The following is a 57,671-nucleotide window of genomic DNA, read 5'->3' as shown; positions in this document are numbered from 1 at the left end:
CTAGTAGACCAACAAATAAAACCTCTCAATTTTTGGGAGGTTTTTTTGTTTTAGGATAATTTTGTTTGAGATGTAAAAGAATGTTTTTGGATATAGAGCTCCAATTAGAATGTAATTTTATGAAATATAAGCAATAAGCGATCTTTTTAAGGTGTGCTAATATTTCAAATTACAAAAAAAAGACTATCTTTGCACCGTTATTTATTAAAATCTAGATAATGAGGGGACTAAATGTCCCCTCTTTTTATAAAAATATGACATTTAAAGAAAAAGTAAATTCCGTATTAAACGAAGCCTTAGCCGAGAAGCCCGCTTTGTTTTTAATAGATCTTGTTATCACCGATGCCTACAAGGTAATTGTTTCGCTTGATGGCGATCAAGGTGTTGTATTGCAGGATTGTATTGATGTGAGTCGTTATATCGACAATCATTTAGATCGTGAGGAGCAAGATTATTCTTTAGAAGTAGCCTCGGTTGGGGTAGGATCTGCTTTAAAAATGGTGCGTCAATACAAAAAAAATATTGGTCGCACATTAATTGTAAAGACTGGTACAGAAATAATTGAAGCAGAATTAGTAGATGCTAATGATGATTTTGTAATTTTGTCCTGGAAAGCAAGAGAACCAAAGAAAATAGGAAAAGGAAAAGAAACAGTTCAGAAAGAATTACAACTTTCTTACGCAGATATAAAAGAAGCAATTGTTACAGTAACATTTTAATTAAAGAATTCGCATGGAAAATTTAGCATTAATCGATTCATTCTCAGAGTTTAAAGATGATAAACTTATTGATCGTGTAACGCTTATGGCAATTTTGGAAGATGTATTTAGAAATGCATTAAAGAAAAAATACGGTTCAGATGATAATTTCGATATCATTATTAATCCTGATAAAGGAGATATGGAGATATGGCAAAGAAGAGTAATCGTTGCGGATGAAGATCTAGATTTTGATCACTTAGAAATTACTTTAACAGAAGCTAGAAAAATTGAGCCTGATTTTGAAATCGGTGAAGAGGTTTCAGAAGAGGTAAAATTAATTGATTTAGGTCGTAGAGCTATTTTGGCATTGCGTCAGAATTTAATTTCGAAAATACACGAACACGATAGTACGAATTTATACAAGCAATTCAAAGATTTAATTGGCGATATTTATACTGCTGAAGTGCACCATGTGCGTCCTAGAGTAGTTATTTTGGTTGATGATGAAGGAAATGAGATTGTATTACCAAAAGAAAAACAAATTCCATCTGACTTTTTCCGTAAAGGAGATAATGTAAGAGGAATTATTGAAAGTGTTGAATTAAAAGGTAACAAGCCGCAAATCATTATGTCTAGAACTTCTGAGAAGTTTTTAGAAAAATTATTTGAACAAGAAATTCCGGAAGTTTTTGACGGTTTAATCATGGTTAAAAAAGTAGTGCGTATTCCAGGTGAAAAAGCAAAGGTAGCTGTTGATTCATACGATGATCGTATTGATCCAGTAGGTGCTTGTGTGGGAATGAAAGGATCACGTATTCACGGTATTGTAAGAGAGTTAGGTAATGAGAATATTGATGTAATCAATTACACAACCAACTTGCAATTATTTATTACAAGAGCTTTGAGTCCAGCAAAAGTATCTTCTATTAAAATTAATGAAGAAACAAAAAGAGCTGAAGTTTTCTTGAAATTAGAAGAAGTTTCAAAAGCCATCGGTCGTGGTGGTCACAATATTAAACTAGCAGGATTATTAACTGGTTATGAGCTAGATGTAATTCGCGAAGGTGATGTGGCTGGTGCTACAGCTGATGAAGATGATGTTGAATTAACAGAGTTTTCTGATGAAATCGAGGATTGGGTTATTGAAGAGTTTGCAAAAATTGGTTTAGATACTGCGAAAAGTATCTTAAGTCAAGATGTTGACGATTTAGTACGTAGAACTGACCTAGAAGAGGAAACAATTCTAGATGTAATTAGAATATTGAAAGAGGAATTTGACAGTTAGTCATTGGTTCTTCAACGATAAACATGCCACTTTACAAAACAATATCACGGCGGTAGGTATCGAAGTGATAGTAAAGTGAGGAATAACAAAAAAGGTAAATATAAAAAGGTTTTATGTCTGAAGAGAGAATTATTAGAATAAACAAAGTTTTAAGGGAATTGAATATTTCTTTAGAAAGAGCTGTGGATTATCTAAAAGATAAGGGGATTGCTATGGAAGCAAATCCAAACGCAAAAATTTCTGGAGAAACATACGATGTCTTGTGCGGTCAATTTGCGGGTGACAAAGGGAATAAAGAAGCTTCGAAAGAGGTAGGCGAAGAAAAAAGAAAAGAGAAAGAAGCTTTACGTTTAGAACGAGAAAAAGAAATCGAAGACAAACGTAAATTGGATGAAGAGCGAGCGAAACAACAAGAGGTAATCAAAGCAAGAGCAGTTTTATCTGGTCCTGTTCAAGTTGGTAAAATTGATTTGAATCCGAAAAAAGCGGCTATCGTTCCCCCTGCAAAAACTGTAGAGAACACTGTTCCCGCTGCTGCAAAAACACCAGAGCCGGTAACTCCAAAAGAAGTTCCAGTTGAAAAGGTTGTTGCAGAAAAAACTTTGGATGAAAAACCTGCTTCAGACAAAAAAGAGGTAAAACCGATCGCGGGTATTAAAGAGGTGAAGGTAGAGGTTCCTGTTGAATCAAAATCGGAAGATAAGCCAGCAGTTGCGAAAGCAGACGAGGCTCCGGTAGAGGAAACGATCACTACACAATACCAAAAGTTATCAGGAACTACGCTTACAGGTCAAGTAATTGATTTGTCGCAGTTCAACAAGCCTAAGAAGAAAAAAGAAGAGCCAAAGATTACACCAAACAAACCAGGTGCTCCAGGTTCTGCGGCAGCTAATGCCAATAAGAATAAACGTAAAAGGATAGCTCCTAAGCCAGGTGCGCCAAGGCCTCCTGCTGTTCCGGGTGCTCCAAATCCAAATAAAATTACGCCAAATACTGCTGGAGGTGGTTTTAACGCAAACCGTAGTGCTAGACCTGGTTTTGTAAAAGGAAACAGACCTGCTATTGTGGCTAAAGTAGAGCCAACAGAAGAGGAAGTTAAAAATCAAATTAGAGAGACTTTAGAGAAGCTACAAGGTAAAGGTGGTAAATCTAAAGCAGCTAAATATAGAAGAGATAAAAGAGATACGCACCGTCAAAAATCGGATGATGAGCAAAGAGCATTAGACGAGGGAAGTAAAACTATTAAGGTTACAGAGTTTGTTACTGTTGGTGAAATAGCAATCATGATGGATGTGCCAATTACTAAAGTTATTGGTACGTGTATGTCACTTGGAATCATGGTAACCATGAACCAAAGATTAGATGCTGAAACTTTAACGATTGTAGCTGATGAATTTGGTTATGAAGTAGAGTTTATCACTGTTGATATCGAAGAAGCAATTCAGGTTGTTGAAGACAGAGAAGAAGATCTAGTTTTCAGAGCGCCAATCGTTACAGTAATGGGTCACGTCGATCACGGTAAAACATCGTTACTGGATTACATTCGAAAAGAAAATGTAATTGCAGGTGAGTCTGGAGGTATCACGCAGCACATTGGTGCATACGGAGTAACTTTAGATAATGGTCAAAAAATTGCATTTTTAGATACACCTGGTCACGAAGCGTTTACAGCGATGCGTGCACGTGGTGCTCAGGTTACTGATATTGCTATTATTGTAATTGCTGCGGATGATGATATCATGCCACAAACTAAAGAGGCTATTAGCCATGCGCAAGCAGCTGGTGTGCCAATTATATTTGCAATCAACAAAATTGATAAGCCAAATGCTAACCCTGAAAAAGTAAAAGAAAGATTAGCAGGTATGAATTTACTTGTTGAAGATTGGGGTGGAAAAATTCAATCACATGATATTTCTGCAAAAGTAGGTACCGGTGTAAAAGAATTGTTGGAAAAAGTATTGCTTGAAGCTGAAATTTTAGATTTAAAAGCAAATCCTAATAAAGCGGCTTCTGGAACTGTTGTTGAAGCTTTCCTTGATAAAGGTAAAGGTTATGTTTCTACAATTTTAGTTCAAAATGGTACTTTGAAAATTGGTGATTATATGTTGGCAGGTAAGCATCATGGTAAAATTAAAGCCATGCATGATGAGCGCGGAAATATTGTTAGAGAGGCAGGTCCATCAACTCCAGTATCTGTACTTGGTTTAGATGGGGCGTCAACTGCTGGTGATAAGTTCAACATTTTTGAAGATGAAAAAGAAGCAAAACAAATTGCTGCCAAACGTTCTCAATTAATGCGTGAGCAGTCAGTTCGTACACAACGTCATATTACATTGGATGAAATCGGACGTCGTATTGCTTTAGGTCAGTTTAAAGAATTGAATATTATTCTTAAAGGTGACGTGGATGGTTCTGTTGAGGCACTTTCTGATTCGTTCTCTAAATTGTCAACTGAAGAAATTCAAATCAATATCATTCACAAAGGAGTGGGAGCTATTACAGAGACTGACGTTATGTTAGCTTCAGCTTCTGATGCGATTATTATCGGATTTAATGTTCGTCCTGCTGGAAATGCAAGACAGTTAGCTGATAAGGAAGAAATCGATATCCGTTACTACTCAATCATTTATGCTGCTATTGATGATCTTAAAGATGCAATGGAAGGAATGTTAGCTCCTGAAATGAAAGAAGAAATCTTGGGAACTGCAGAAATTAGAGAAATCTTCAAAATCTCTAAAGTTGGTTCTATTGCAGGAAGTATGGTTATGGATGGTAAAATCGTTAAAAATGCCAAAATGCGTGTTATTAGAGACGGTGTTGTGGTACATAGCGGTGAGCTAATTGCTTTAAAACGTTTCAAAGACGATGTAAGAGAAGTAGCAAAAGGATACGATTGTGGTATTCAAATTAAAGGATACAATGATATCGAAGAAAGAGATATTATTGAGTCGTACCATGAAGTTGCTGTAAAAAAGAAATTGAAATAATATTTTCTAATTTATATTTTAAAAATCCCGATTCGTCGGGATTTTTTTATGACTTTATTTCAACCGATTTACCTTTTATAATTTCTATTTTTTTTATTGATGTAAGGAAACAATAATTTGTTTCTAAGAGCAAGTATAGATTTGTAGTTTCGTTGTTGCGGTAGGTAAAACGAGTGTATTTATTTGGATAAAAATGCGTTGGTTTCTGTGTTGGTTTTAAACGTATTTTATAGCTCTTATTTACTCTTTATTGGTAGTAATAATTGAATTTTCGGATTCCTTTAGGTTGGCACTAGGAAAAAAAAAGACAACCCTACTTGGATTGTCTTTTTCAATTTGTTAATACATAAATTATCTGCTTGGTTTTATTAAATGAACCATAGGATACCTTTTTTTTATCTCAAGTAACAGTTGTTCTGCCTCTATTCTTGTTTTAAAATTTCCTACCCATACCTTGTAATTTGGAGTAAAAAACACAATTGTACCATCGATCCCAGGATATTCTTGTCGGAAAGTAGCTAAATTGGTTTTTGCTTTATCACTTTCACCACTAAAAATTTGAATTTTATAGCGGTCGTTTATAGTACTGTTAGTACTAACTTTTCTTTTCTCGTTCAAAATTTGTTCAAATCTTGAGTCTTGCTTTACGTTAATTGCTTCTGCTTGTGCAGTTGCGAAATGTGTTGTTATAAAGTAGGTTAGGATTAAGTAAAATCCCTTTTGGAACGCTGTAATTTTCATAACTTGTTTGTTTTTAGGCAAAAATAATATTTAATGATAGAATCCACATATAAAACATTATTTAGAATAAATATAAATTGGAAATAAGGCGATTTTAGGGTTTTGAGAATAGTTCTTAAGTCGTATTTTTGTCGAAGTTTTAAAATAAAGGAGTGGTTTTTCATAAAGTTATTATAAAAAACTGTGCCAATTTTACTAGATAATCATTATACAATATGAAAAAGGTGGGTAACCATAATTCGATCTCAAGAAAATTAGTCTTAGGCTTGTCCTTGTCTTTGATTTTCTCTTTGTCTTCATTTGCTCAAGAAGCTCCTGCGGCTGATGCAGCTGCGGCTACTACTGATGTTGCTGCCGCTCCCTCTGGTGGAGATGCTGTAAAAGGTAAGGAATTGTTCAACGCAAATTGCGCAGCATGTCATAAACTGGATGCTAAAGCAACTGGTCCTGCATTAAGAGGAATTGCGAACAAGCATGATATGCCATGGTTGTACAAGTGGATTAAAAATAGTTCAGAATTGATTAAATCTGGAGATGCTGCTGCTGTTAAGGTTTTCAATGAGAACAACAAGGCGGTAATGTCTGCGTTTCCACAATTATCAAATGCTGATATTGACAATATTATAGCTTATACTTCAGAGCCTAAAGCTGAAGCTGCTGCTCCTGCTCCAACTGAGGGAGGTGCTGCTGTTCCGGGTGGTCCGGTTGCTGATAGTGGTTTGTCAAATACATTGATACTTGGTGCCTTAGCATTAGTGTTGGTTATACTTGTTGTGATGTTGTTCTTAGTGAACAGAGTGTTAACGAAAGTAGCTAAAGCAAATGGTATTGAAGTTGCTCCAAAAGAGCCTACGACACCAATTTGGAAAGCTTTTGCGAAAAATCAATTTTTGATTTTAGTTACTGTTGTTTTCTTGCTTTTGTCAAGTGCTTATTTTGTATATGGATTTTTGATGCAAGTGGGTGTTGATCAAGATTATGCACCTATTCAGCCAATTCACTATTCGCATAGAATCCACGCAGGTGATAACGAGATTAACTGTAAGTATTGTCACTCTGCTGCTAGAGTAAGTAAGAACGGTGGTATTCCTTCTTTAAATGTGTGTATGAACTGTCATAAAAACATTGCTGAAGTTGCTGAGACTACTGCTACTCCGGAATACAGTAAAGCTTTCTATGATGAGCAAATCCAAAAGCTTTATAAAGCTGTGGGTTGGGATCAAGCTACACAAACCTACACAGGGAAAACCGAGCCAGTTAAATGGGTTAGAATTCACAACTTACCTGATTTTGTTTATTTCAATCACTCGCAACACGTAACTGTTGGTGGAATTGAATGTCAAACATGTCACGGTCCAGTTCAAGAATATGAAATTCAGAAACAATTTGCTCCGTTAACAATGGGATGGTGTATAGATTGTCACAGAAAAACCGAAGTTAAAATGGAAGGAAACGAGTATTACACTAAAATACACGATGAACTTTCTAAAAAATACGGTGTTGACAAATTGACTGCAGCACAAATGGGAGGTTTAGAGTGTGGAAAATGCCACTATTAATTGAATTATTAAGTTTTTAATATTTATATATGTCATCAAACAAAAAATACTGGAAAAGTGTTGAAGAACTAGACGAAAATAGTTCTATTGTTGAGGCGCTTAGAAATAACGAATTTGTTGAGCCTATTCCTACTGAAGAATTCTTAGGTAATGGTGATGCTTTGTCATCGTCTTCAACATCACGTCGTGATTTTTTAAAGTACGTTGGTTTTAGTACTGCGGCGGCAACGCTTGTGGCTTGTGAAGGACCTGTAAACAAGTCGATTCCTTACGTTCTTCAACCAGAACAAATCATCCCTGGTGTAGCTGATTATTATGCTACTACAGTTTTTGATGGTTTCGATTTTGCAAATTTATTGGTTAAAACTCGCGAAGGTCGTCCAATTAAAATTGACAATAATACAATCGCTGGTGCAAAGTTTAGTGCAAATGCAAGAGTGCATGCTTCTATTCTTTCACTTTATGATAGTATGCGTTTAAAGCAACCAAAGATTGAAGGTAAAAATGCATCTTGGTCTGCGGTTCAAACTAAGTTAAAAACTAGTATTGCTGATGCATCTGCAAAAGGAGGTCAAGTAGTATTGTTAACAAATACTTTAGCAAGTCCATCTACTGAAAAATTGATAGGTGAATTTATTGCTAAAAATCCAAATGCCAAGCACGTAGTTTATGATGCTGTTTCAGAGTCTCCAGCTTTGGATGCTTTTGAAATGGTTTACGGGGAAAGAGCTTTAGTTGATTATGATTTTTCAAAAGCTTCTTTAATCGTTTCTGTTGGAGCTGATTTTCTTGGAGATTGGCAAGGTGGAGGATATGGTGCAGGCTATGCTCAAGGAAGAATTCCTAAAGCAGGTAAAATGTCTCGTCATTTTCAGCTAGAAGCAAATATGACACTTTCTGGTGCTGCAGCTGATAAGCGTGTACCAATGTCTGTTGCTAATCAAAAACAAGCTTTGGTTCACATTTATAATGTGGTAACAGGTTCTTCTGTTTCGGTTTCTCTTGATGAGAAATTTAAGGCAGAAGTTAATAAAGCTGCGCAACAATTGAAAGCTGCTGGATCAAAAGCTGTTTTGGTTTCAGGTATTCAAGATAAAAATGCTCAATTGTTAGTTCTTGCTATTAACAAAGCTTTAGCTAGCGAGTCGTTTAATACTTCTGGCGTACGTCAGATTAGAAAAGGATCAAATGAAAAAGTAGCTCAGTTAGTAGCTGATATGAATTCTGGTGCTGTACACACTTTAATTATGAGTGGTGTTAATCCAGTTTATACTCTTGCTGATACTGTTGCTTTTCAAGAAGGTTTAAAAAAGGTTAAAACATCGGTAGCTTTTTCTTTGAAAGAAGATGAAACTGCTTTGTTATCAACTGTTGCGGCTGCTGCGCCTCATTATTTAGAGTCTTGGAATGATCTTAGTTTAACTAAGGGAACTTATAGCATTACTCAACCAACAATCCGTCCATTATTTGATACAATGCAATTTCAAGATGTATTGATGTCTTTAAATGGAACTGTTGGTACTTTCTATGATTACATTAAAGGAAATTCTGGATCTATTATTAGTGGATCTACTTGGAATAAAGTTTTGCATGATGGTGTATTTGTAGGTGTGATTCCTTCAGCTTCTGCCGGTTCTGCTGATTATAGTGCTGCTGCGTCTACATTAGCAAGTAGTAAAAAATCAGATTCATTAGAATTAGTATTGTACACGAAAACTGGTTTAGGAGATGGACAACAAGCTAACAATCCATGGTTGCAAGAGTTTCCTGATCCTATCACAAGAGTTTCTTGGGATAACTACTTAACAGTTTCAAATGCTGATGCTGCTAAGTATGAGTTGAGTAATGAAATTGTAGCTAATGGTGGTTTGAATGGTAGTTACGCAAGCATTACTACAGCTGATGGTTTAAAGTTAGAAAACGTTCCAGTTATCGTTCAACCAGGACAAGCAGTTGGTACTGTTGGTTTGGCATTAGGTTATGGTCGTAAAGCGGCTTTGAAAGAAGAAATGATGGTAGGTTTAAATGCCTATTCTTTATATAAAGGTTTCAGTAATGTACAAAGCATTACTTTGACTAAAGCAGGTGGTGAACATGAATTTGCATGTGTTCAAGGACAAAAAACTTTAATGGGTAGAGGTGATATTATCAAGGAAACTTCATTGGAGATTTTTAACACGAAGGATGCTCATGTGTGGAATGAAGTACCAGTTGTATCATTAGACCACATGGAAGTTGAAGCTACAAAAGTTGATTTGTGGGATTCATTTGATCGTTCTACAGGTCATCACTTCAATTTGTCTATCGATTTAAATGCTTGTACTGGTTGTGGTGCTTGTGTTATTGCTTGTCATGCAGAGAATAATGTACCTGTTGTTGGTAAGGCAGAGGTAAGAAGAAGTCGTGATATGCATTGGTTACGTATCGATAGATACTATTCTTCAGAATCTACTTTCGATGCGGATGTTGAAAGAAAAGAAAATATTGCTGGTTTAACTAGTTCGCTTTCTACATTTAATGAAATGGAAAAAGCGGGTGATAATCCGCAAGTTTCTTTCCAACCTGTTATGTGTCAGCACTGTAATCATGCTCCATGTGAGACTGTTTGTCCAGTTGCTGCTACTTCGCACTCTCGTCAAGGTCAAAATCACATGGCTTATAATAGATGTGTTGGTACTCGTTACTGTGCAAACAACTGTCCATACAAAGTACGTCGTTTCAACTGGTTCTTGTACAACAAGAATTCAGAATTCGATTATCACATGAATGATGATTTAGGTCGTATGGTATTAAATCCCGATGTAAATGTTCGTTCACGCGGAGTTATGGAGAAATGCTCTATGTGTATCCAAATGACTCAAGCTACTATTTTGAAAGCTAAGAGAGAAGGAAGATCTATCGTTGACGGTGAATTCCAAACTGCTTGTTCAAATGCATGTTCTACTGGCGCTATGGTCTTTGGTGACGTTAATGATAAAGAAGCTGCTGTTACTAAATTAGCTTCTGATGAAAGAATGTATCACTTATTGGAGCATGTTGGAACAAAACCTAATGTGATTTATCACGTTAAAGTTAGAAATACCTAGTACAAAATAATTAATTAAGAATCAATATAAAGGATTATGTCGTCTCACTACGAAGCAACCATTAGAAAACCCTTAGTTATAGGTGATAAAACTTATCACGATGTAACTGTAGATGTAGCAGCTCCTGTTGAGGGAAAAGCGAATAAACATTGGTGGATTGTATTTTCTATCGCATTAATAGCCTTCCTTTGGGGTTTAGGCTGTATTGTATACACCGTATCTACAGGTATCGGAACTTGGGGTTTGAATAAAACCGTAGGTTGGGCTTGGGATATCACAAATTTTGTTTGGTGGGTAGGTATTGGTCACGCAGGAACTTTGATTTCTGCAGTGTTATTACTTTTCCGTCAGCGTTGGAGAATGGCAATTAACCGTTCTGCCGAAGCGATGACAATTTTCTCTGTTATTCAAGCAGGTTTATTTCCAATCATTCACATGGGGCGTCCATGGTTGGCATACTGGGTTTTGCCTATTCCAAACCAATTCGGTTCTCTTTGGGTAAATTTTAACTCACCGTTGCTATGGGACGTATTTGCGATTTCTACTTACCTTTCAGTTTCATTAGTTTTCTGGTGGACTGGTTTGCTACCTGACTTCGCCATGTTGCGTGACCGTGCTGTAACGCCATTTAACAAAAGAGTTTATTCTATTTTAAGTTTTGGATGGAGTGGAAGAGCTAAGGATTGGCAACGTTTTGAGGAAGTATCATTGGTACTTGCAGGTTTAGCTACTCCTTTAGTATTGTCTGTACATACTATTGTATCGATGGACTTTGCTACATCTGTGATTCCAGGATGGCATACTACCATTTTCCCTCCTTATTTCGTAGCTGGAGCAGTTTTCTCAGGATTCGCAATGGTAAACACCTTGCTTATCATCATGAGAAAAGTTTCTAACCTGGAAGCTTACATTACATTACAGCACATTGAGTTAATGAATATTGTAATCATGATTACAGGTTCTATAGTGGGTGTGGCATATATTACTGAGCTTTTTGTAGCTTGGTATTCTGGAGTAGAATATGAGCAATATGCTTTCTTGAATAGAGCTACTGGTCCTTACGCTTGGGCTTACTGGGCAATGATGACTTGTAATGTGTTTTCTCCTCAGTTTATGTGGAGTAAAAAATTGAGAACTAGTATTATGTTTTCATTCGTGATTTCAATTGTTGTAAATATAGGAATGTGGTTTGAGCGTTTTGTAATTATCGTTACGTCATTGCATAGAGATTACTTGCCATCTTCTTGGACTATGTTTTCGCCAACATTTGTTGATATTGGAATTTTCATTGGAACTATTGGTTTCTTCTTCGTATTGTTTTTATTATATTCAAGAACATTCCCTGTAATTGCACAAGCGGAAGTTAAAACAATTTTGAAAGGAACTGGAGATAACTACAAGAGAGAAAGAGAAGCAAATAAAGATTCACACCATGAGTAATAAAGTAATATACGCCATTTATAATGACGATGATATTTTGATGGATGCGGTTAAAAAAACTAGAGCAGCTCATCATCATATTGAAGAGGTTTTTACCCCTTTTCCAGTTCACGGATTGGATAAAGCAATGGGAATTGCACCAACAAGATTAGCTATTTGTGCTTTCCTTTATGGATGTGTGGGTATTTCAGTTGCAACTGCAATGATGAATTACATCATGATCCAAGATTGGCCGCAGGATATTGGTGGTAAGCCTAGTTTTAGTTATATTGAAAACATGCCAGCTTTCGTACCTATTATGTTTGAGCTTACAGTATTTTTTGCTGCTCACTTGATGGTTATCACTTTTTATATGAGAAGTAAATTATGGCCGTTTAAGGAAGCTGAAAATCCAGATGTGAGAACTACAGATGATCACTTTTTAATGGAGGTGGCTGTGAACGATAATGAGGAAGAATTAATTTCTTTCTTTCAAGGGACAGGGGCTGTAGAAGTAAAAGTAATTGATAAGCATTAATCGAGATATGAAAAGCGCACATAAAATAACACTTTTATTTGGTTTAACTATTTTAGTTGCATCATGCAAAGATAATGCTGCACCTAATTATCAGTATTTTCCAAATATGTACGAGTCTGTAGGTTATGAAACTTACGCTGAGTCAGATGCATTTAAAGATGGTAAGGAAGGACAACTTCCTGCTGCAGGTACTGTCAACAGGGGTTTTGAACCTTATGAATACGAAAATTCTACTGCAGGTTATGAATTAGCTAAGGCTAATTTGAAATCACCTTTAGATTCTTTGAGCAGAGATGCTGAAAAAGGAAAAGAGCTTTATGAAATTTACTGCATAAGTTGTCATGGTTCCGCCGGTAATGGTAAAGGTAAATTAGTAGAGAGAGAAAAGTTTTTAGGTGTTCCTAGTTACAAGGATAGAGTTATTACAGAGGGAAGTATTTTTCATGTCATAACTTATGGTTTGAATTCAATGGGTTCACATGCCAATCAATTAAGCGCCAAAGAACGTTGGTTAGTTACTGACTATGTTCTTAAACTAAAAAGTGAATTATAATTGTTGAACAAACTCATCTTAATAGATATGTATACATTTTCAAGTAAATTAAAAACCTTTTCGTTCATCCTAATGGCTCTTGGAGTTCTAGGAATTGGATATGGTTTTTATAGTGCTCCCAAAGATATTCAACAGGTAGAGCAATTGCTCGCCGCTGAAACTCATGGTGAACATGGTGTTTCAGCTCACGCTGAACCAGCTCATGGTGCTGGGGCTACGCATGACGAAGCTTCTGCAGAAAAAGCACATGAAGTAGAAGGTCACAAAACTACATCGCATGAAGTTGCTGCTGATGCTGAGCACAAAGAGCATTTAAATCATGTTTTACACCAATTGCAAAACAAGCCTTGGTCCGCTTTGTATGTTGCATGTATCTTTTTCATGCTTGTGTCGCTAGGTGTTTTGGCTTTCTATGCAATTCAGCAAGTAGCCCAGGCTGGTTGGTCCCCAGTATTATTTAGAGTAATGCAAGGGATTACATCTTATTTACCTGTAGGTGCTGCAATCTTTTTTGTAATCTTAATACTGTGTGGGCTTCATTTTAATCACATGTTTGTTTGGTTAGATCCGGAGGTTGTTGCTCATGATAAACTAATTGCTAATAAGTCGGGTTATTTGAATTTCCCATTTTGGATTGTTCGTGCAGCTATCTTCCTTTCTGGATGGTGTCTTTACCAGTATTATTCACGTAAAAATTGTTTAGCTCAAGATGAATCTACTGATAATTTAATGTACAAAAAGAACTTTAAGTTATCTGCTATGTTCTTGGTGTTTTTTATCGTTTCTGAGTCTATCATGTCTTGGGATTGGATAATGTCTATAGATCCACACTGGTTCAGTACATTGTTTGGATGGTATGTATTTGCTAGCTTCTTTGTAAGCGGTGTTACAACAATAGCTTTAGTTACTTTGTATCTTAAGTCTAGAGGTTATTTAGAATTTGTTAATACAAGTCATATTCACGACTTAGCTAAATTTATGTTTGGTCTAAGTGTTTTCTGGACTTATTTATGGTTCTCTCAATTCATGTTGATTTGGTATGCTAATATCCCTGAGGAGGTAACTTATTTTATTACGAGAATTCAAGATTATAATCTTCCTTTCTTTGGTGCTGTTGTCATGAATTTCTTATTCCCATTGTTGATTTTAATTAATACTGATTTCAAGAGAATTTCATGGGTTCTGGTTATGGCTGGTATCGTAATCTTAAGTGGTCATTATTTAGATTTCTTCAACATGGTTATGCCTGGTACAGTAGGTGACAGATGGTTTATTGGAGTTTCAGAGATTTCTTCAGTTCTTTTCTTTTTAGGATTGTTTATATATGTTGTTTTTTCAGCTTTGGCTAAATCTCCTTTATTGGCAAAAAGAAATCCGTTTATAGAAGAAAGTAAACATTTTCATTATTAATATTTAAAGAAATAAACAGATGACAAGTTTGTTGGTAATCATAGTTTTAGTTTTGTTAGCTGTTGCTTTATGGCAATTGACTAAAATATTCGATCTGACGCAAGTTGGTTCTAGTAGTGATAGTTCAGAGGTCGCAACTGATAATGACAATAATATTCAGGGGTATTTGATGTTTGGCTTTTTAGCCTTTATCTATATTTTTACAATTTACGGTTTATTTAAATGGGGTAATCTTGTGTTACACACGCCAGCTTCGGCTCATGGTGCAGAGGTTGATAATTTAATGAACATCACATGGGTTCTTATTTTTACTGTACAGGCTATCACACAAGTATTAGTGCATTACTTTGCTTTTAAGTATAGAGGTAAACAAGGTCAAAAGGCTTTATATTTTGCAGATAATAATAAATTGGAAGCAATTTGGAGTATAATTCCGGCCGTTGTTTTAGCAGGTTTGATTTTATACGGTTTGTATGCTTGGACAAATATTATGTTTGTTGATGAAGATGAAGATACCGTTGTTATTGAACTATATGCACAACAATTTAACTGGAAAGCTAGGTATTCAGGTGCTGATAATGTTCTAGGTAAAGCTAATGTGAGATACATTGAGGGTGCAAATGCTGTAGGTGTTGATTTGAGTGATCCATATGCTCAAGATGACGTAGTTGTTACAGAATTACACATACCTGTTGGTAAAAAGATTTTGTTTAAAATGCGTTCTCAAGACGTTTTACACTCTGCTTACATGCCTCACTTTAGGGCTCAGATGAACTGTGTTCCTGGTATGGTTACTCAATTTGCTTTTGAACCAATTTACACAACTGCTCAGTATAGAGAATTACCTTTTATGGTTGAGAAAGTTGCTAACATTAACGCGTTACGCGCTAAGAAGAGTGCAGAATTAGTTGCTAAAGGGGAGCCTGCTTTAGATCCTTACACATTTGACTATTTGTTATTGTGTAATAAAATTTGTGGTGCTTCTCACTATAACATGCAAATGAAAATTATTGTAGATACTCCTGAAGACTACAAAGCTTGGTTGAAAGACAAAGCTACGGTAGTTAATGAAGTTAAAGCTGCTTTAGCTGAGCCTGCTTCTACTGATGCTGCTGTAGGAAGCGATTCTGCCGCTGTTAAAGGAGATAAAGAAGTTGCTGTTACTGCAATGAAATAATTATTAAAGAAAATTTAAAGTAAACATATATGTCAGCAGAAGGTCACGATCACGCATTAGATCACGAACACGAACACCACCATAAGGACACTTTTATTACTAAATATATTTTTAGTATCGATCATAAAATGATTGCTAAGCAGTATTTAATTACTGGTATCATAATGGGAGTTATTGGTGTCTCGTTATCATTACTTTTTAGATTACAATTGGCTTGGCCAGAAGAATCTTTTAAGATATTTAATGTCTTATTAGGCGATAAATTTGCTCCAGATGGAGTTATGGCTAATGATATTTATTTAGCATTAGTTACTATTCATGGAACCATAATGGTTTTCTTTGTATTGACCGCCGCATTAAGTGGTACCTTTAGTAACTTGTTAATTCCACTTCAACTTGGTGCTCGAGATATGGCTTCAGGTTTTATGAACATGGTATCTTATTGGTTGTTCTTTTTATCAAGTGTTATCATGGTCGGTTCTCTTTTTGTTGAAGCTGGACCTGCTTCTGCGGGTTGGACCATTTATCCTCCTTTAAGTGCATTGCCACAGGCAATTCCTGGTTCAGGTACGGGTATGACCTTATGGTTGGTGTCTATGGCTATCTTTATTGCCTCTTCTTTGATGGGTTCATTAAATTATGTTGTTACAGTAATTAATTTAAGAACTAAAGGAATGACAATGACAAGAATGCCTCTTACTATTTGGGCGTTTTTCGTGACTGCTATTATTGGTATTATATCATTTCCAGTTTTATTATCTGCAGCTTTATTGTTGATCTTTGATAGAAGTTTTGGTACTTCTTTCTTCTTGTCTGATATCTATATTGCTGGTGAAGTTCTACATTATCAAGGTGGTTCGCCTGTATTGTTTGAGCACTTGTTCTGGTTCTTAGGTCACCCTGAGGTTTATATCATTTTGTTGCCTGCGTTAGGTATTACATCTGAGGTTATTGCCACAAATTCACGTAAGCCAATTTTTGGTTACCGAGCGATGATTATGTCAATTCTTGCTATTGCATTTTTGTCTACGATTGTTTGGGGACACCATATGTTTATTTCAGGTATGAATCCTTTCTTAGGATCTGTTTTTACCTTTACGACGTTATTGATCGCTATCCCATCTGCAGTTAAGGCGTTTAACTATATTACTACTCTATGGAAAGGTAACTTGCAATTGAATCCTGCGATGTTGTTTTCAATTGGTTTGGTATCTACCTTTATCACTGGAGGTTTAACTGGAATTATTTTAGGAGATAGTACTTTGGATATTAACGTTCACGATACATATTTCGTAGTGGCACACTTTCACTTAGTAATGGGTATTTCTGCTTTATATGGTATGTTTGCTGGTATTTATCACTGGTTTCCAAGAATGTTTGGGCGCATGTTGAATAAAAATCTTGGTTATGTACACTTTTGGGTAACTGCAATTTGTGCTTATGGTGTTTTCTTTCCGATGCATTTTATTGGATTAGCTGGTTTGCCAAGACGTTACTATACAAACACAAACTTCCCATTGTTTGATGACTTACAAAATGTGAATGTTTTGATCACTATGTTTGCACTTGTTGGAGGTGCTTTCCAATTGGTTTTCTTATACAACTTCTTTAGTAGTATTTTTTACGGTAAGAAAGCTGTAATGAATCCATGGAAATCTAATACCCTAGAGTGGACAGCTCCTGTAGAACATATTCATGGTAACTGGCCAGGAGCAATCCCTGAGGTTCACCGTTGGCCTTATGACTACAGTAACCCAAATCACGAAGAAGATTTTGTACCGCAAAACGTTCCGATGAAAGAAGGTGAAGAAGTTTTACACCACTAAAAATAAATTTAAGCCTCTGCTGTTGCAGGGGCTTTTTTATTGAACTATTTATTACACTCTTTGTAGGTTGTTGTGGTTTTATTTTAGGACTCTCTTTACTATCTTTGTTGTATGAATGAAAATTTAGATCCTACTTCTCGCAGTTTTAGTACGGAAGAACTTGATATTGAAAAGAAGTTAAGGCCTTTAAGCTTTGATGATTTTTCTGGTCAAGATCAGGTACTTGAAAATCTTAAAATATTTGTGCAAGCAGCCAATCAACGTAATGAGGCGCTAGATCATACTCTTTTTCATGGGCCTCCTGGACTTGGAAAAACTACTTTGGCTAATATCTTAGCTAATGAATTACAAGTGGGTATCAAAATAACATCTGGTCCGGTTTTAGATAAACCTGGTGATCTAGCTGGTTTGTTGACCAATTTGGAAGAAAGGGATGTGCTTTTTATAGATGAAATTCATCGTTTAAGTCCGATTGTGGAGGAATATTTATATTCTGCTATGGAGGATTACAAAATTGACATTATGATTGAGTCTGGACCTAATGCCAGGACCGTTCAAATTAATTTGAATCCCTTTACACTTATAGGTGCAACTACACGTTCGGGTTTATTAACTGCTCCTATGCGTGCTCGTTTTGGTATTTCTTCCCGTTTGCAATATTATACTACTGAATTATTAACTACAATTGTGGAACGTAGCTCAGCTATTTTTCAAATGCCAATTTCGATGGAAGCAGCAATTGAAATTGCTGGTAGAAGTAGAGGCACACCTCGTATTGCAAATGCATTGTTGCGTAGGGTACGTGATTTTGCTCAAATTAAGGGCAACGGTACTATTGATATTGAAATTGCAAAATATGCGCTTAAAGCTCTTAATGTTGATGCGCATGGGTTAGACGAGATGGATAACAAAATCTTAACAACGATCATTGATAAATTTAAAGGAGGTCCAGTTGGTTTGACAACTTTGGCTACCGCTGTATCTGAAAGTAGTGAAACTATTGAGGAGGTGTATGAACCTTTTTTAATTCAAGAAGGTTTTATCATGAGAACTCCACGTGGTCGAGAAGTTACCGATAAAGCCTATAAGCATCTAGGTAAATTAAAAACGAACATTCAACAAGGTTTGTTTTAATTCTTTGAAGGTTAAATAAATTATAAAGCTCTTTTTATTAGCACTAAATCAATACATACCTCCTTTATCAAAACCGAAGCCAAAAGATTGGGATTTATGTCTTGTGGCATCTCGAAGGCTGGTTTTTTAGAAACCGAAGCTCCTCGATTGGAGAAATGGCTAAATTCAAATAGTCACGGTCAAATGTCTTATATGGAAAATCATTTTGACAAGCGCTTGGACCCCACGCTGTTGGTTGACGATGCAAAAAGTGTAGTGTCGTTGTTGTTGAATTATTTTCCTGAACAAAATCAAATTGAGGATACTTTTAAGATTTCAAAGTACGCTTACGGAACTGATTATCATTTAATGATAAAAGAGAAATTAAAAGAGCTATTGTATTCCATTAACGAGAATATAGGTGCTGTGTCCGGTAGAGCTTTTGTGGATTCGGCTCCAGTTTTAGATAAAGCTTGGGCAGCAAAGAGTGGTTTGGGTTGGATCGGGAAAAACAGCAATTTGATCACTCAAAGAGTTGGTTCGTTTTACTTTATTGCTGAATTGATTATCGATTTGGAGCTTGATTATGACACCATTACATCGGATCATTGCGGAACTTGTACGGCCTGTATTGATAGTTGTCCCACACAGGCCATTGAAAGTCCGTATGTGGTAAACGGAAGCAAATGTATTTCTTATTATACTATTGAACTTAAGGATAACCTTCCCGTTGATATGAAAGGTAAGTTCGATGATTGGGCCTTTGGATGTGATGTTTGTCAAGATGTTTGTCCTTGGAACCGTTTTTCTAAACCACATAATGAACCGTTGTTTAATGCAAATCCAGACTTGCTTTCTATGTCAAAACAAGATTGGATCGAAATAACCGAAGAAACATTCAAAGCAGTTTTTAAAAATTCGCCATTAAAGCGCACGAAATATGACGGACTTATGAGAAATATTAAGTTTTTGGAACTATAGCGCTATTGTACTTTCATAGTAGATTCTCTTTCAATTATTTTTGTGTCTAATTCTACTGTTCTAGGTTCGAAGGTAATTCCATCTTTATGGCATACCATTTCTTCAAGAAGTAAATTAAACGATTCAATTCCCATTTCGTGACTCGGTTGATCAACGGTGCTCAACTTTGGTGAAATCACTTGAGACATAAACCAATTGCTAAATCCTATAATCGCAATTTTTTTCGGTATTTCAATTTTTTGTTCGTTTAAATAGGCAATTACACCAACTGCTACAAGGTCTGTTACAGCAAATATTCCATCAATATCTTTATGATCCTTCACTATTTTTTCTGCAAAATGACGTCCTTCATCAAAGGTTACGTTTTCGCAGGTGTACACTAAATTAGCATCAAACGGAATGTGATTTTTTTCTAATGCTTTTTTGTAACCAATGTAGCGGTCAATTGCGTTTTGCGGATTTAAGGGGCCACGTATATGAGCTATCCTTTTGCATCCTTTGTCAATGAGATGTTGCACTGCATTGAAAGCGGCTTTTTGATCGTTGATAACAACTTTGTTGCATTTAGAAAGCTTTGCAATCTTATCGAACATAACAAAAGGAATATTTCTATTTATAATTTCCTTAATGTGATCGTCGTTGTTTGATTCGTTAGAGAGTGACATAATAATTCCGTCTACCCTTTTGTTGATCAATAGTTCTACTTGTTTTTTCTCTAATTCAAGTGTTTCATTTGATTGTAAAATAATAACCAAATATCCTTTTTTCTCTGCTTCGTCAATGATGGCATTTACTACGTTCGAAAAGAAATGATGAACTACTTCAGGAATAATTAGTCCTATAGTTTTCGATTCTTTGGTTCTAAGATTAACGGCAAAACTATTGGGAGTATAATGCAGTTCTTGGGCAAGGGCAAGTACTGCTTTTTTTGTTTTTTCGCTTACATCTGGATAGTTTTTTAAAGCTTTTGAAACTGTAGTTATTGATATCCCAAGTTTTTCTGCTATTTCTTTCAGTGTAATATCTTTCATGATGATGCTTGTGTGGGAGATCCAAAATCAATAGTAAGTGCAATTGATTTTAGATTTTTGTAGTTAGTTTTTAGTTATGTAACGGTGTTAATGATCTTTAAATCAATTGCAATATATTAATTTTCGGAGTGCTTTAGCTGTTAATCTTGTTTTAATTAGAAGATATAAATAATCTGATTTTCTGAATGGTGAAATAGACTAGGTAGATTCTCTTTCGATTATTGATGTAGTTACTTCTATAAATTGAGGGGTAACTTTTTGATTCGCTTTCTTTGCCGCAATTTCATCAAATAAAATGGCTGCTGCTTTTTGTCCTATTTCAAATCCGGGTTGATTAATAGTTGATAGTTTGGGAGTTATAACCTCTGACATGAACCAATTACTAAATCCTAATACAGCTATTTGATTCGGAATTTGTATCCCAGATTCGCTCAAGTATTTCATGGCGCCAATAGCGGCCATATCTGTAACGGCAAAAATGGCATCAGTATCGGGATGTGAAGCAATTAATTGCTTTGTGTTTTCATATCCGTCTTCAAAATCTAAGTTGTTCTCGCAAGCAAACACAAGACTAGGATTGTATTTGATTTGATGATCTTCTAGCGCTTTTTTATAACCCAAAAAACGATCTATGGCGTTTTGTGGCAAGTATGAACCTCGTAAGTGTGCAATTTTTTTGTGTCCTTTCTTTATTAAATATGCTACCGCATCGTAAGCTGCTTTTTGGTCGTTTATAGTAACTTTTGAACAAGGAACAACTTTGGCAATTTTGTCAAAAAGAACAAGCGGAGTTTTTTGTTTTAAGATTGCATTAATATGTTCAAAGTCACCTGTTTCATTGGATAGTGACATCAATATCCCATCGACTCTTTTTTGCAGCAGCAGTTCCAGCTGTTTTTTTTCAAAACTTACTTTTTCGTCTGATTGTAAAATAATAACAAGGTAATCTCTTTTTTCGGCTTCTTCTAAAATACCCTTGATAACAGTTGCAAAAAAATCATGCACCAATGTTGGAATAATAAGTCCAATTGTTTTCGACTCTTTGGTTCTCAAGTTAACGGCAAAACTATTTGGAGTATAATGTAATTGTTGCGCTAAATCAACAACCGCTTTTTTGGTTGATGCACTCACATCGCTATATCCCTTTAAAGCCTTCGATACGGTTGTTATTGAGATTCCGAGTTGGTTTGCAATTTCTTTGAGAGTTGGATTATTCATAGTTAAATTCTCTATATGTGAAAGCCAAAAAAACTGCTTTTTAAAAACGAATTTACAATATATTTGTTGTAAACCAATTTTCAAAAAACAGTTTGTTGTTTTAAAGCTTTACAGAAATATCAAATTTTATTTGATTTCAATTATTACTGCTTCGTAAGGACGAAGCGTATTTTTCTTTATTTCTTTTGTCGAGGAGTAATTATCTAGTATGATTTTAAATTTACTTGTTGGCAATGCGATGTTAAACGTTGATTCTTTCTCTGAAAAATTTAATAGCACAAGTATTTTTTTGTCGTTTAACTCACGGGTAAATGCAAAAACAGAAGGATTTTCTTTATCCAAAATGGTGTATTTACCGTAAACAAGAACGGGGTCTTTCTTTCGTAATTGGACTAATGATCTAAAATAATTTAAAGTTGAATTGGGGTCGTTTTCTTGCAACTCGACATTGATAAAGGAATAATTAGGATTTACTTTTAACCAAGGTTTACCTTCCGAAAAACCTCCATTTTTGGTTGAATCCCATTGAAAAGGTGTTCTGCCGTTTTCCCTAGATGTTTGTTTTTGGACCTCTAAAAACGCTTTTAAATCACCGCCCTTATTTTTTAATCCTATGTATTTATTACGCGTATCTACATCTTTATAATCTTCAATAGAGTCAAAGCGTATGTTGGTCATACCTACTTCGTCACCGTTATAGTAGTAAGGAGTACCACGCATGCACATGATAAATGTAGAGAGCATTTTTGATGATAATGAGCGAAATTGAACAGAATCATTACCAAATTTACTTACCATTCTAGGTTGATCGTGATTTGCCAAAAAAATAGAAAGCCATCCTTTATCTTTAAATGTTTGATCGTATCTAGAAAATATATCTTTGTATTTAACTAGCCCAAAATCATTGATATGTTTGCCAATATCTACACTTTCAAAATGGTAAGCCATATTTAATTCTTTACGATCTGGATCAACAAAAAGCATTGCTTCTTCAGGTGTGCTTCCGGCACCTTCAGCAACGGTCATAATATCATATTTGCTAAAAACCTCCTTATTCATTTCTTGTAGATAATCATGCAAATGGGGGCCAACTCCGTAGTATTTAATAATGTTTTTCTCGTATCCTTGTGGTAATTCTGGCCAAGTAGTAACTTTTGATGCAAACTGAAACGCATCCATTCGAAAACCATCAATTCCCTTGTCTAACCAAAAGCGCATCATTTCATAAATTTCCTGCCTTACCGTTGGGTTTTCCCAATTTAAATCTGGTTGTTTCTGAGAGAAATAATGCAAATAATATGCATCCGTTTTTGCATCATATTTCCAAGCGTCACTATTAACATCAAAAAAACTCCAGCGATAAGGTGGTTTACCTTTTTCAGCAGGCCACCAATGATAATAGTCTCTGTATTTATTATCTCTAGAACTTTTGGACTGCTTAAACCATTCATGTTCATCACTACTATGATTAACCACTATATCCATAATGAGTTTTAAACCTCGTTGATGCATACCTTTCAGTAAAAGATCGAAGTCATTCATAGTACCAAAATCGCTCATAATTTCCCTATAGTTACTGATGTCGTAACCGTTGTCATCATTAGGAGATGTGTAGATAGGGTTAAGCCAAATCGCATCAACACCTAAACTTTTTATATAGTCTAGTTTAGAAATAATTCCCTTTAAATCACCAACTCCATCGCCGTCACTATCTTTAAAACTGCGGGGATAAATTTGATAAACTACAGCTTCTTTCCACCATTTGGTATCGTTTTTTTGAATTGTTTCAAGAAACTTGTTTTGAGCCGATAATCTTTCAGTAGAAAATAAAGTAAGAGTTGTCAATAAGTATAATGCGAGTGTAGTTTTCATGATTGTTTGAATTAAAATATATTTTTTGATTAGATTTAAAATAATTAAAACGAAAAAGAATCAGAACAGCACGGGGTTCATAAAGTTTTTTGTTTTTTCTGCAGAAATTGTTGGATTTGCACCTTCATGAGTGGCTACCAAAGCACCTAGAGCACATGCGAAATCAATCGCCTCTTGCGGATTTGCATCTGTTAAGAGTTTAGAAAGCAATCCTGCTAAAAAGGAATCTCCAGCACCTACTGTATCAACAACTTTTACCTTAAATCCGCTGTGGTAATAAAAATTTCCTTCCATGTATAAAACTGCGCCATGACTTCCTTTTGTAACACAAATATGTTTGGTATTGGTTTGTTCAGCAATAAAAAGTATGTTTTGCTCTATGGAGTGGAAAGGCGAATTCATAAACGCGCTTATTTCATACAACTCATCGTCGTTAAATTTGATGAAATTTGCTTGAAGTATTAACTGTTGTAGGAGCTCTTGGGAGTAAAAGGGAGTACGTAGATTAACATCAAATACAGCATATTTAGAATAATTGATGAGTTCTAATAAAGTATTGTGGGTCGTAGTATCTCTACAAGCTAAACTTCCAAAAACCAAAGCATCGGAATTTTTTACAGCGTTTTCATCTTCGGCAATACATTCAATTTTGTCCCAAGCCACGGGATAATTGATCGTGTAAGAGGCAGAACCTTTCTGATCTAATGCTACAATAACCTCACCCGTTTTATAAGTCGGGTCTTTTTGAATGGAGATGGTTGAAACCCCATGATGACTAATGTAATTGAGTATTTCAACACCAAGTGCATCACTACCAATACGACTGATAATTTGGGTTTCGATACCCAGTGAACTTAGGCGCAGTGCTACGTTTAAAGGTGCGCCACCAATTTTAGTATGTGTAGGAAACACATCAAACAATACTTCTCCAAAACAAATTACTTTTTTAGCCATAGCACTTATTATTTTGATAAACTTTCAGATAATTCTTCTAGTGTTCGTCCTTTGGTTTCGGGCATCTTCGTAAAAACCCAAAGGAGTTGCAATACCATCATTAAACAAAAGATTGCAAAAACAGTAGTTGTTCCTATTACTTTAAATAAGAACGGAATAAATGACGGAATTAAAGCAGCCAACACCCAATGCACTGATGTACCAAAAGAGCTTCCAGCTGCTCGTAATTTATTTGGAAAAAGTTCAGAGATAAAAACCCAAATTACGGCGCCTTGCCCTACGGCATGTGATGCGATAAATAGGAAGAAAAATAGCGGAACGGCCATTCCTTTCCATTCGTAATAGAAAGCAGTAGTAACAAGTCCAAGCGAGATAATATAACCTACAGAGCCTAAGTACATGAGTGTTTTTCGTCCGAAACGGTCAATTAAAGCAATTCCTATCATGGTAAAAATTAAATTGATAATTCCAATTCCAATACTGCTCAAAAACGAAGCTGATTTTTCTAATCCGGCAAGTTCAAATATTCGGGGTGCGTAATATAAGAACGCATTGATGCCTGAAAGTTGATTAAAGAAAGCAATAAAAAAGGCCAAAAGAAGTGGTTTTCTATATTTTTTCATAAAAATAGATTCGTTTTTGTCCTCTTGTTGCGTTTCCTTTTCCATCGCAGTTATTGCCGTAGCAACTGCCTCGTCAGTATAAATTTGTTTTAAAATGGCTCTAGCTTTATTTACGTCCTTTTTATATTCTAATATCCAACGCGGACTTTCAGGAATCCAAAAAATTAGTACTGTATAAATCAGAGAAGGAAAAGCTTGAATACCTAGCATCCATCGCCAAGAATTGGCGCCAATATCTTGCAAGTAATAGTTGGATGTAAAAGCAATTAAGATTCCAAAAACGATGTTGAATTGATACAGTGCAACCAACTTTCCTCGGTCTTTTGCTGGAGCAATTTCTGAAACGTAGGTTGGCGCCGCAATAGTTGAAGCTCCAATACCTATACCACCTAAGAATCTAAAAATTGAAAACAAAAATGGATCATTTGCAAAAGCAGTTCCAACAGAGGAAACAAAAAATAGTATACCAATGATTAGCAGCGTGTTTTTTCTACCCAAAATATTGGTAGGAAAAGCACCAAATACAGCTCCAATAACAGTTCCCCAGAGTGCTGATGACATGACAACTAAACCGTGGAATAAGTCACTAGACCCCCATAATTGCTGCAATTGTTTATCAGCGCCCGAAATAACAACAGTGTCAAAGCCAAATAGGAATCCCGCAAAAGCAACAATAATAGACCAGTATAAGATTTTCTTTTGATTCATGTTTTTAGTTTTAAAAAATTAATGCGTTTTTTTAAGTAGTAGTTACCAAATACTATTGATTTTCGAAATAGAAAATTCCTTTAAGCATTGATCGTTCTTTGAGCTGATGCTCAGTTTTGTATACGGCTGATTCGGGAAAATTTGTGCTGTAAAACTGTAGGTTCCACCTCCTAGAAAAAGTTCAATGGATGACCAATCTAAAAAGATTTGATAGTGAATGGTCTTTGATTGCAGTAATGGTGTTTTGGTATTTTGGCTTTGTGCTCCGAACGATTTTTCAAATTTTACTTGTCCAGAGTTTCGTCTATCTAGTGTAAAGCTCTTCAGTTGAGCATCGTAATAAACCACCAGAGAATCCTTGACATCATTAGAGAACACTAGTTTTAAATCCTCATTTTTTGCCTTAAAATCGATTTTAGATTGATTTAGCAAGGCGTATGTAAACGTTTTTGGTTTGTCATTTTCAATCGTCATTTTGTCTCTTTCAAATGCTACTTTTTCAGATGATTTTAGTTGCTTAACAACTTGGCTTTGTAAATTGTAAACTCCATTAGTTTCTGTCAAAGCGAGTGTTCTTGGCAAAGTCATAGCACTTCTCCAGTTTTTAGTTGGAGTATTGCGAGCGTAGGACCAATTGCTCATCCATCCTATAAAAACACGTTCGCCATTTGGTGTATTGTTGTAGGTTACACCAGCATAATTATCAGTTCCGTAATCCACCCATTTAATGTCTTTTTGATCAGTCGTAAAACGTTTTCCGTCATAATCACCTATAAAATACTGTGTTCCTGACCCACCATTTGGCGCTCCAGGATTGATACTAATTAATAAAACCCATTTCTCTTTATTTGTTCCATTGACCTTTAGTTTAAAAAGATCAGGGCATTCCCAAACTCCGCCGTGCGCTCCTACATTTGAACCAAATTCACTTTCAAAATTCCATTGAATTAAATTTTTAGAAGTATAAAATTGTGCTCTATCGCCAGCGACTAAAGTCATATTCCAAAGTTTTGTTTCAGCATTCCAAAACACCTTTGGATCTCTAAAATCTTTTATACCCGGATTTTTAATAATAGGATTTTGACTGTATTTTTTCCATGATTTTCCTTCATCCAAGCTGTAGGCTAAGCCTTGTGTTTGGTAGTCGGTTTTACCAGCTTTCTCTCCATCCATATCATGATAGGTAAAAATAGCTATCATTGGTGGATTTTGAATACTGCCTAAGCCCGAGCTGTTTTGTGTGTCAATGACAGCACTGCCCGAAAATATAAGTCCGTTTTGGTCAGGATACAATGCTATTTTTTCGGATTTCCAGTTTATTAAATCAGGACTTGTAGCATGTCCCCAGTGCATCGGTCCCCAAACGATATCCTCCGGATAATATTGATAAAACAAGTGGTAAACGCCTTTGTGGTAAACCAAACCATTTGGATCGTTCATCCATTTTTTTTCTGGTGAAAAGTGAAATTGTGGACGATACCTTTCTTTATATTTTTTTGATTCATCACTTTTTAGGACCTCAGAAGAAGCGCTATTAATTGTAGTTTCAAAATTATTTTTGGTACAAGAAAAAGCCAAAATTAAGCAGCTAAAGATAAGTATTCGATTTGCTTTTCTTGTTATCGTATTCATAATGAATTGGTTTTAAAATTAAAGTATTTGTATAAAAATAGAATTCTATTTTGGAAGTGTTAAAATATTCCTATGGAAATTTTGATTTCAAATGCCGAAAACGTTTTCGATTCAATTATGAGCTACTTTATGTTTCGTTTCATTTTATTGCAACCTATTTTCTTTAAATTTGATTGAAAAACCAAATACAAAATCATGATTTCAAGACATCTATTTTCGTTTATTATTTTATTTCTAACCTCCATGACTTTTGCGCAATCGCAAGGGGATGAGTGGAATTTAGTAGCAACATCACGCTCCAATTATTTTGGAGTTGCTATGGCAAATGGACAAATAGGAATTGTAACTGACGATACCCCTTTGCGAACTAAAGAGATTATTTTAAATGGAGTTTATGATGGCAGTCCTGAAAACGGGATTAGTAGAATTGTTCGTGGTATAGAATTTTTGAATCTCAAATTATTTTTAGATCAAAAGGAAGTGCAATCGAACACAATTGAGAATTGGAAGCAAGTAGTGTCTATGAAAAATGGAACCTCAACAACTTCTTTTACCTTCAATAATTCTGCTCAAATTACTTATACAATTATAGCCAATAGAGCAGTTCCTTTTTCTGCTATGGCTATTGTAGAAATTATTCCATCTAAAGATTTAGATCTAAAGGCCAGCAATTATATGATTGTTCCCGAAGAATTGAAAGACGCAAAAAATCAGTTTAGAGTACTCAAGGACAATCAATATAGAATGCCAATTTTTAGTACTGTTGCAAAAACACGTACTGGGAAATATACTGTAGCGGCAGCAACAACTTTTTTGTTTGATCAAAAGGTTGAAGATTTGCAGCAAACTGGTAATGAAGTTGGTTTTACTACAAAATTACGCAAAGGTCAAAAATATCGTTTTGCCGTGGCAGGAGGTATTTGTACTTCTAAAGATGTAACAGATCCTGTTAATGAATCTGAAAGACAGCCTATCTATGCATTACAAGAGGGAATTGATAAGTTAGTTTCAAAACACCAAAAAGCATGGTCAGTACTTTGGGATTCTGGGGATATTCAAATAGAAGGAGATCTTGATGCGCAACAAAGAGTTCGTTTTGCTTTGTTCAACTTGTATTCCTACATCAGATCTGGTACAAGGCAAAGTATTGCTCCAATGGGCTTGTCATCTCAGGGCTACAATGGTCATATTTTTTGGGACACTGAATTGTGGATGTTTCCAACACTTTTGGCATTGCAACCTGATTTGGCTAAATCATGCCTAGATTACCGTTCAGATCGCTTAGAAAAAGCCAAGCAAAAAGCTTTCATATATGGTTATAAAGGCGCAATGTACCCTTGGGAATCTGATGATACTGGCGAAGAAGCTACACCAACGTGGGCCTTAACAGGTATTTTTGAACAACATATTACATCTGATGTTTCTATCGCATTTTGGAATTATTATGCCTTAACACAGGACAAAGTTTGGCTGCAAAAGGAATGGAATGTTTTAAAAGAAACTGCTGATTTTTGGGTGAGCCGAGTTAATGAAAATGCAGATGGTAGTTTTTCTATTCTAAATGTAGTAGGAGCTGATGAATATGCTCAGCATGTAGATGACAACGCTTTTACAAATGCCGCTGCTATTGAATCATTAAAAAATACTATTAAGGCAGCTACAATTTTAAATGAACCAATTGATCCAAAATGGAAAACAGTTGCAGAAAAATTAAAAATTCATTCTAAAGATGGTATTACACAAAATTACAAGGGTTATGATGGACAAATGATAAAACAAGCCGATGTAAATTTGTTAGCCTATCCTTTACATGTAATCACAAATAAAGAACAAATAGAACGTGATTTAGCATATTACTCAGAAAAAATTGATAAAAAAGATGGTCCTGCAATGGCTTCTGGAGTATTATCTGTTTTGTACGCACGCTTGGGTAACCGTGAAAAAGCCTACGATTATTTTGTGAAATCATATTTGCCTAATAGTCGCCCCCCTTTTGGAGTTTTCTCTGAATCAGCAAATAGCAATAATCCTTACTTTGCAACAGGTGCAGGAGCTATGTTACAAGCGGTAATTTTTGGATTTGGTGGAGTTGAACAAACAGATACAGGTTTTAGGTACAATAAAGGTTTGTTACCTAAGCAATGGAAATCTTTAAAAATTATTGGTTTAGGTACCGATAATAGAACGATTAAGATTAATTAAAATTGTTGTTTTTTGTTGTAAATACAATGTTTCCTGTTGTCCAAGCGGGAAATGTTGTATTTTTTTTTGGCGGTATTTAGCATCAAATAAAATGTTGTGCAGTACTTGATGCTCTGTGATAAATTTGATAATTAATTTATGATATTTGGTTACTAGCAGTGATTTTTTGCTACTTATATTTTTCTAATTGTTTTATCGACTGATACTTATAAAAATTTAACTTCATTTTTTTTAAAAGTAAACCTTCTTTTTTTTTTTGAATAATTCGCAATGATTTTGCAAAACTCAAACAGTTTTTGAAGTTTATGTAACGTTTTTCGTCGTTGAAAGAGAAAATTTCAGTTATATCGATTTTTTTTACTGTTAATTTTTATATTTTATTCATTTTTAGTATTAATTTATTGCGGTATCTATTTTAAAATCGAAAACGTTTTCGGCATAACGAAAACGTTATAGTTTGTGTAAATCCCAAATTTATCATAAAATTATAATTATGTTTGATAACTAATATTAAACAAACCAGTAAAACAAATTATTAACCAACTTATTTATTACGTATGAAAAATAGTCTAATTAAAGGCTTGATGTTGTTTCTGACGATACTTTGCACAAGCTTGACCTATGCTCAGGATGTGTCAGGTACGGTTTCTGACGGTAGCGGTCCTCTTCCAGGGGCTTCTGTGTTAGTAAAAGGAACAAAAAACGGAGCTCAAACTGATTTCGATGGAAAATTTACAATCAAGAATGTTGGACCTAATGCAGTCTTAGTTTTTAGTTACATTGGTCTGAAAACACAAGAGATAACTGTAGCCGGCAAAAGCACAGTGAATGTGGTTATGAAAGAGGATTCGGCAGAGCTTAAAGAAGTTGTTGTAATCGGTTATGGATCTGTTAAAAAGAAAGATGCAACAGGTGCGGTTGATCAAATTAGCGCCAAAAAATTTGATAATGTTGCATCTCCTTCACCGGCACAACTTTTACGTGGTAAAGTAGCAGGTGTTCAGGTTACACAGTCAAGTGGTGAGCCAGGGGGAGCTATTTCTATTCGCGTTCGTGGTAACACCTCCGTAAGATCTGGAAATGGTCCTCTTATTGTTGTAGATGGTGTACCTCTTGATGGGGGAAATATTTCTGCTAGTGGAGATGGTTTACTTGGAGGCTCAACACCAAGAAATCCCTTAAATTTTGTTAATCAAAACGATATCGAAAGTATGTCTGTTTTGAAAGATGCTTCGTCTACCGCTATTTATGGTGCTCGTGGAGCAAATGGAGTAATTGTAATCACTACTAGAAAAGGAAAATCTAAAGAGCCTGAATTAGCTTATTCAACTTCAGTACAATTCAGTAAAATCGCTGGAGATTTTGGTGTAATGTCAGGTGATCAATTTGCCGCGGCAGGTGGTGATGACCAAAATTCAAGATCGTATAACTGGAAAGATGCCGTTTTAAGATCAGGAATTACTAAAAATCATGACTTATCTTTCAGTAAATCAACAGAAAACTCAAACACAAGACTTTCTTTAAGTGCCACAGATACAGATGGTATTGTTAAAAATACTGGGTTAGGAAGATATACAGCATCTCTTTACAATTCTAATGACTTTTTTGGAGGAGCATTAAAAGTAGAAACAAGATTAATATATGCTGGTATCAAAGATCAAACTACACTGATATCTAATGATGCTGGTTTTATTGGTAACATAATCGGATCAGCATTATACTGGAATCCAACTTCACCAATCTACAACTCAGATGGTACTTTTAACGTTATTAGTAACACGTTTTTGAATCCGGTTCAATTGTTAAACTCTTACAATGACTACACTAATACTAGTAAGTTATTTGGTAGTTTATCGGCAACTTACAAAATTAACAGCAATTTTAGCTACAAGTTTCTATTTGGTGTAGAAAATTCAACTTCTACCAGAAAGAGTCAATTGTTGCCAACTATGAATATTCAAGGAGATCAATTTCAAGCTACGGATCCTGCGGATAATACCGTTAAAAGAGGAACTGCTTTTATTTCGACACAAAATAAGTTCAATAGAACTTTCGAACATACTTTAAATTACAACAAGGAATTTAATGAGAATTTTGTATTTGATGCTTTGGCAGGATATTCATTTTATGAATATGGTTTTGATGGATTTGGCTCTAGTGCAAAAGGATTCAATATTAATCAAACTAATTTAATTGATAACATGGAGGGTGCTCTTTCAAGAGAATATAGAGTTTCATCTGGTCGTAACAAAGTTGATTTACAGTCTTATTTCGCTAGATTTAACGCTACCCTTATGAAAAAATTATTGGTTACAGGAACGATTCGTGTTGACGGGTCTAGTAAATTTGGTGTGAACAACAAATATGGAACGTTCCCATCCGTAGGAGTTGGGTATAAGTTTATCGAGGCAAAATCAGGTCTCGTGAATGATTTAAAACTTAGAGGAAGTTACGGTATTACAGGAAACCAGGAATTTGCTCCTAATTCAGCGGTATCGGCAGGTCAGTTTGGTTTGAATGGTACTCCTGTGACCGTAAATAATGCAAATCCAGATTTGAAGTGGGAAACTACTTCTTCTGTAGGAGCGGGAATTGATTTTGAATTATTAAATAACAGATTGACTGGTTCTTTGGATTACTATAATAAGAATACTACTGACCTTATTTTCCCTAATCAGCCAGATGGATCTCAACCAGGAACTTATTTTCCTCGTTTGTTAAATGCAAAAGGCAATTTAATAAATAAAGGTTTTGAGATTTCATTGAATTACAAAGTTATCGAGTCAGATGATTTTACTTGGGATGTTTCAGGAAACGCATCTTTTAACACTAATAAATTTACCAATTTTGCTGGTTTTGTGCAAACGGGAGGTTTAAGTGGTCAAGGTTTATCTGGGGCTTACGCACAAGTTATAACAAATGACAAGCCTTTATATTCATATAATCTTTATGAGTGGAGAGGTTATGACGCTTCTGGAAATTCAATTTATGCTGATGCAGCTGGCAATGATACAGGGTTAGGTAATGCAGCTAAAAAAATTCTTGACAAGCAACCGTTACCGAAAGTGAATGTAGGTTTTTCTACAAGCTTTACCTATAAAAATTTCGATGCTTCAGCATCATTTTATGGAGCTTTTGGTCATTATATTTATAATAACACCTCTAACGCATACTTTTTCAAAGGTGCTTTCCTAGGAGGCAGAAACACTACCTTAGAGGCTGCAACATCACCGCAAGCACAAGGTGACCCGAATTCACCAAGTACTAAATACTTAGAAAAAGGTGATTTCTTAAGAATGGGTAACTTAACTTTTGGTTACACATTTAAAAATAATATGATTGAGAAATTAAGAATCAAATCAGCAAGGTTATTTGTTAACGGTTCTAATTTATTTATCATTACTAAATATTCAGGAACTGATCCGGAGGTTGATACTGACAAGTCTTTGAACGGTGTCCCTTCAGCAGGTATGGAATATTTATCTTACCCAAGAGAAAGAAGTCTTGGTATTGGACTTAATGTAACATTTTAATTATAAGACGATGAAAAGAATTAATATTATTAAAGGCATCTTATTGTCTGGTACTCTAGTACTAGGTATAAGTTGTACCAATCTCGAAGAAGAGGTATTGGATGGTTATGCAATTCCTGAGGACGCTAGTACAGGAGCCATCGATCCAGTGCAATTTTTAGCAACTTCGTATGAAGGTTTAAGAAACTTTCAGGGGCAAGGGACTATGTTTGCATTAAATGAAATGTCTTCTGACGCACTAGTTGGTCCTACAAGAGGTGGTGACTGGGATGATGCAGGTGTATGGAGGCAAATTCATACGCATACTTGGGGACCAGATCATAATGAAGTACGAGGGGCTTGGAATCAATTATTATCCCAAGTTAATAACTGTAACTTAGTAATTTTTAGCGGTAGCGGAACGGCAAGTCAAAAGGCTGAAGCGCGATTTTTAAGAGCTTTTTATTACTACCATGTAATTGATTTATTTGGTCAAGTACCTTATCGTGAAGCTGGTGAGTCTTCTTTAGCAGATCCTAAGGTTTGGAGCAGATCACAAGCAACTGATTTTGTAATTCAAGAGGTAGAAGCTGTTCTAAGTGCTTTGCCAAATAGAACCGCTGGAAATGCCAATGTTGCAAATAAGGATGCAGCTCATTTTTTATTAGCTAAATTATATTTAAACAAAGGAGTTTTCACTGCAGAAGATGCTGCTGGGCCTTACACATTTGCACCAGCAGATATGACAAAAGTTGTACAAAATGTAGATGCTATAAACGCAAGTTTAGCACCTGACTACTGGGATAACTTTAAGCCAGATAATAATACTTCGCCAGAGATATTATTTTCTTCTAGAAATAGTCCAGGTAATGGAGGAAACATTCAATGTTTTTGGAGAATGGGTATGCACTACAACCAAACACCTGATGGATGGAATGGTTTTGCAACTGTTGCGGAGTATTACGATAAATTTAATCCGAACGATAGGAGAGCGAAAAATGCTGATCCAGCTATTATTGCAAACTTCGGTAATCCTGTAGGTTTTCAAGTAGGTCAGGTTTATAAACCAGGAGGGACTGTTAAAGTTTTAGATAGAATTAAAACAACAGCTAATCCTGACGGGCAGCCTTTAATATTTACAAAAAATTTGACTTTAATTACGAGTGGTGCTACTTTAGAGTCTGCAGGTATTAGAGCTCAAAAATATATTCCAGATGTGAGTAGTTTAGGTTCTCCAAATAATGATTTTGTTTTGATGCGTTATTCAGATGCGTTATTGATGAAAGCTGAGGCTATTTTGCGTGGTGGTACGGGAGTTAACGATGCGGCGAAATTTGCACAGTTAATATCAAGAACAAATGTGGCAGGTACAGTTCCAACTACTTTAGATGCAGTGTATGCAGAAAGAGGACGTGAATTGTGGTTTGAAGAGTATAGAAGAAATGACATGATTCGTTTTGGCAAATTTTTACAAGCAAGAGAGCTTAAAGCTTATGTTTCTGATAAAAAATATGCTTTATTCCCTATACCATCCGCTGCTTTATTTAATCCAAACTTAAAGCAAAACCCTGGATATTAAGAGTTGTTTATAATTAATTATTTTTTTGAGTTAGTCATAAAGAGGGTATTTATTACCCTCTTTATTTTTTTATAATTTTATTCGTTATTCTACTAATAATATATAAATTAGGCAATTCTAATACTTACAATTTTCTAATTCAATGTCAAAACCAATTATGTTAAAGCGCTTAGTTGCAAGCTGTATTCTCGCTGTTGCTTTTTTAAATTGTTCCGATAAGAAGCAAGGTGAAGAAGGGTCGTTATTCACTAAGATGAATAGCTCAGAAACAGGAATTTCATTTTTTAATGAAGTAAAGAATGGAGCTGATATGAACATCTTTAAATACCGTAATTTCTACAATGGCGGAGGTGTTGCAATTGGTGATATTAATAATGATGGTCTTTCTGATGTTTATTTTACCTCAAATTTAGGACCTAATAAACTGTATTTAAACAAAGGTAATTTCAAATTTGAAGACATTTCCCAAAAGGCAGGTGTTGAGGGAAAAAAATCTTGGTCTACGGGTGTTGTAATGGTAGACTTAAATGCAGATGGTTTTTTAGATATTTATGTTTGTAATGCTGGAAATAACTTAGGCAATCAACAAAAAAACGAACTTTTTATTAATAACAAAAACGGAACATTTACAGAGAAAGCAGAAGAATACAACTTGGCCGATACTGGAATTACTACCCATGCTGCTTTTTTTGACTATGATAAAGATGGGGATCTCGATGTGTATATCCTAAACAACAGTTTTATACCGGTAAGTAGTTTGAATTATTCTAATAAAAGGGAATTACGTGATAAAGATTGGGATGTTGCCGAAATTTTAAAAGGTGGCGGAGATAAATTATTACGAAATGACAATGGGAAATTTACTGATGTAAGTGCCGATTCTGGAATTTATGGTAGTCTTATTGGATTTGGATTAGGAGTTACTGTTGGTGATGTAAACGGTGATTTATATCCAGATATTTATGTTTCTAACGATTTTTATGAAAGAGATTATTTGTACATCAATAATAAAAACGGAACTTTCACTGAGGAAATTAAAGGATGGACTTCGCACATCAGTCAATCGTCAATGGGAGCTGATATGGCTGATATAAACAATGACGGTAAAGCTGATATTTTTGTAACTGATATGTTACCAGAACCTGACGAGCGATTAAAAACAACTACTAATTTTGAAAATTACGATTTATTTGTTCGTAAAGTAAATTTAGATTTTTATCATCAATACATGCAGAATACTTTGCAAGTTAACAATGGGGAAAATCAGTTTTTAGAAATAGCTAATTATGCAGGAGTAGCAAAAACCGACTGGAGTTGGGGTGCATTATTATTTGACATGGATAATGATGGCTACAAAGATATTTTTGTGTGTAATGGTATTTACAATGACTTAACTAATCAAGATTTTGTTGATTTTTTTGCAAATGAGTTCATGCAAAAAATGGTGGTTACAGGTAAAAAAGAAGAAATTCAAACTATAATTAGTAAAATGCCAAGTACTCCTATTGCTAATTATGCTTACAAAAACAATAAAAATTTAACCTTTACCAATGAGGCTACAAATTGGGGTTTGGATAGGCCAAGTTTTTCTAATGGTGCGGCCTATGCTGATCTCGATAATGACGGAGACTTAGATTTGGTTGTGAATAATGTGAACATGGAATCGTTTGTGTACCGAAACAATTCGGAGAAAAATGCCAAAAACCAATATGTAAAAGTGAAACTAAAAGGGAACGGTCAAAATACTTTTGCAGTTGGTAGCGTGGTTGAACTTTTTGCAGGATCTGAAGTCATCAGACAAGAATTGATTCCGTCTCGAGGTTTTCAATCGTCAATTGATTACACAATGACATTCGGCATTGGAGATAAAAAAATCGATTCCTTACGTGTTATTTGGCCAAATGGAACAACAGAAACGATTAAAAAGATAGCTAAAAATGCTGTTTTGAATTTAGATATTGCTAAAGCAAAAGGTACTTTTTCACCTAAAGGGAATAATCAAAAAACTCAATTTTCAGCTGTTAATTCCTCTTTTGTTGCGCACAAAGAAAATAATTTTATCGATTTTGATCATGAAGGTTTAGTCTCGAAAATGCTTTCGCAAGAAGGCCCTTCAATGTGTGTGGCGGATGTTAATGGAGACGGAAATGACGATGTCTTTATTGGTGGTGCCAAAGGACAATCTGGTAAAATATACCTCAATGCCGGAAATGGTAATTTCAAAATTTCTTCACAAAAAGACTTAGACCTCGATGCTACTTTTGAAGATACTGCTGCAAGTTTTTTTGATGCTGATAATGATGGTGATGTTGATTTATTAGTAGGTTCAGGCGGAAACGAAAAAGCAGATCAAGTCAATTATAAGAACAGATTGTATTTGAACAATGGCAAAGGTGTTTTTACTCGAAGTGAAACTGTGATCCCTACTACTTCCAATAACGTTGCTGTAATTGCGGCTTACGATTTTGATCTAGATGGTGACACTGATGTTTTTATTGGTAGCCGAAGTGTTCCCGGTGTTTATGGTATTGATCCCAAGCATTTACTATTAGAAAATGATGGTAAAGGAAATTTTAGGAATGTGATAGATAAAAAAGCTTTTAAAATCAATAACTTCGGAATGATTACCGATGCCATTTGGGAAGACATCGACAACGATTCCAAAAAAGACTTAATTTTAGTAGGTGATTGGACTGCGCCAATGATTTTTAAAAATAATGGCCGCCGTTTGGTAGAATTTAAATCGAATTTATCTACCTACACCGGATTTTGGAATTCGGTATCTTGTGTTGATTTGAATAATGATGGTAAAAAAGATTTAGTGCTTGGCAATAAAGGGACCAATACCCCGTACAAACCAAGTCAAAATAATCCTTTAAAATTATTCACTAACGATTTTGATAATAACGGCACAATCGAACAAATTGCAACTCGATCTATTAACGGGAAAGATTTGCCGATCAATTTAAAACAAGAGTTGGCCAAGCAAATTCCGTCTATCAAAAAGAAAAATTTAAGCTACGCAGCTTATGCTACTAAGACTTTTCAAGATTTATTTAGTAAAGAAATAGTTGAAAACTCGATTCAGAAAACGGTTGCCTATCAAGAAAGTTGTGTAGCAATTAATACCGGAAACGGAAAATTTGTAATTACCGCATTGCCTGCTCAAGTTCAATTTTCATCAGTGAATACCATTGCAACGATGGATGTAAATAACGATGGTTATCTCGATCTTATTTTGGGAGGAAATCAATACGAGTTTAAACCACAATACGGCAGACTTGATGCCAATTATGGCAGTGTTCTTTTGGGGTCTAAAAAAGGAACTTTTACAAAAAGTAACAGCACGGCATCTGGATTTTTTGTGAGAGGCGAAATCAAAAAGATACAACTGATAAAAAATAAAAATAAAAAAACATTTCTATTAGCAGCTATTAACAATGATGTTCCAAAACTTTTCAAACTCAATGAATAATATTTTTAGACTCGCCATTGCATCACTTTTTGTTGTGAGTTGCACTAAAAAAGAGGGGCAATTGTTTGATAAATTGCCTGCAGATGAGAGCAATATTGCTTTTAAAAACGAATTGATACCGTCTAAAAATATTTCCATCTTAGACTACTTATACTACTATAACGGCGGCGGTGTAGCTTTAGGAGACATTAATAACGACGGATTAGTCGATATTTATTTTACATCCAATCAAGGGAAAAACAAACTCTACCTAAACAAAGGGAAAAATAAGTTTGAAGATATCTCTGAAAAAGCCGGTGTAGAAGGCAATAGCGATTGGAATACGGGTACCGTGATGGCCGATGTGAATGGTGATGGTTATCTGGATATTTATGTATGTGCTGTTGTTGGTATCAATGGTTTTGAAGGTCAAAACGAATTGTTTATCAATAATAAAGACAATACATTTACGGAAAGTGCAGCACAATACGGCTTAGATTTAGATAACTACAGTTCTTCTGCCGCTTTTCTCGATTATGATTTGGATGGCGATCTTGATATGTACTTGCTCAATCACGCGGTGCATAGCGAACTTTCATTTGGTAAAGCCGAAACACGCAAAAACAGAAGTTACGAATCAGGAGATAAATTATTTCGCAATGACAACGGTAAGTTTATTGATGTAAGTGAACAAGCTGGCATTTTTGGTGGCGCAAACGGTTATGGATTGGGTCTTGCTGTTTCTGATTTTAATTTAGATGGTTATCCAGATATTTATGTAGGTAACGATTTTCACGAAGACGATTATTACTATTTGAACAATGGCGACGGTACTTTTACCGAGAGTCTGAAACAGTTTTTTGGGCATACCAGTCGTTTCTCTATGGGAGTTGATGTTGCAGATGTAAACCACGACGGATTTCCAGATATTCTAAGCTTAGATATGTTAGCAGAAGACGAAAAAGTTCTCAAGGCATCTTTAGGGGATGATAATACGCAAATGCTGAAATTAAGAACTGAAAAGTTGGGTTACCACAATCAGTATGCGCGTAACATGTTACAAATAAACCAGGCAGGAAAACATTTTACTGAGACCGCTTTGTTGAGTGGCATAGCAGCAACCGATTGGAGTTGGAGCACGCTCTTTGGCGATTATGATCAAGATGGTGAACAAGATATTTTTATAAGTAACGGTATTCCAAAGCGACCAAATGACTTGGATTATGTGAAATATTACTCTAACGATCAAGTTAAGAAAAAAATAAGCTCGACTAAATTGTTAGATAAAGAAGCTTTAAAGCGCATGCCAGCAGGAAATGTAACTAATTACGTTTTTCAAGGTGCTGCTGATTTGAAATATAAAAATAGATCTCAGGATTGGATAGAAAACGATTCAATTATTTCAAACGGTAGCGCTTATGCAGATCTTGATAACGATGGAGATTTAGATATTGTAACCAACAACACGAACGCTGTTGCATCGCTTTATATTAATTCGACCAATTCCAAAGCGAATTATTTAAAAGTAAAATTGCGTTTTGCGGGTAAAAACTCCTTTGGAATAGGAACCAAAGTAGTTGCCTACAACAAGGGTAAAAAACAATTTAAAGAGTTACAAACCACACGCGGATTTCAGTCGTCCTCGGAGCATGCGATTCATTTTGGCTTAGGTCCTCAAAAAAGTATAGATTCGTTAGTAGTTATTTGGCCTGATAAAACGTATCAAACTCTTAAAAATGTAAAAGTGAATCAAAGCCTTACTATTACAGCCAATAAAGACAGACGTGTGTTCAATTACTCGAAATTACAACCGACTGTACTGCCTATTTTTAAGAAAGTAGATGGTAATTTAGGTATTGATCATTTGCAACAAGAAAATGAGTATATCGATGTTTTGGTACAAAAATTAATCCCTTTTCAACGCTCTGATCGTGGTGCTTCAACTGCCGTGGGCGATTTGAATGGAGACGGGCTTGATGATATTTTCTTCGGTGGAGCCAAAGGAAAACAAGCAGCGGTTTATTTCCAAAACGCAAAAGGTTTCAGTTTAAAACAAGACAAATTACTAGCAAAAGATTCAATTTTTGAGGATGCTTCGGCTTTTATTGGCGACTTTAATCAAGACAAAATCAATGATTTATTTGTAGTTTCCGGTAGCGGTGAAAATGCATCTGATTTGCAAGATCGTTTGTACTTGAATGATAATAAACAATTCAGCTCAGCAACACTTCCCAAACTTGCACAGAATGCGTCAACAGTTCAGGTTTTTGATTATGATAAAGATGGCGATTTGGATGTTTTTATAGGTAACAACTCCGTTACAAATAGGTTTGGCTCAATGCCTGATTGTTATTTGTTAAACAATAATAAAGGAGTTTTTACAGTCGTGAAAAATCCAGTATTTGAGAAAATCGGCATGGTTACAGCAGCCGTTTTTACCGACTTTAATGCTGATGGTGCAACAGATATTATCGTTGTGGGTGAATTTATGAAACCAACTTTTTTAGCCAATAAAAATGGAAAATTTACCAATGTAACCGAAACTGTTTTTCCAGAAAAAAACAACGGCTTATGGCAGGCAATTATTCCGTTTGATATTGATCACGATGGCGATTTGGATTACTTGGTAGGGAATTGGGGATTGAATTCTAAGTTCAAAGCTTCAACTACTTTCCCAATGAAAATGTACTACGATGATTTTGACAAGAATGGTTCCTACGAAACTATTGTAACCATCGAAAAAAACGGTAAATACTACACTACTCATAGTTTAGATGAATTGGTAGAGCAATTTAGTGGTGTGCTCAGAAAGAAATTTAACACCTACAAATCATTTGCAGGAAAAACGGTCGAAGAAATTTTTGATCCTAAAATGTTAGCAAAAGGCGCTTTTTTTGAAGTGCATAATTTAAAGTCAGGGTATTTGAGAAATGACAAAGGCAAGTTTGTATTTGTTCCTTTTACCAATAAAATGCAGGTAGCACCAATTACCACTTTTGTAAAAGCGAAGTTTGATGCTAGTTCTAAACCAGCTGTATTTGCCGCAGGAAATTATTTTGGAGTGACACCGTATCACAGTAGGTTTGATGGTTTTTCGGGAGCATTGATTAAAAGCGATAAAACTATTTTCTTAGGCCATCAAATTGGTATCGATTTGACTAAAAAAGCAGTGAGACATTTGGATATGATTACGGTTAAAGGGAAAAAATACCTTATAGTTACTAGTACGAATACAAAAACAGCCGTGTATCAATTGCCTTTATTAAAAAATTAATATAATGAAACGACAACATCTTATTATATCTCGAATAAAGTCCATCGTGATTGGACTAGTTGTTTTTTTAACAGCACTAAGTTCTTGCAAGAAAAAAGAAAGTATACAAGTTACTACCGATGATTTTTGTGCAGCGGTCGATACAGTAACGGGCATAATGGTTCATGATATCTTTTCACCACCTGTGGCTAGTCGTATTTATGTGTACCCAAACGTGGCTGCTTATGAGATTATAGCGCAAAACAATAGCAATTATACCAGTTTACAAGGTCAGTTAAATGGTCTTGATTCAATCCCAGTTTTAGACCCAAAAAGTGGTGTCAACAAAAACTTGGCAGCCATAATTGCACACATGGAGGTGAGCAAACAATTGATTTTTTCTGAAGAAGCACTCGAAAAATACCGCGATAGTTTGTATACCAAATGGAGTGATGAAAATTCCGAAGAGTTTGAAGCTTCTAAAATCTATGCTTTGAAAGTAGTAGATCGTATTGCCGCTTGGATGGCCAAAGACAATTACAAACAAACTAGAACTTTTTCTAAATATTCAGTAAATGCTGATGAGCCGGGCCGTTGGCAACCTACACCGCCATCATATATGGACGGAGTGGAGCCACATTGGGGAGAAATAAGAACTTTAGTAATGGATTCTGCGGCACAATTTAAGCCAAAAGCGCCGTATCCTTTTTCTACCGATAAAAATTCTGCTTTTTACAAAGATGCTTTAGAAACCTATCAAATAGGAAATACAATTTCTGAAAAATTATTAGCCATTGAAAAAAACAAAAAAGGAGTTATTCCTGAAGAGTCTGACATTGCTTCATTTTGGGATTGTAATCCGTACGCAACGGTGGTGCAAGGTCACATGATGTTTGCCAAAAAGAAAAATACTCCAGATGCGCATTGGATTAACATCACCAAAATTGCTCTCAAAAAAACCAAGGCTGATTTTGAAACTTCTGTTTTTGCATACACAAAGGCGTCTATTGGTATTTTTGAAAGTTTTATTAGCTGTTGGAACGAAAAGTACCGAAGCAATGTAATTCGCCCAGAAACCTATATCAATCAAAACATTGATGAAAATTGGCGTCCGCAACTACAAACGCCTCCTTTTCCAGAATATACCAGCGGTCACTCTGTTGTTTCGTCTTGCTCTGCTATAATTTTGACTTCTATTTTCGGAGATAATTTTAGTTATGTTGATGATTCAGAGGTGCCTTTTGGCTTACCAAAGCGCTCTTTTAAATCTTTTCAACAAGCTGCAGATGAAGCATCAATTAGTAGGTTGTATGGCGGAATTCATTATCGTGCAGCTATTGAAAATGGAGTCGTTCAAGGTAAAAATATCGGAGATTTTATTACTAGTAAATTAAAAATGAAGACAAAATAATGAGTATTAAAAAGAAAATTTGGATTGGATGCAGTGTGTTTTTTACGGCTTTTTTAGGATGGTACTTTTTAATTAAACAATCAGATTATACCATTCATTTCAAAGTACAAGCTGCACGAGCAACGGTACATCAAGGAATTAAAGAATGGGCAGCCAGTCGAGAACAAAAAGAAGGAGTGAAATATGTATTAACCCAAAAAAGCGGCTTGTCTCAAGTAAGTTATACCCTAACCCAAGGACAAAAACAAGTGGTTTACGATTGGGAAGTGGTCTCGAAGAATGATTCTGTTGTTTCCGTCAATGTTGGTATCACAGATATAAACCAGAGTTGGTATAATAAACTGACAGTTCCTTTTTTTGAAACTGATTTTAAGAAAGAGCAGTTGGAAAAAATCACTGATTTTAAAAAAGGTCTTGACACGCATCTTAAAAATTTTAAAGTAAAAATAGAAGGTCCGGGGAATTCAAATGAGGAATTCGTTGCATACATTGCCCTAAAAAGTGTAATACAGGAAAAAGCGCAAACCATGATTGCTAATGATGCGATAATAACTGGATTTTTATACACAAACAAAATTAAGATAACAGGAAGACCTTATGTTGAGGTAACCAATTGGGATCAAGAAAAAGAAACTCTTGAATTTAACTACTGCTTTCCAGTGGCGAAAAATACTAAGATAATTCCTCACGCTACAGTTAAATTTAAAACCTTGCCAGTAATCAAAGGTTTGAAAGCTACCTATTATGGAAATTTTAGAACCTCAGACCGCGCTTGGTTTGCCCTACAAGATTACGCAGAGCGAAATAAATTACAGCTAGAACATCGTGTTTTGGAGCATTTTTTAGCTAATCCATTTAATGGTGGTGATGAACTAAAATGGCAAACAAAAGTGATTATTCCTTTTCAAAAAAAATAACATAACTTTTTTACTTTTTTAATAGCAGTCGAAAACGTTTTCGGGTCTTCCGAAAACGTTTTTTTGTTTAATCTGTTTTTATTTGGCGATTTTAAAATTAAGTTTATGAAAAATTAACAAATTAAGCAACCAGAATGAATTTAAAAGTAAAATTAAGTTTTTGGCAAATTATCAATATGAATGTTGGTTTTTTTGGCATTCAATACAGTTTTGGTTTGCAACAAAGTGCCGTAAACCCGATATACGACTTTTTACACGCTAGTCCTGATGAAATTCCAATTTTAAATCTCGCTGGTCCGCTTACAGGATTAATCATTCAACCCATAATTGGAGCAATGAGTGACAAAACTTGGCATCCAAGATGGGGTCGACGCAAACCTTACTTTTTTATTGGTGCGCTAGTATGCAGTTTGGCTTTGTTTTTATTTCCGTTTAGTAGTTCACTTTGGATGGCGGCTGGTTTACTTTGGATTCTAGATGTAGGTAACAACACTGCAATGGAACCTTATCGTGCTTTTATAGCTGATACGTTGAATGAAGAGCAGCAACCTACCGGTTTTCAAGCGCAAAGTTTTTTTACAGGCTTTGGGCAATTTTTAGCTTATATATCCCTGTTTTTGTTTCCAATAGTTTTCGTAGGTTATACAGGATCATTACCTACTTGGATTTACGCATCCTTTTTTCTGGGTGCAGTTTTGTCTATTACTTCTATTTGGTGGAGTATGAGCAAAACTCAAGAAATTCCACCAACTCACGAGGAATTAGCAGCTTTGAAGGCAGAACCTCTAAACGTTTTTTCTCCATTTATAGACATTTACAAAGCAGTTTTAGAAATGCCAAAAGTGATGTGGCAGCTGTTTTTGGTCTATCTCTTTCAATGGTATGCCATGATGTGTTACTGGCAAAACAACTCTAAAAGTATAGCGCTTTCAGTTTGGAATGTTACGCCCAGTAATCCCCAAGGATATGAAAAAGCGGTAGAGTGGAATGGGTTAATTGGTGCGTTTGGATTTATAGTGACTTTTTCAATTGCTTTTTATTTGGCCAAACTCGCTAAAAAACATGGTGCCAAAATGATTCATTTTGTCTGCTTGCTGTTTGGTGCAGTTTCGCTTTTGTGCTTTCCATTAGTCCAAAATCAATATTTGTTTTTTGCAGTTGTGATTGGTTACGGAATTGCATGGGCTAGCATGATGGGAATTCCTTATTTAATGGTAGTAGCGGTGATCTCAAAAGAGCGCTACGGAGTGTATATGGGAATTATAAACATGATGATTGTGATACCAATGATTATTCAAAACGTTTCTTTTGGATATGTCTTGCGTAATTTTTTAGATAATGACCCTCGTCAGGCTATCACATTTGCAGGTGTTTTGCTAGTTCTAGCAGCATTATCTACTCTTATAATTAAAGTTAATAAAAATAAGGTTCTCGAATAATACAACGATTTATAAAATGAAGAAAATAGACATTCTCTGTGTAGGCGAGGTTCTTGTTGATTTTATTGGTCATCAAGAAGGGGTGATGATAAACGAAACTAGAGACTATCATCGGTACTTAGGAGGTTCGCCTACTAACGTAGCGATGAATGCAACTCGATTGGGATTAAATACCATCATGGTTGCTACTGTTGGGAATGACGGTTTTGGGTCTTACATTGCTGAGCGCTTGAATGAAGTAGGAGTAAACACTAATCATCTTTCTGTTTTAGATGACAAATCAACAAGTGTGATTTTTGTATCAAGGTCTGAAGGTACGCCTGATTTTATACCCTATCGCTCTGCTGATTGTTGTATTTATGAGGAACAAATCACCAAAGATATTTTGGCTAACACTACTATTTTTCACACCACTTGTTTTGCTTTGAGTAAAAATCCTGCTCAAAAAACCATCCTGAAAAAAGCGCAAGAAGCGTATGATTTGGGTTGTAAATTAAGCATCGATTTAAACTATGCACGCAAGTTGTGGAAAAGCCAGAAAAAAGCGTTCAAAGTTATTGATGCGTACTGCCAATTTAATCCTTTGATTAAAATTAGCGAAGATGATATGTTACGACTTTTTGAAAAAGAATTGCCACACGAAGATATTTTTAAATTTTTTCATGATAAAGGAGTCGATACCGTTTGTCTCACTTTAGGTAGTAAAGGGGTAAAACTTTCGCAAAAAGGTCAACAAATTATTCAAATGCCAGCTATTAAAATTGATAAAGTAATGGACTCCACTGGGGCAGGCGATGCTTTTTGGTCGGGTTTCTTATTTGCATATATCAAAGAAAAATCAACACAAGAATGTTTAGATATTGCACTTAAGCTAGCAGCTTTGAAATTACAAAATGTGGGTCGTTTGCCTGATAATATTAACATTCTTTCCAAACTATTATAAAGATCATGCAGCACAATAGTTCTACAATTAGCAACGGAGTGATGCTCAATGTTTATCCAGATAGTATTGGGGTAAAATTGAGTGATTCTATCTCCATGCTTAAAATGACGGAGTTCAAAGATGTTTTTTCGTTGCTCTACGTTTTGCCAACCTTTTTTAATAGTGATTTAGATCGCGGTTTTTCTATAATTGACTACGATATCAATAAAGAATTAGTATCTCCAAATGATTTAAAAGAATTGGAGGAACTCGTTATTAAATTAAAATTCGACATCGTTCTAAATCACCTTTCCGTTGCGTCTCCGCAGTTCAAAGATCTTTTGGACCATGGAAAAAATTCTAAATACAAAGATTTTTTTATTAATTGGAATGAGTTTTGGCAGCACGACGGCGATTTAAATGAGGAAGGAATCCGAATTCCGAAACCAGAATTTCTCAATAAATTATTCATGAGAAAGTCAGGTTTGCCTATTTTGAAAGTTCGTTTTCCTGATGGTTCTGATCAACCCTATTGGAACACTTTTTACCAGCAAATCTCATACAATCCGATAACAACCGAAGATTTACAAGCGGTTCAAAACTTACCACAGGAGCAGTATGAGGATGTTTTGGCAATAGCTAATGCAGCAATCGCAACACAACAAGATTTAGCAACTATTGATTTTAAAAATGCCGCTAATTTTAGCTCGCAAATTGTACAAATTATTGAGCAAAAGCGCTCTTATTTGGGGCAAATGGATGTTAATGGCGCTTCAGAATTAGTGTGGCAATTTTATAATGAAACCTTAGAAAAATTAAAGGATTATGGTTGTACAATTCTTCGTTTGGATGCCTTTGCATATTTACACAAGCAAGTTGGTGAGTCCAATTTCTTTAATAAACCCGGTACTTGGGATTACTTAGAGCGCATCAATCAAATTGCTAAAAAAAATAATTTAATGCTTTTGCCAGAAATCCATGCGGAATATGGTTTGCATTTGCATGACGAAGTAGCTGCCGAAGGCTATTATATTTATGACTTTTTCCTACCAGGACTCACCTTGCACACCATTGAAAATAAAAACAGTGGCGCTTTAAATCGATGGGCTAAAGAAATTGTTGCCAAAGGTTTTAAAACCGTGAACATGTTGGGTTGCCATGATGGAATTCCGGTTTTGGACTTAAAAGGAAAAGAAGTTGACGGCGTTTACAATAAAGGTTTGCTCGAAGATGCTGAAATCGAGTCGATCATGAATACCATTTTGGAACGTGGCGGACGTGTTAAAAACTTATACGATCCATCAGGTAAAAAAATCTCCTACTACCAAATCAACGCTACTTTTTACAGTGCCTTGGGCGAAGACGATCAAAAATTACTTTTGGCAAGAGCCATTCAAATGTTTGTTCCTGGAATTCCTCAAGTATGGTATTTGGACATTTTTGCGGGTAAAAACAATTATGCAGCGGCCGATGCAGGCGGAAGTGCCGGTCACAAAGAAATTAACCGAACTACAATTACACTTGACGAGGTTAATCAAGGTTTGAAAACTACTGTTGTCCAAAAACAACTTGAAATCATTCGTTTGCGAAATACCGCTCTTGCCTTTTCAGGACAAGTTCAAATAGACGATTCTGATGTTACAAAAATTGATATTAAATGGGTAAAAGATTATTCAGTTGCTCATTTAAAAGCAGATTTATTAACGCTAAGTTTTACTATTGAGCATCAAGAAAATGATGCAACGCACATCTTAAATTTTTAACTAAAAAAATATACGAGTTAAGATTATGAAAAAAAGTACAATCAAGTTAGCCATGTATCTCAATTATTTTGTGTTTGCCATCTTGCTCAACAGCGTGGGTATCGTGATTTTAAAAGCGCAATCCAATTATGGTGTTGATGAGGTGCAGGCTAGCGTTTTGGAGGCTTTCAAGGACTTGCCAATTGCAATTGTTTCGTTTTTTATTGCTTCTTTTTTACCTAGAATAGGTTATAAAAAAGCCATGCTTATTGGTCTGGCCTTGGTGACACTGGCGTGTATTGGAATGTATTTTGGAAATTCATTTGCTGCAGCAAAAATTTTATTTGCCACAGTGGGCGTTTCTTTTGCATTGATCAAAGTTTCGGTCTATTCCTTAATTGGTACAATTACAGATAATCAAAAAGAACACAACAGCTTGATGAGTAGTATTGAAGGTGTTTTCATGATTGGTATTGCCTTGGCTTACTTTCTGTTTCCAGCCTTTAATTCTACAACCAATCCTGATGCATGGCTTAATGTGTATTGGTTATTGGCTGGTAGTGCGCTACTCTCGTTTGTTTTTTTGTTTCTCGCCAAGTTTGAAAATCCAAAAGAAATAGCGGGTGTCAATCTTGCCGATGATTTTAAACAAATGTTCCAATTGTTAACCAAACTATTGACCATTGTTTTTGTAATTAGTGCCTTTTTGTTTGTCATGATTGAGCAGGGAATCATGTCGTGGTTGCCAACCTTTAATAACAAAGTACTTCATTTGCCAGAAAATATTAGTATTATGATGGCTAGTATTCTAGCGATTTCGTTAGCGGTTGGTCGTTTATTGGCAGGTTTTTTAACTCAAAAAATAAATTGGATTTGGGTACTAAGTTCTTGCATTGTTTGCGCCATGCTGATTGTAATTTTTGTTTTACCCAAAGCTGTTGGTTTGCAGGTAAATCAAGTGACAAGTTTAGGCGATATCCCATTAATTGGTTTTGCATTTCCACTTGTAGGATTATTTATCGCGCCTATTTATCCGTTATTAAATTCGGTTGTTTTGAGTGCTTTGCCAAAAAGTTTACACAGCTCCATGACGGGTTTAATTGTTGTTTTTTCAGCACTTGGCGGCACCTTAGGCTCCAGAGTGATTGGATATTTATTTAAAAATCAAGGACCAGAAAATGCGTTTTATTACACATTGATTCCAATGGCTTTGCTTTTGATTTCATTTTTCATTTTAAAAAAATTAACGGTTAGGTCATGAAAATCTTATTGAATGTTGATCAGGTATTTAGTGCTTTATTAGAACAAGAAGATACCGATAAGGATAAAAAAATCACCAAAGACGATACCGGTCCAAAACGATTTGTATTGGTTGATGAAATTACGAAAAATGAAGTAGCCATTGAGGGTACTTATCATTTGTCCAATTTACTGCAAGAGTTAGCGGAGCTAAAAAATGTAAAGTCCGTTCTAGGAGAAGTAGATCTGAATCGAATTCAAGAGGATCCGGTAGAACGTATTTCAAGAAAAATTCGTGACGATTATTGGAATGAATTAACCCGAACTATTGATAAAAAAGGATTAGCTCAAATTCTAGAAGATGAAAAAACTTCTAGTGCTTTAGCAACGCTCTATGTGGCAGCGACTGATCCTCAAGGCGTAGCTTATTTTAAAGATTTAGAAACTAAGTTTTCTAATTTTCAAGTAACGGTTTTGCCCGAAGGATATTCAGTCGAGCATGTTGCAACTTTAGATAAAAGTCCGGGTATTTTGGCGCTTGCTTTACAGCAGAAAATATACAGTTTACAAGGCGTTCCTTTCGTAGTTCCTGGTGGTCGCTTTAACGAAATGTACGGTTGGGATAGTTATTTTATTGGTGTAGGGTTACTCATTGACAATCATTTTGAGAAGGCAATTGCAATCGCCGATAATTTTCAGTACCAGATAAAACATTATGGTAAAATACTAAATGCTAACCGAAGTTATTACCTAACACGCACGCAACCTCCTTTGTATTCTTCATTGCTGCTCGACATTACAAAAAAACGCTCCGTTCCCAAAGAGTGGTTGCGCTCTCATCTTGAAACGGTGATTTTAGAGTACGATTCGGTATGGATGGTGCAAGGAAATCGGCTTACACCTACAGGTCTAAACCGATATAAAGCCGATGGTGTTGGAATGCCTTTTGAGGTAGAGCCGGGTCATTTTGACGATATTTTAGAACCTTATGCTAAAAAATACGGCTTGCCAATTCGCGAATTCGAACAAAAATATTTAGAACGTACTTTGGTTGATAAAGATTTGGATGAGTACTTTGTACATGACCGAAGTATGAGAGAGAGCGGGCATGATACTACAACTAGGTTTATCAATACTTGCGTCAACTTGAATTCGGTTGACATCAATAGTTTTTTATACAAATACGAAAAAGATATTGCCCACTTGATTGCTACTCATTTTGAAGGTGTTTTTGAAACTGCCTCGTCTGTTTATACCACAGACGATTGGGAACAGAAAGCACATTTTCGAAAAGAAAAAATGTATGAGCTTTGCTGGAACGAGACGGCAGGAATGTTTTTTGATTACGATTTTGTCAATCATAAGCAATTCCCGTTTGAGTCAGCTACTACATTTTTTCCGCTATGGGCAGGTTTGTGCACTCAGGAGCAAGCCAAGCAATTGGTAGAGGTAGCGCTCCCGCAGTTTTTACAAACGGGCGGAATTTCAGGAAGTACAAAAGCAAGTAGCGCGAACCTTTCGGCAAATGCTCCACAACGACAATGGGATTATCCTTTTGGCTGGGCCCCGCATCAAATGTTGCTTTGGGAAGGATTATTACGTTACGGTTACCGCGAAAAAGCCAAAGAAATGGTGTATCGTTGGCTTTGGTTGATTACCAAAAATGCCGTCGATTACAACGGTACTATTCCTGAAAAATTCGATTTAGAAATTAGTTCTCATAAGGTTTTTGCTGAATATGGTAATGTAGGAACCGAATTTAATTACATCGCTAAAGAAGGTTTTGGATGGGTTAATGCATCGTATCAATACGGTTTACAAATTTTAACTCCAGCCATGCGTACGGATTTAAGTAAGCTTATTTCGCCAGATTTACTTTTTAAATAAATCGTATTTTGCAATTGCATTCTATTTTTTTTCATAACTTTATAATTCACTAAATGAATAAGTTATGACAGTTGATCAAATTTTAAGCAGCAAAGGGAAAGAGGTAATTTCCATCCTATCGACTAATACGGTTTATGAAGCGCTCACCGTGATGAGTGAAAAAAACATCGGTGCTATTCTCATAATTGAAGATGCCGTTTTAAAAGGAATCCTTTCAGAGCGCGATTATGCTCGAAAAATTGTTCTAAAAGACAAGTCATCTAAAAAAACCATGGTGAGTGAAATTATGGAAACCACGGTTATTACGGTACAACCTTCAGATAATTTAGACTATTGCATGGAGTTAATGAGCAGCAAACGCATTCGACATTTGCCTGTTATAGAAAATCAAATTGTCATAGGACTGATATCCATTAGTGATGTGGTAAAAGCCATCATCGAAATCCAAAAAGACACCATCAATCATTTGAATACCTACATATCACAATAGGATCTTTTGCAAAATCATCAAAATTAGCTTCTGTAATCAGAGGCTTTTTTTATTTTTAAGACTTGTTAATCACGCATTTTTAGAAAAGAATAGGATAAAAGCTGACTTTTTAAACCAAGTCTTCTATCTTTGTAGGCTAGAATAAAATCTAAAAAAAATGGACAAAAATAGTAGAAGAAAAGAAGCATTATTATACCACGCGAAACCAACGCCTGGAAAAATTCAAGTAGTTCCTACAAAGAAATATGCAACACAAAGAGACCTATCGTTGGCCTATTCTCCAGGTGTAGCAGAGCCTTGTTTAGAGATTGCAAAAGACATCAATAACGTTTATAAATACACAGCAAAAGGAAATCTTGTTGCAGTAATTACCAATGGTACTGCGGTTTTAGGGCTTGGGGATATTGGTCCTGAAGCATCAAAACCTGTAATGGAAGGAAAAGGTTTGCTGTTTAAAATTTTTGCTGATATCGATGTTTTCGACATTGAAATTGGGACAAAAGATATCGAAGAGTTTATCCAAACTGTAAAAAACATTGCACCAACTTTTGGAGGTATCAACCTTGAGGATATTAAAGCTCCAGAGTCGTTTGAAATTGAACGTCGTTTGGTTGAGGAATTGAATATTCCGGTAATGCACGATGACCAACACGGTACCGCTATCATTTCATCTGCGGCTTTGTTAAACGCTTTGGAATTAGCTGGTAAAAATGCTGAGGATGTGAAAATGGTTGTGTCAGGTGCGGGTTCAGCTGCATTGGCCTGTGCTGATTTGTACGTTCTTTTAGGCGTAAAAGTCGAAAATATTTTAATGTTCAATAGTAAAGGTTTACTAACCAAAGACAATCCAAGTTTATCTGAATTGCAATTGAAATACGCAAAAGATATTCCGTCGATGTCATTGGCAGAGGCTTTGGTAGGGTCAGATATTTTCTTGGGTTTATCAACAGGAGGTTTAATGTCGCCTGAAATGTTGTTGACCATGGCAGACAATCCAATTGTTTTTGCAATGGCCAATCCAGATCCTGAAATTGATTATAATGTTGCCATCGCTACCCGCAAAGATGTAATTATGGCCACAGGAAGATCTGATTTCCCTAATCAAGTAAATAACGTTCTTGGGTTTCCTTACATTTTTAGAGGAGCTTTAGACGTGCGTGCTACAAAAATTAACGAAGCGATGAAAATGGCTGCCGTAAAAGCTTTAGCGCTTTTGGCAAAAGAGTCGGTTCCAGAGCAAGTAAATGTGGCTTATGGCGCTACAAAATTAGTTTTTGGTCGCGATTATATTATTCCAAAACCATTTGATCCGCGTTTGATCTCGATTGTAGCACCGGCTGTAGCCAAAGCTGCTATGGAATCAGGCGTAGCACTTAATCCGATTACAGATTGGAAAAAGTACGAAGACGAATTAAATGATCGTTTGGGTAATGATAATAAAATGGTGCGTTTGATTACCAACCGCGCTAAAATGGATCCAAAACGAATTGTATTTGCAGAAGCAGACCATTTGGATGTATTAAAAGCAGCTCAAATTGTGCACGAAGAAGGTATTGGTTTTCCAATTCTTTTAGGAAATAAAGAAATTATTTTAGAGTTGAAAGAAGAAATTGGCTTTGATGCTGATGTTGAAATCATTGATCCAAAAATCAACGAAGAAAAAGAACGTAGATATCAGTTTGCAAATACGTATTGGTCTTCAAGACAAAGACGAGGTATTTCGTTACTTGATGCTCAAAAATTAATGCGTGAGCGCAACTATTTTGCAGCAATGATGGTGAATGAAGGCGAAGCTGATGCTTTGGTTACCGGACATTCAAGAAGTTACCCGTCAGTTGTAAAACCAATGATGCAATTAATTGATAAAGCGCCTGGCGCTTCAATCATTGCAACTACAAATATGATGATGACCGCACGTGGACCAATGTTCTTGGCCGATACGGCAATTAACATCAATCCTTCGGCTGATGATTTGGCGAAAATTGCTGTAATGACGGCTAAAACAGCTAAGATGTTTGGTGTAGAGCCAGTAATTGCTATGGTTTCGTTCTCTAATTTTGGATCGTCACCAAGTGATAGTGCAGCAAAAGTGCGCGAAGCGGTAGCTTATCTTCATAAAAATCATCCAGACATGATTGTTGATGGTGAAATTCAAGTAGATTTTGCGCTTAATGCAGAGATGCTTTCAGCTAAATTTCCGTTTTCTAAATTAGCAGGAAAAAAAGTAAATACTTTAATTTTCCCGAACTTAGATGCAGCTAACATCACTTATAAATTGTTGAAAGAATTGAATAAGTCTGATTCTATAGGGCCAATCATGCTAGGAATGGGCAAACCAGTTCACATTTTCCAGCTGGGTGCAAGTGTAGAAGAAATGGTTAATATGGCTGCAATTGCAGTTATTGATGCACAAGAAAAGGAGATGAAAAAAAGCAAATCCAATTCAATTAAATAAGCACCAAATAATTAGCATCTGTTAAAGTGCCGTTTTCGGTTCAAACAGATGCTAATTTTTTTATATTTGACACAATTTTAAACCGTCATGATAGCACATTTACAAGGAAAACTAGTCGAAAAGTCGGCAACACACGTAATTATCGACTGTGGCGGCGTGGGCTACCATGTTAATATTTCATTGCACACTTATTCTTTACTGCCAACCAATGATTTAATTAAGCTGTATACGCATTTGCAAATTAAGGAAGATGCGCATACGCTTTTTGGTTTTATGGAAAAATCAGAGCGCGAAATTTTCAGACTTTTATTATCAGTTTCCGGAATTGGTGCTGGTATTGCACGCACGATGCTTTCCTCATTAAATCCCAAACAAATTACTAATGCTATCGCTTCTGGCGATGTGGGAACCATTCAATCTATTAAAGGTATTGGTAGCAAAACAGCCCAGCGCGTAATCCTTGATTTAAAAGAAAAAGTGCTCAAATTGTTTGATTTAGACGAAGTTTCAATGTCGCAAAGCAATACAAATCGTGATGAGGCGTTATCAGCTTTGGAGGTGTTGGGATTTGTGCGTAAAAGTGCTGAGAAAGTCATCGAAAAAATTGTTAAGGATGATCCCGAAGCCTCAGTGGAATCCATCATCAAACAAGCTTTAAAAAACCTATAATAGTAGTCAAGAAACCAGCGATATATGCATAAAATTTGTACTTTTTTACTTGTTTTATTTTGTGGATTTTCAGTCCATTCTCAAGTAGAACAAGTGGCTCAGGATACAGTTAAAACTGGGTTTTCTGTTGGAAAAATTCAATTAAAAAACCCACCAAGTATTCGTTCTGCTTACACCTATGATCCTGTTACAGATCGTTATGTTTATACGAGTTCTTTAGACGGTTTGTCTATAAATTATCCTATTTTTTTAACACCAAAAGAATACGAAAAATTGGTTCTTAAGGAATCAATGCGGGATTATTTTAAGAAAAAAGTTGATGCTATTGATGGTAAAAAAGAAGGTAGCGACTTGGCTAAAAAAGATCTTTTGCCTCGCTACTACGTTAAATCAGGCTTATTTGAATCTATTTTTGGTAGCAATACTATTGATGTTAGACCTACTGGTTCAATCGAAATGGATTTAGGAATACGGTACACCAAACAAGACAACCCTTCATTTTCGCCTCGAAACAGATCTAATTTATCTTTTGATTTTGATCAACGTATCAGCATGAGTTTAATGGGTAAAGTAGGAACCCGATTGAATGTAAATGCCAATTACGATACGCAATCTACTTTTGCTTTTCAAAATTTAATTAAACTCGATTACGCTCCAACCGAAGACGACATTATTCAAAAAATAGAAGTTGGTAACGTGAGTATGCCACTTAACAGTTCCTTAATTCGTGGTGCACAAAGTTTATTCGGGGTAAAAACTCAGTTGCAATTTGGTAAAACAACGGTAACGGGTGTGTTTTCTGAGCAAAAATCACAAACAAAAAGTTTAGTAGCACAAGGCGGTGGTACGATTGAAGATTTTGAAATGTTTGCCTTAGATTATGACAGTGACAGGCATTTCTTTTTATCGCAATATTTCAGAAATAGATACGATAAAGCTTTAGCAAATTATCCATTTATTGACAGTAGGGTACAAATTTCGAGAATAGAAGTTTGGGTGACCAACAGGCAAAATAGAGTAACTACTACTAATAATAACTTACGTAATATTATTGCGCTGCAGGATTTAGGAGAAGGGCAGCTTTCTGACACGCCGGATACTGAAGTTGTAGTTTTAAATCCATCAACAGGAATCTTTAATAATCCTGTAGATACACCTGCTGACAACACGAACAATGATTATGATCCTGCACAGATTAATGCTGGAACGGGTTTGTTAAATCCAAATATTCGTGAAATTGCTACAGCCAATTCTGGTTTTAATACCACTGTAAACGAAGGACAAGACTACTCCAAACTTGAAAATGCTCGAAAATTAAATCCAAACGAATATACCTTTAACCCGCAATTAGGTTTTATCTCTTTGCAACAACGTTTGGCTAATGATGAGGTTTTAGCAGTAGCCTATCAGTATACTATTGGTGATCAAGTGTACCAAGTTGGGGAGTTTGGGAATGATGGGGTAGATGCTACTGTAGTTACAGGGAATACGCCTTCAACACAAGCCATTATTTCGCAAAGTTTGATATTGAAAATGCTGAAAAGCAACTTGACAAACGTAACCAACCCAGTGTGGAACTTGATGATGAAAAATATTTATCAAATTCAAGGAGGGTATCAACTTACGCAAGAAGATTTTAGATTCAACATTTTATACACAGATCCGTCACCATTAAATTATATTACAGAAGCGAATGGAACTCCATTTCCCGCAAATCCAACAGCTGAAAATAGAGTAGCCGAAACGCCATTATTAAAAGTTTTTAACTTAGATAAGTTAAATTACAACAACGATCCTCAAGCAGGCGGAGATGGATTTTTTGACTTTTTACCAGGGCTAACGATCGATGCACAAAATGGGCGTATCATGTTTAGTACCAAAGAGCCTTTTGGAGAATTACTTTTCAAAAAATTATCCAATCCGAATAGTGGTGAAAACTACAGCAATCCTACAACTTATAATGAAAACCAGCGTAAATATGTTTTTAGAAGCATGTATCGTAGTACGCAAGCGGGCGCTTTGCAAGACAGTGATAAGAACAAATTTTTATTGCGTGGTAAATACAAATCTAATGGAAACGACGGAATTCCTATTGGTGCTTTAAACGTTCCTCAAGGATCAGTAGTGGTGACCGCCGCTGGACGAGTATTGGTTGAAGGTGTAGATTATAGTGTGAATTATCAATTTGGTAGAGTACAAATTTTAGATCCGTCTTTGCAAGCCTCAAATACGCCAATAGAAATTTCATTAGAAAACAATTCTATATTTGGTCAGCAAACCAGACGTTTTATGGGCTTTAATGTGGAGCACAAAATTTCGGAGAATTTTGTAGTAGGTGGTACTTTCTTAAAAATGTCAGAGCGTCCTTTTACACAAAAATCAAGTTTTGGTCAGGAGTCAGTAAACAATACCATCTTCGGTTTTAACACCAATTTTTCTACTGAGGTGCCTTTCTTTACACGATTAGTAAACAAACTACCTAATATTGATACTGATGTTCCTTCAAATTTATCTATCAGAGGTGAAGTTGCTTTCTTAAGACCAGACACTCCAAAGGCTGATCAATTTGAAGGCGAATCTACCATTTACGTAGATGATTTTGAAGGCTCCCAATCTACCATTGATTTAAGATCTCCTTTTGCTTGGAGTTTGGCTTCGGTGCCTGAGCGTAATACAGCAAGTCGTTATGATTTTGGCGGAAACGCTACCGATTTAAGATATGGTTTCAAGCGAGCAAAGTTGGCTTGGTATGCTATTGACCCAATTTTTTACACTCAAAAACCCGCAGGTATTTCAGATGATGATTTATCCTTTAATAAAACCCGTCGAATTTTTAGTAGAGAATTGTACCCTCTTACTGATATCGCTCAAGGGCAAACACAAGTTATAAATACTTTAGATTTAACTTATTTCCCAACAGAGCGCGGACCGTACAACAATGATTCAAATTTTGCTACTAATCCAAGTGACAACTTTGGGGGAATTATGCGCTCATTGAATTCAACCAATTTTGAACAAGGAAATGTAGAGTACATTCAGTTTTGGATTTTAGATCCGTACGTTGGTAATGGTCCTACACCACAGTC

General features: G+C 35.6%; 36 protein-coding genes and 1 tRNA gene (2 of these 37 running past the window's edge). 30 read left to right on the top strand and 7 right to left on the bottom strand.

The window, feature by feature from the left end; translation table 11 throughout:
- From KBJ98_RS00990 to infB, 4 genes are all read left to right on the top strand, one after another.
- A tRNA-Gln gene (locus tag KBJ98_RS00990) sits at positions 1-12 on the top strand (it extends 59 nt beyond the left edge of the window).
- A gap of 242 nt (positions 13-254) precedes the next feature.
- Positions 255-719, top strand: coding sequence for a ribosome assembly cofactor RimP (gene rimP, locus KBJ98_RS00985; protein WP_187038231.1), 465 nt, complete (start codon positions 255-257; stop codon positions 717-719).
- Between the two features lie 13 nt (positions 720-732).
- Positions 733-1,986, top strand: coding sequence for a transcription termination factor NusA (nusA, locus tag KBJ98_RS00980; RefSeq protein WP_210787906.1), 1,254 nt, complete (start codon positions 733-735; stop codon positions 1,984-1,986).
- A gap of 113 nt (positions 1,987-2,099) precedes the next feature.
- Positions 2,100-4,973, top strand: a complete 2,874-nt coding sequence (gene infB, locus KBJ98_RS00975) for a translation initiation factor IF-2 (RefSeq protein WP_210787905.1) — start codon at positions 2,100-2,102, stop codon at positions 4,971-4,973.
- 351 nt (positions 4,974-5,324) lie between these two features.
- Here the strand turns inward: infB and KBJ98_RS00970 are convergent, their stop codons facing one another.
- Positions 5,325-5,735 carry an SPOR domain-containing protein gene (locus KBJ98_RS00970; protein ID WP_225899036.1) on the bottom strand — a complete coding sequence of 137 codons (411 nt, stop codon included), beginning with the start codon at positions 5,733-5,735 and terminating at the stop codon, positions 5,325-5,327.
- 194 nt (positions 5,736-5,929) lie between these two features.
- On the opposite strand from KBJ98_RS00970, the gene KBJ98_RS00965 reads away from it, so the two are divergent.
- The 10 genes from KBJ98_RS00965 to queG all read left to right on the top strand — a co-directional run bounded on the left by KBJ98_RS00965 (position 5,930) and on the right by queG (position 19,376).
- Complete coding sequence (locus tag KBJ98_RS00965) at positions 5,930-7,273, top strand: c-type cytochrome (RefSeq protein ID WP_210787904.1); 1,344 nt, start codon at positions 5,930-5,932, stop codon at positions 7,271-7,273.
- 29 nt (positions 7,274-7,302) lie between these two features.
- The gene (locus KBJ98_RS00960) at positions 7,303-10,359 is read left to right on the top strand and encodes a TAT-variant-translocated molybdopterin oxidoreductase (RefSeq protein ID WP_210787903.1); all 3,057 of its coding nucleotides are present in this window, start codon (positions 7,303-7,305) and stop codon (positions 10,357-10,359) included.
- A gap of 36 nt (positions 10,360-10,395) precedes the next feature.
- Positions 10,396-11,799, top strand: a complete 1,404-nt coding sequence (gene nrfD / locus KBJ98_RS00955) for an NrfD/PsrC family molybdoenzyme membrane anchor subunit (RefSeq protein WP_166133045.1) — start codon at positions 10,396-10,398, stop codon at positions 11,797-11,799.
- On the top strand, positions 11,792-12,316 hold the full coding sequence (locus tag KBJ98_RS00950; protein WP_210787902.1) for a DUF3341 domain-containing protein: 525 nt from the start codon (positions 11,792-11,794) through the stop codon (positions 12,314-12,316). The genes nrfD and KBJ98_RS00950 overlap by 8 nt, the downstream gene beginning before the upstream one ends.
- A gap of 7 nt (positions 12,317-12,323) precedes the next feature.
- Positions 12,324-12,869 (top strand): c-type cytochrome, encoded by a 546-nt coding sequence (locus KBJ98_RS00945; RefSeq protein WP_210787901.1) that lies wholly within the window; start codon positions 12,324-12,326, stop codon positions 12,867-12,869.
- 27 nt (positions 12,870-12,896) lie between these two features.
- Positions 12,897-14,279 (top strand): cation-translocating P-type ATPase, encoded by a 1,383-nt coding sequence (locus KBJ98_RS00940; RefSeq protein ID WP_210787900.1) that lies wholly within the window; start codon positions 12,897-12,899, stop codon positions 14,277-14,279.
- 19 nt (positions 14,280-14,298) lie between these two features.
- Positions 14,299-15,456 (top strand): cytochrome c oxidase subunit II, encoded by a 1,158-nt coding sequence (locus KBJ98_RS00935; RefSeq protein ID WP_210787899.1) that lies wholly within the window; start codon positions 14,299-14,301, stop codon positions 15,454-15,456.
- A 29-nt stretch (positions 15,457-15,485) separates the two neighbouring features.
- On the top strand, positions 15,486-17,282 hold the full coding sequence (locus tag KBJ98_RS00930; RefSeq protein WP_210787898.1) for a cytochrome c oxidase subunit I: 1,797 nt from the start codon (positions 15,486-15,488) through the stop codon (positions 17,280-17,282).
- Positions 17,283-17,393: 111 nt separating this feature from the next.
- Positions 17,394-18,416: a Holliday junction branch migration DNA helicase RuvB gene (ruvB, locus tag KBJ98_RS00925; protein ID WP_166133055.1), complete on the top strand. Its 1,023-nt coding sequence runs from the start codon at positions 17,394-17,396 to the stop codon at positions 18,414-18,416.
- 36 nt (positions 18,417-18,452) lie between these two features.
- Positions 18,453-19,376: a tRNA epoxyqueuosine(34) reductase QueG gene (gene queG, locus KBJ98_RS00920; protein WP_210788203.1), complete on the top strand. Its 924-nt coding sequence runs from the start codon at positions 18,453-18,455 to the stop codon at positions 19,374-19,376.
- 2 nt (positions 19,377-19,378) lie between these two features.
- Here queG and KBJ98_RS00915 read toward each other — a convergent pair whose 3' ends face one another.
- The 6 genes from KBJ98_RS00915 to KBJ98_RS00890 form a co-directional block, all read right to left on the bottom strand.
- Positions 19,379-20,407, bottom strand: a complete 1,029-nt coding sequence (locus KBJ98_RS00915) for a LacI family DNA-binding transcriptional regulator (RefSeq protein ID WP_210787897.1) — start codon at positions 20,405-20,407, stop codon at positions 19,379-19,381.
- 198 nt (positions 20,408-20,605) lie between these two features.
- Positions 20,606-21,625, bottom strand: a complete 1,020-nt coding sequence (locus KBJ98_RS00910) for a LacI family DNA-binding transcriptional regulator (RefSeq protein ID WP_210787896.1) — start codon at positions 21,623-21,625, stop codon at positions 20,606-20,608.
- A 126-nt stretch (positions 21,626-21,751) separates the two neighbouring features.
- Positions 21,752-23,497: a glycoside hydrolase family 13 protein gene (locus tag KBJ98_RS00905; protein ID WP_210787895.1), complete on the bottom strand. Its 1,746-nt coding sequence runs from the start codon at positions 23,495-23,497 to the stop codon at positions 21,752-21,754.
- Between the two features lie 60 nt (positions 23,498-23,557).
- Positions 23,558-24,451: a carbohydrate kinase family protein gene (locus KBJ98_RS00900; RefSeq protein ID WP_210787894.1), complete on the bottom strand. Its 894-nt coding sequence runs from the start codon at positions 24,449-24,451 to the stop codon at positions 23,558-23,560.
- A gap of 8 nt (positions 24,452-24,459) precedes the next feature.
- Positions 24,460-25,782 carry a sugar porter family MFS transporter gene (locus KBJ98_RS00895; protein ID WP_210787893.1) on the bottom strand — a complete coding sequence of 441 codons (1,323 nt, stop codon included), beginning with the start codon at positions 25,780-25,782 and terminating at the stop codon, positions 24,460-24,462.
- Between the two features lie 42 nt (positions 25,783-25,824).
- A complete protein-coding gene (locus KBJ98_RS00890; protein WP_210787892.1) occupies positions 25,825-27,414 on the bottom strand; it encodes a glycoside hydrolase family 32 protein in 1,590 nt (529 codons plus the stop codon).
- 195 nt (positions 27,415-27,609) lie between these two features.
- On the opposite strand from KBJ98_RS00890, the gene KBJ98_RS00885 reads away from it, so the two are divergent.
- From KBJ98_RS00885 to sov, 16 genes are all read left to right on the top strand, one after another.
- On the top strand, positions 27,610-29,616 hold the full coding sequence (locus tag KBJ98_RS00885; RefSeq protein WP_225899034.1) for a glycoside hydrolase family 65 protein: 2,007 nt from the start codon (positions 27,610-27,612) through the stop codon (positions 29,614-29,616).
- Between the two features lie 557 nt (positions 29,617-30,173).
- The gene (locus KBJ98_RS00880) at positions 30,174-33,149 is read left to right on the top strand and encodes a SusC/RagA family TonB-linked outer membrane protein (RefSeq protein WP_225899033.1); all 2,976 of its coding nucleotides are present in this window, start codon (positions 30,174-30,176) and stop codon (positions 33,147-33,149) included.
- Positions 33,150-33,159: 10 nt separating this feature from the next.
- On the top strand, positions 33,160-34,707 hold the full coding sequence (locus KBJ98_RS00875; protein WP_210787891.1) for a RagB/SusD family nutrient uptake outer membrane protein: 1,548 nt from the start codon (positions 33,160-33,162) through the stop codon (positions 34,705-34,707).
- Between the two features lie 142 nt (positions 34,708-34,849).
- A complete protein-coding gene (locus KBJ98_RS00870) occupies positions 34,850-38,182 on the top strand; it encodes a VCBS repeat-containing protein (protein WP_225899032.1) in 3,333 nt (1,110 codons plus the stop codon).
- Positions 38,175-41,435 carry a VCBS repeat-containing protein gene (locus KBJ98_RS00865; protein WP_210787890.1) on the top strand — a complete coding sequence of 1,087 codons (3,261 nt, stop codon included), beginning with the start codon at positions 38,175-38,177 and terminating at the stop codon, positions 41,433-41,435. Before KBJ98_RS00870 ends, KBJ98_RS00865 begins: the two co-directional genes overlap by 8 nt.
- 4 nt (positions 41,436-41,439) lie before the next feature.
- Entirely contained in the window at positions 41,440-42,825 is a 1,386-nt protein-coding gene (locus tag KBJ98_RS00860; RefSeq protein WP_210787889.1) for a vanadium-dependent haloperoxidase, read from the top strand.
- A complete protein-coding gene (locus tag KBJ98_RS00855; protein ID WP_210787888.1) occupies positions 42,825-43,742 on the top strand; it encodes a hypothetical protein in 918 nt (305 codons plus the stop codon). Before KBJ98_RS00860 ends, KBJ98_RS00855 begins: the two co-directional genes overlap by 1 nt.
- 134 nt (positions 43,743-43,876) lie before the next feature.
- Positions 43,877-45,181 carry an MFS transporter gene (locus KBJ98_RS00850; protein WP_210787887.1) on the top strand — a complete coding sequence of 435 codons (1,305 nt, stop codon included), beginning with the start codon at positions 43,877-43,879 and terminating at the stop codon, positions 45,179-45,181.
- A gap of 16 nt (positions 45,182-45,197) precedes the next feature.
- Positions 45,198-46,124, top strand: coding sequence for a carbohydrate kinase family protein (locus tag KBJ98_RS00845; RefSeq protein ID WP_210787886.1), 927 nt, complete (start codon positions 45,198-45,200; stop codon positions 46,122-46,124).
- A gap of 5 nt (positions 46,125-46,129) precedes the next feature.
- Positions 46,130-47,866 carry an alpha-amylase family glycosyl hydrolase gene (locus KBJ98_RS00840; RefSeq protein ID WP_210787885.1) on the top strand — a complete coding sequence of 579 codons (1,737 nt, stop codon included), beginning with the start codon at positions 46,130-46,132 and terminating at the stop codon, positions 47,864-47,866.
- A gap of 25 nt (positions 47,867-47,891) precedes the next feature.
- Entirely contained in the window at positions 47,892-49,106 is a 1,215-nt protein-coding gene (locus KBJ98_RS00835) for an MFS transporter (protein ID WP_210787884.1), read from the top strand.
- On the top strand, positions 49,103-50,971 hold the full coding sequence (locus KBJ98_RS00830; RefSeq protein ID WP_210787883.1) for a trehalase family glycosidase: 1,869 nt from the start codon (positions 49,103-49,105) through the stop codon (positions 50,969-50,971). Before KBJ98_RS00835 ends, KBJ98_RS00830 begins: the two co-directional genes overlap by 4 nt.
- A gap of 64 nt (positions 50,972-51,035) precedes the next feature.
- Positions 51,036-51,461, top strand: a complete 426-nt coding sequence (locus tag KBJ98_RS00825; RefSeq protein ID WP_210787882.1) for a CBS domain-containing protein — start codon at positions 51,036-51,038, stop codon at positions 51,459-51,461.
- 157 nt (positions 51,462-51,618) lie between these two features.
- Positions 51,619-53,916, top strand: a complete 2,298-nt coding sequence (locus tag KBJ98_RS00820; protein WP_210787881.1) for an NADP-dependent malic enzyme — start codon at positions 51,619-51,621, stop codon at positions 53,914-53,916.
- Positions 53,917-54,003: 87 nt separating this feature from the next.
- Complete coding sequence (ruvA, locus tag KBJ98_RS00815) at positions 54,004-54,585, top strand: Holliday junction branch migration protein RuvA (RefSeq protein WP_166133092.1); 582 nt, start codon at positions 54,004-54,006, stop codon at positions 54,583-54,585.
- 24 nt (positions 54,586-54,609) lie between these two features.
- A protein-coding gene (sov, locus tag KBJ98_RS00810; RefSeq protein WP_210787880.1) for a T9SS outer membrane translocon Sov/SprA crosses the window boundary here: on the top strand, positions 54,610-57,671 show its 5' portion. 4,084 nt of this gene lie beyond the right edge of the window; 3,062 of the gene's 7,146 nt are visible here — the first part of the coding sequence; it begins with the start codon at positions 54,610-54,612; its stop codon lies beyond the right edge, outside the window.

The sequence above is a fragment of the Flavobacterium erciyesense genome, assembly GCF_018069925.1.
Classification (GTDB): domain Bacteria; phylum Bacteroidota; class Bacteroidia; order Flavobacteriales; family Flavobacteriaceae; genus Flavobacterium; species Flavobacterium erciyesense.
Note: the sequence above shows the minus strand (reverse complement) of the source record. Positions and strands in the feature narration are given on the sequence as shown.

What these genes read in the sequence shown, in the direction of transcription:
- rimP (WP_187038231.1), top strand. Translation starts at nt 255, where the DNA reads ATGACATTTAAAGAAAAAGTAAATTCCGTATTAAACGAAGCCTTAGCC.
- nusA (WP_210787906.1), top strand. Translation starts at nt 733, where the DNA reads ATGGAAAATTTAGCATTAATCGATTCATTCTCAGAGTTTAAAGATGAT.
- infB (WP_210787905.1), top strand. Translation starts at nt 2,100, where the DNA reads ATGTCTGAAGAGAGAATTATTAGAATAAACAAAGTTTTAAGGGAATTG.
- KBJ98_RS00965 (WP_210787904.1), top strand. Translation starts at nt 5,930, where the DNA reads ATGAAAAAGGTGGGTAACCATAATTCGATCTCAAGAAAATTAGTCTTA.
- KBJ98_RS00960 (WP_210787903.1), top strand. Translation starts at nt 7,303, where the DNA reads ATGTCATCAAACAAAAAATACTGGAAAAGTGTTGAAGAACTAGACGAA.
- nrfD (WP_166133045.1), top strand. Translation starts at nt 10,396, where the DNA reads ATGTCGTCTCACTACGAAGCAACCATTAGAAAACCCTTAGTTATAGGT.
- KBJ98_RS00950 (WP_210787902.1), top strand. Translation starts at nt 11,792, where the DNA reads ATGAGTAATAAAGTAATATACGCCATTTATAATGACGATGATATTTTG.
- KBJ98_RS00945 (WP_210787901.1), top strand. Translation starts at nt 12,324, where the DNA reads ATGAAAAGCGCACATAAAATAACACTTTTATTTGGTTTAACTATTTTA.
- KBJ98_RS00940 (WP_210787900.1), top strand. Translation starts at nt 12,897, where the DNA reads ATGTATACATTTTCAAGTAAATTAAAAACCTTTTCGTTCATCCTAATG.
- KBJ98_RS00935 (WP_210787899.1), top strand. Translation starts at nt 14,299, where the DNA reads ATGACAAGTTTGTTGGTAATCATAGTTTTAGTTTTGTTAGCTGTTGCT.
- KBJ98_RS00930 (WP_210787898.1), top strand. Translation starts at nt 15,486, where the DNA reads ATGTCAGCAGAAGGTCACGATCACGCATTAGATCACGAACACGAACAC.
- ruvB (WP_166133055.1), top strand. Translation starts at nt 17,394, where the DNA reads ATGAATGAAAATTTAGATCCTACTTCTCGCAGTTTTAGTACGGAAGAA.
- KBJ98_RS00915 (WP_210787897.1), bottom strand. Translation starts at nt 20,407, where the DNA reads ATGAAAGATATTACACTGAAAGAAATAGCAGAAAAACTTGGGATATCA.
- KBJ98_RS00910 (WP_210787896.1), bottom strand. Translation starts at nt 21,625, where the DNA reads ATGAATAATCCAACTCTCAAAGAAATTGCAAACCAACTCGGAATCTCA.
- KBJ98_RS00905 (WP_210787895.1), bottom strand. Translation starts at nt 23,497, where the DNA reads ATGAAAACTACACTCGCATTATACTTATTGACAACTCTTACTTTATTT.
- KBJ98_RS00900 (WP_210787894.1), bottom strand. Translation starts at nt 24,451, where the DNA reads ATGGCTAAAAAAGTAATTTGTTTTGGAGAAGTATTGTTTGATGTGTTT.
- KBJ98_RS00895 (WP_210787893.1), bottom strand. Translation starts at nt 25,782, where the DNA reads ATGAATCAAAAGAAAATCTTATACTGGTCTATTATTGTTGCTTTTGCG.
- KBJ98_RS00890 (WP_210787892.1), bottom strand. Translation starts at nt 27,414, where the DNA reads ATGAATACGATAACAAGAAAAGCAAATCGAATACTTATCTTTAGCTGC.
- KBJ98_RS00885 (WP_225899034.1), top strand. Translation starts at nt 27,610, where the DNA reads ATGATTTCAAGACATCTATTTTCGTTTATTATTTTATTTCTAACCTCC.
- KBJ98_RS00880 (WP_225899033.1), top strand. Translation starts at nt 30,174, where the DNA reads ATGAAAAATAGTCTAATTAAAGGCTTGATGTTGTTTCTGACGATACTT.
- KBJ98_RS00875 (WP_210787891.1), top strand. Translation starts at nt 33,160, where the DNA reads ATGAAAAGAATTAATATTATTAAAGGCATCTTATTGTCTGGTACTCTA.
- KBJ98_RS00870 (WP_225899032.1), top strand. Translation starts at nt 34,850, where the DNA reads ATGTCAAAACCAATTATGTTAAAGCGCTTAGTTGCAAGCTGTATTCTC.
- KBJ98_RS00865 (WP_210787890.1), top strand. Translation starts at nt 38,175, where the DNA reads ATGAATAATATTTTTAGACTCGCCATTGCATCACTTTTTGTTGTGAGT.
- KBJ98_RS00860 (WP_210787889.1), top strand. Translation starts at nt 41,440, where the DNA reads ATGAAACGACAACATCTTATTATATCTCGAATAAAGTCCATCGTGATT.
- KBJ98_RS00855 (WP_210787888.1), top strand. Translation starts at nt 42,825, where the DNA reads ATGAGTATTAAAAAGAAAATTTGGATTGGATGCAGTGTGTTTTTTACG.
- KBJ98_RS00850 (WP_210787887.1), top strand. Translation starts at nt 43,877, where the DNA reads ATGAATTTAAAAGTAAAATTAAGTTTTTGGCAAATTATCAATATGAAT.
- KBJ98_RS00845 (WP_210787886.1), top strand. Translation starts at nt 45,198, where the DNA reads ATGAAGAAAATAGACATTCTCTGTGTAGGCGAGGTTCTTGTTGATTTT.
- KBJ98_RS00840 (WP_210787885.1), top strand. Translation starts at nt 46,130, where the DNA reads ATGCAGCACAATAGTTCTACAATTAGCAACGGAGTGATGCTCAATGTT.
- KBJ98_RS00835 (WP_210787884.1), top strand. Translation starts at nt 47,892, where the DNA reads ATGAAAAAAAGTACAATCAAGTTAGCCATGTATCTCAATTATTTTGTG.
- KBJ98_RS00830 (WP_210787883.1), top strand. Translation starts at nt 49,103, where the DNA reads ATGAAAATCTTATTGAATGTTGATCAGGTATTTAGTGCTTTATTAGAA.
- KBJ98_RS00825 (WP_210787882.1), top strand. Translation starts at nt 51,036, where the DNA reads ATGACAGTTGATCAAATTTTAAGCAGCAAAGGGAAAGAGGTAATTTCC.
- KBJ98_RS00820 (WP_210787881.1), top strand. Translation starts at nt 51,619, where the DNA reads ATGGACAAAAATAGTAGAAGAAAAGAAGCATTATTATACCACGCGAAA.
- ruvA (WP_166133092.1), top strand. Translation starts at nt 54,004, where the DNA reads ATGATAGCACATTTACAAGGAAAACTAGTCGAAAAGTCGGCAACACAC.